General features: G+C 69.8%; 51 protein-coding genes, 1 tRNA gene and 3 pseudogenes. 28 read left to right on the top strand and 27 right to left on the bottom strand.

Going from position 1 to position 51,614, the window contains the following annotated elements; all coding sequences use genetic code 11:
- A partial coding sequence (locus tag KUTG_RS15895) for a nicotinamide mononucleotide transporter family protein (RefSeq protein WP_043729530.1) occupies positions 1–345 on the top strand: 345 nt, incomplete at its 5' end.
- Here KUTG_RS15895 and KUTG_RS15890 read toward each other — a convergent pair.
- Positions 307–1,179 (bottom strand): polysaccharide deacetylase family protein, encoded by an 873-nt coding sequence (locus KUTG_RS15890; protein WP_043717713.1) that lies wholly within the window; start codon positions 1,177–1,179, stop codon positions 307–309. The two genes, KUTG_RS15895 and KUTG_RS15890, sit on opposite strands and share 39 nt — an antisense overlap.
- A 104-nt stretch (positions 1,180–1,283) precedes the next feature.
- Between KUTG_RS15890 and KUTG_RS15885 the strand changes: the two genes are divergently transcribed.
- The 3 genes from KUTG_RS15885 to KUTG_RS15875 all read left to right on the top strand — a co-directional run bounded on the left by KUTG_RS15885 (position 1,284) and on the right by KUTG_RS15875 (position 5,075).
- The gene (locus tag KUTG_RS15885; protein WP_052394638.1) at positions 1,284–2,042 is read left to right on the top strand and encodes a thiopeptide-type bacteriocin biosynthesis protein; all 759 of its coding nucleotides are present in this window, start codon (positions 1,284–1,286) and stop codon (positions 2,040–2,042) included.
- Positions 2,039–4,174, top strand: coding sequence for a lantibiotic dehydratase (locus KUTG_RS15880; protein WP_052394636.1), 2,136 nt, complete (start codon positions 2,039–2,041; stop codon positions 4,172–4,174). Before KUTG_RS15885 ends, KUTG_RS15880 begins: the two co-directional genes overlap by 4 nt.
- Before the next feature lie 118 nt (positions 4,175–4,292).
- Positions 4,293–5,075: a lanthionine synthetase LanC family protein gene (locus KUTG_RS15875; protein ID WP_052394634.1), complete on the top strand. Its 783-nt coding sequence runs from the start codon at positions 4,293–4,295 to the stop codon at positions 5,073–5,075.
- 86 nt (positions 5,076–5,161) lie between these two features.
- Here the strand turns inward: KUTG_RS15875 and KUTG_RS15870 are convergent, their stop codons facing one another.
- The 3 genes from KUTG_RS15870 to aceE all read right to left on the bottom strand — a co-directional run bounded on the left by KUTG_RS15870 (position 5,162) and on the right by aceE (position 10,028).
- Positions 5,162–6,532 carry a DUF6297 family protein gene (locus KUTG_RS15870; RefSeq protein ID WP_043717712.1) on the bottom strand — a complete coding sequence of 457 codons (1,371 nt, stop codon included), beginning with the start codon at positions 6,530–6,532 and terminating at the stop codon, positions 5,162–5,164.
- Positions 6,529–7,140, bottom strand: coding sequence for an ABC transporter ATP-binding protein (locus KUTG_RS15865; RefSeq protein WP_043717709.1), 612 nt, complete (start codon positions 7,138–7,140; stop codon positions 6,529–6,531). The genes KUTG_RS15870 and KUTG_RS15865 overlap by 4 nt, the downstream gene beginning before the upstream one ends.
- A gap of 110 nt (positions 7,141–7,250) precedes the next feature.
- Positions 7,251–10,028 carry a pyruvate dehydrogenase (acetyl-transferring), homodimeric type gene (gene aceE / locus KUTG_RS15860; protein ID WP_043717706.1) on the bottom strand — a complete coding sequence of 926 codons (2,778 nt, stop codon included), beginning with the start codon at positions 10,026–10,028 and terminating at the stop codon, positions 7,251–7,253.
- 312 nt (positions 10,029–10,340) lie between these two features.
- Here aceE and KUTG_RS15855 point away from each other — a divergent pair, with 312 nt between their 5' ends.
- The 4 genes from KUTG_RS15855 to KUTG_RS15840 all read left to right on the top strand — a co-directional run bounded on the left by KUTG_RS15855 (position 10,341) and on the right by KUTG_RS15840 (position 12,691).
- Positions 10,341–10,772 (top strand): DUF3052 domain-containing protein, encoded by a 432-nt coding sequence (locus tag KUTG_RS15855; RefSeq protein WP_043729525.1) that lies wholly within the window; start codon positions 10,341–10,343, stop codon positions 10,770–10,772.
- 64 nt (positions 10,773–10,836) lie between these two features.
- Positions 10,837–11,295, top strand: a complete 459-nt coding sequence (locus KUTG_RS15850; protein WP_043717704.1) for a peroxiredoxin — start codon at positions 10,837–10,839, stop codon at positions 11,293–11,295.
- A gap of 46 nt (positions 11,296–11,341) precedes the next feature.
- Positions 11,342–11,413, top strand: a tRNA-Val gene (locus KUTG_RS15845).
- Between the two features lie 255 nt (positions 11,414–11,668).
- Positions 11,669–12,691 (top strand): ferritin-like domain-containing protein, encoded by a 1,023-nt coding sequence (locus tag KUTG_RS15840; protein WP_198047186.1) that lies wholly within the window; start codon positions 11,669–11,671, stop codon positions 12,689–12,691.
- Between the two features lie 48 nt (positions 12,692–12,739).
- Here KUTG_RS15840 and KUTG_RS53485 read toward each other — a convergent pair whose 3' ends face one another.
- From KUTG_RS53485 to KUTG_RS15800, 10 genes are all read right to left on the bottom strand, one after another.
- Positions 12,740–14,233: a PLL family lectin gene (locus tag KUTG_RS53485; protein WP_157494563.1), complete on the bottom strand. Its 1,494-nt coding sequence runs from the start codon at positions 14,231–14,233 to the stop codon at positions 12,740–12,742.
- Between the two features lie 28 nt (positions 14,234–14,261).
- Positions 14,262–15,056, bottom strand: a complete 795-nt coding sequence (locus tag KUTG_RS15825) for a hypothetical protein (RefSeq protein ID WP_052394628.1) — start codon at positions 15,054–15,056, stop codon at positions 14,262–14,264.
- On the bottom strand, positions 15,053–15,415 hold the full coding sequence (locus tag KUTG_RS53480; RefSeq protein WP_052394626.1) for a hypothetical protein: 363 nt from the start codon (positions 15,413–15,415) through the stop codon (positions 15,053–15,055). Before KUTG_RS53480 ends, KUTG_RS15825 begins: the two co-directional genes overlap by 4 nt.
- Positions 15,416–15,507: 92 nt before the next feature.
- Entirely contained in the window at positions 15,508–15,681 is a 174-nt protein-coding gene (locus KUTG_RS58480) for a hypothetical protein (RefSeq protein WP_157494562.1), read from the bottom strand.
- A 175-nt stretch (positions 15,682–15,856) separates the two neighbouring features.
- Entirely contained in the window at positions 15,857–17,056 is a 1,200-nt protein-coding gene (locus KUTG_RS15820; RefSeq protein WP_043717700.1) for a cytochrome P450 family protein, read from the bottom strand.
- 96 nt (positions 17,057–17,152) lie between these two features.
- The gene (locus KUTG_RS15815) at positions 17,153–17,812 is read right to left on the bottom strand and encodes a hypothetical protein (RefSeq protein WP_157494561.1); all 660 of its coding nucleotides are present in this window, start codon (positions 17,810–17,812) and stop codon (positions 17,153–17,155) included.
- Entirely contained in the window at positions 17,770–17,946 is a 177-nt protein-coding gene (locus tag KUTG_RS58475; RefSeq protein ID WP_157494560.1) for a hypothetical protein, read from the bottom strand. Before KUTG_RS58475 ends, KUTG_RS15815 begins: the two co-directional genes overlap by 43 nt.
- On the bottom strand, positions 17,943–18,347 hold the full coding sequence (locus KUTG_RS61295; protein WP_304413685.1) for an AfsR/SARP family transcriptional regulator: 405 nt from the start codon (positions 18,345–18,347) through the stop codon (positions 17,943–17,945). The genes KUTG_RS58475 and KUTG_RS61295 overlap by 4 nt, the downstream gene beginning before the upstream one ends.
- A 92-nt stretch (positions 18,348–18,439) precedes the next feature.
- The gene (locus tag KUTG_RS15805; protein WP_198047185.1) at positions 18,440–19,333 is read right to left on the bottom strand and encodes an SGNH/GDSL hydrolase family protein; all 894 of its coding nucleotides are present in this window, start codon (positions 19,331–19,333) and stop codon (positions 18,440–18,442) included.
- A 119-nt stretch (positions 19,334–19,452) separates the two neighbouring features.
- The gene (locus KUTG_RS15800; RefSeq protein WP_043717690.1) at positions 19,453–20,358 is read right to left on the bottom strand and encodes an LLM class flavin-dependent oxidoreductase; all 906 of its coding nucleotides are present in this window, start codon (positions 20,356–20,358) and stop codon (positions 19,453–19,455) included.
- Positions 20,359–20,834: 476 nt separating this feature from the next.
- Between KUTG_RS15800 and KUTG_RS15795 the strand changes: the two genes are divergently transcribed.
- Complete coding sequence (locus KUTG_RS15795; RefSeq protein WP_043717688.1) at positions 20,835–22,100, top strand: helix-turn-helix domain-containing protein; 1,266 nt, start codon at positions 20,835–20,837, stop codon at positions 22,098–22,100.
- Here KUTG_RS15795 and KUTG_RS15790 read toward each other — a convergent pair.
- On the bottom strand, positions 22,083–22,673 hold the full coding sequence (locus KUTG_RS15790; RefSeq protein ID WP_043717685.1) for a hypothetical protein: 591 nt from the start codon (positions 22,671–22,673) through the stop codon (positions 22,083–22,085). The genes KUTG_RS15795 and KUTG_RS15790 overlap by 18 nt on opposite strands.
- Positions 22,674–22,708: 35 nt before the next feature.
- A complete protein-coding gene (locus KUTG_RS15785; protein ID WP_043717682.1) occupies positions 22,709–23,638 on the bottom strand; it encodes a helix-turn-helix domain-containing protein in 930 nt (309 codons plus the stop codon).
- 70 nt (positions 23,639–23,708) lie between these two features.
- Here KUTG_RS15785 and KUTG_RS15780 point away from each other — a divergent pair, with 70 nt between their 5' ends.
- Together KUTG_RS15780 and KUTG_RS15775 are read left to right on the top strand one after the other, a co-directional pair.
- A complete protein-coding gene (locus KUTG_RS15780) occupies positions 23,709–24,383 on the top strand; it encodes a DJ-1/PfpI family protein (protein ID WP_043717680.1) in 675 nt (224 codons plus the stop codon).
- Positions 24,370–25,312 (top strand): annotated as a pseudogene (locus tag KUTG_RS15775) (pyridoxal-phosphate dependent enzyme). The gene KUTG_RS15780 and the pseudogene KUTG_RS15775 overlap by 14 nt, the downstream one beginning before the upstream one ends.
- A 4-nt stretch (positions 25,313–25,316) precedes the next feature.
- Here KUTG_RS15775 and KUTG_RS15770 read toward each other — a convergent pair.
- Positions 25,317–25,778, bottom strand: a complete 462-nt coding sequence (locus KUTG_RS15770) for a MarR family winged helix-turn-helix transcriptional regulator (RefSeq protein ID WP_043717678.1) — start codon at positions 25,776–25,778, stop codon at positions 25,317–25,319.
- A gap of 44 nt (positions 25,779–25,822) precedes the next feature.
- On the opposite strand from KUTG_RS15770, the gene KUTG_RS15765 reads away from it, so the two are divergent.
- On the top strand, positions 25,823–27,199 hold the full coding sequence (locus KUTG_RS15765) for an alpha/beta hydrolase (RefSeq protein WP_084579361.1): 1,377 nt from the start codon (positions 25,823–25,825) through the stop codon (positions 27,197–27,199).
- Here KUTG_RS15765 and KUTG_RS15760 read toward each other — a convergent pair.
- A complete protein-coding gene (locus KUTG_RS15760; protein WP_043717674.1) occupies positions 27,196–27,972 on the bottom strand; it encodes a hypothetical protein in 777 nt (258 codons plus the stop codon). The two genes, KUTG_RS15765 and KUTG_RS15760, sit on opposite strands and share 4 nt — an antisense overlap.
- A gap of 397 nt (positions 27,973–28,369) precedes the next feature.
- Here KUTG_RS15760 and KUTG_RS15755 point away from each other — a divergent pair, with 397 nt between their 5' ends.
- Positions 28,370–30,718, top strand: a complete 2,349-nt coding sequence (locus KUTG_RS15755) for a glycosyl hydrolase family 95 catalytic domain-containing protein (RefSeq protein WP_043717672.1) — start codon at positions 28,370–28,372, stop codon at positions 30,716–30,718.
- A gap of 121 nt (positions 30,719–30,839) precedes the next feature.
- On the opposite strand, the gene KUTG_RS15750 is transcribed toward KUTG_RS15755, so the two are convergent.
- Positions 30,840–31,526 carry an SDR family oxidoreductase gene (locus KUTG_RS15750; protein WP_232240813.1) on the bottom strand — a complete coding sequence of 229 codons (687 nt, stop codon included), beginning with the start codon at positions 31,524–31,526 and terminating at the stop codon, positions 30,840–30,842.
- A gap of 477 nt (positions 31,527–32,003) precedes the next feature.
- Here KUTG_RS15750 and KUTG_RS15745 point away from each other — a divergent pair, with 477 nt between their 5' ends.
- From KUTG_RS15745 to KUTG_RS15730, 5 genes and pseudogenes are all read left to right on the top strand, one after another.
- Positions 32,004–32,801 (top strand): LysR family transcriptional regulator, encoded by a 798-nt coding sequence (locus tag KUTG_RS15745; RefSeq protein WP_052394623.1) that lies wholly within the window; start codon positions 32,004–32,006, stop codon positions 32,799–32,801.
- 31 nt (positions 32,802–32,832) lie between these two features.
- Entirely contained in the window at positions 32,833–33,075 is a 243-nt protein-coding gene (locus KUTG_RS15740) for a hypothetical protein (RefSeq protein WP_043717667.1), read from the top strand.
- Between the two features lies 1 nt (position 33,076).
- Positions 33,077–33,259, top strand: a pseudogene (locus KUTG_RS66230) (Clp protease N-terminal domain-containing protein); the annotation flags it as partial.
- A 201-nt stretch (positions 33,260–33,460) separates the two neighbouring features.
- Positions 33,461–33,670: a Clp protease N-terminal domain-containing protein gene (locus tag KUTG_RS66225; protein WP_369794642.1), complete on the top strand. Its 210-nt coding sequence runs from the start codon at positions 33,461–33,463 to the stop codon at positions 33,668–33,670.
- 51 nt (positions 33,671–33,721) lie between these two features.
- Positions 33,722–34,432 carry a DsbA family protein gene (locus KUTG_RS15730; RefSeq protein ID WP_043717662.1) on the top strand — a complete coding sequence of 237 codons (711 nt, stop codon included), beginning with the start codon at positions 33,722–33,724 and terminating at the stop codon, positions 34,430–34,432.
- On the opposite strand, the gene KUTG_RS61290 is transcribed toward KUTG_RS15730, so the two are convergent.
- The 4 genes from KUTG_RS61290 to KUTG_RS15710 all read right to left on the bottom strand — a co-directional run bounded on the left by KUTG_RS61290 (position 34,429) and on the right by KUTG_RS15710 (position 38,314).
- A complete protein-coding gene (locus KUTG_RS61290; protein ID WP_043717659.1) occupies positions 34,429–34,851 on the bottom strand; it encodes a helix-turn-helix transcriptional regulator in 423 nt (140 codons plus the stop codon). The genes KUTG_RS15730 and KUTG_RS61290 overlap by 4 nt on opposite strands.
- Before the next feature lie 4 nt (positions 34,852–34,855).
- The gene (locus tag KUTG_RS15720; protein ID WP_043717657.1) at positions 34,856–35,944 is read right to left on the bottom strand and encodes an ATP-binding protein; all 1,089 of its coding nucleotides are present in this window, start codon (positions 35,942–35,944) and stop codon (positions 34,856–34,858) included.
- Positions 35,945–36,197: 253 nt separating this feature from the next.
- On the bottom strand, positions 36,198–38,027 hold the full coding sequence (locus tag KUTG_RS15715) for a glycoside hydrolase family 9 protein (RefSeq protein WP_043717654.1): 1,830 nt from the start codon (positions 38,025–38,027) through the stop codon (positions 36,198–36,200).
- 77 nt (positions 38,028–38,104) lie between these two features.
- The gene (locus KUTG_RS15710; RefSeq protein ID WP_043717651.1) at positions 38,105–38,314 is read right to left on the bottom strand and encodes a hypothetical protein; all 210 of its coding nucleotides are present in this window, start codon (positions 38,312–38,314) and stop codon (positions 38,105–38,107) included.
- Positions 38,315–38,521: 207 nt separating this feature from the next.
- Between KUTG_RS15710 and KUTG_RS15705 the strand changes: the two are divergent.
- The 4 genes and pseudogenes from KUTG_RS15705 to KUTG_RS56340 all read left to right on the top strand — a co-directional run bounded on the left by KUTG_RS15705 (position 38,522) and on the right by KUTG_RS56340 (position 40,987).
- Positions 38,522–39,220 (top strand): annotated as a pseudogene (locus tag KUTG_RS15705) (FAD:protein FMN transferase).
- Entirely contained in the window at positions 39,217–39,723 is a 507-nt protein-coding gene (locus KUTG_RS15700; protein WP_157494559.1) for a ferric reductase-like transmembrane domain-containing protein, read from the top strand. The pseudogene KUTG_RS15705 and the gene KUTG_RS15700 overlap by 4 nt, the downstream one beginning before the upstream one ends.
- Entirely contained in the window at positions 39,720–40,721 is a 1,002-nt protein-coding gene (locus KUTG_RS15695; RefSeq protein ID WP_052394618.1) for an NADH-ubiquinone oxidoreductase-F iron-sulfur binding region domain-containing protein, read from the top strand. The genes KUTG_RS15700 and KUTG_RS15695 overlap by 4 nt, the downstream gene beginning before the upstream one ends.
- Entirely contained in the window at positions 40,718–40,987 is a 270-nt protein-coding gene (locus KUTG_RS56340) for a ferredoxin (RefSeq protein WP_084579356.1), read from the top strand. Before KUTG_RS15695 ends, KUTG_RS56340 begins: the two co-directional genes overlap by 4 nt.
- Here the strand turns inward: KUTG_RS56340 and KUTG_RS15690 are convergent.
- Positions 40,911–42,203: a cytochrome P450 gene (locus KUTG_RS15690; protein ID WP_043729509.1), complete on the bottom strand. Its 1,293-nt coding sequence runs from the start codon at positions 42,201–42,203 to the stop codon at positions 40,911–40,913. The genes KUTG_RS56340 and KUTG_RS15690 overlap by 77 nt on opposite strands.
- A 346-nt stretch (positions 42,204–42,549) precedes the next feature.
- Between KUTG_RS15690 and KUTG_RS15685 the strand changes: the two genes are divergently transcribed.
- The 5 genes from KUTG_RS15685 (at position 42,550) to KUTG_RS15665 (ending at position 48,529) form a co-directional block, all read left to right on the top strand.
- Positions 42,550–42,948, top strand: a complete 399-nt coding sequence (locus KUTG_RS15685) for a hypothetical protein (protein ID WP_043717649.1) — start codon at positions 42,550–42,552, stop codon at positions 42,946–42,948.
- Positions 42,949–42,997: 49 nt separating this feature from the next.
- Positions 42,998–45,301 carry a penicillin acylase family protein gene (locus tag KUTG_RS15680; RefSeq protein ID WP_043717647.1) on the top strand — a complete coding sequence of 768 codons (2,304 nt, stop codon included), beginning with the start codon at positions 42,998–43,000 and terminating at the stop codon, positions 45,299–45,301.
- Between the two features lie 80 nt (positions 45,302–45,381).
- Entirely contained in the window at positions 45,382–46,191 is an 810-nt protein-coding gene (locus tag KUTG_RS15675; protein WP_157494558.1) for a M48 family metalloprotease, read from the top strand.
- 129 nt (positions 46,192–46,320) lie between these two features.
- Complete coding sequence (locus KUTG_RS15670) at positions 46,321–47,355, top strand: saccharopine dehydrogenase family protein (protein WP_043717643.1); 1,035 nt, start codon at positions 46,321–46,323, stop codon at positions 47,353–47,355.
- Positions 47,330–48,529, top strand: coding sequence for a serine hydrolase domain-containing protein (locus tag KUTG_RS15665; protein ID WP_198047184.1), 1,200 nt, complete (start codon positions 47,330–47,332; stop codon positions 48,527–48,529). Before KUTG_RS15670 ends, KUTG_RS15665 begins: the two co-directional genes overlap by 26 nt.
- Here KUTG_RS15665 and KUTG_RS15660 read toward each other — a convergent pair.
- From KUTG_RS15660 to KUTG_RS15650, 3 genes are all read right to left on the bottom strand, one after another.
- On the bottom strand, positions 48,493–49,347 hold the full coding sequence (locus tag KUTG_RS15660; protein ID WP_198047183.1) for a class I SAM-dependent methyltransferase: 855 nt from the start codon (positions 49,345–49,347) through the stop codon (positions 48,493–48,495). The genes KUTG_RS15665 and KUTG_RS15660 overlap by 37 nt on opposite strands.
- A 193-nt stretch (positions 49,348–49,540) precedes the next feature.
- Positions 49,541–50,548: a lipoyl synthase gene (gene lipA / locus KUTG_RS15655; protein ID WP_043717640.1), complete on the bottom strand. Its 1,008-nt coding sequence runs from the start codon at positions 50,546–50,548 to the stop codon at positions 49,541–49,543.
- A 36-nt stretch (positions 50,549–50,584) separates the two neighbouring features.
- Positions 50,585–51,025 (bottom strand): hypothetical protein, encoded by a 441-nt coding sequence (locus KUTG_RS15650; RefSeq protein ID WP_043717638.1) that lies wholly within the window; start codon positions 51,023–51,025, stop codon positions 50,585–50,587.
- Between the two features lie 89 nt (positions 51,026–51,114).
- On the opposite strand from KUTG_RS15650, the gene KUTG_RS15645 reads away from it, so the two are divergent.
- Positions 51,115–51,614, top strand: a 500-nt coding sequence (locus KUTG_RS15645; protein WP_084579354.1) for a TetR/AcrR family transcriptional regulator, incomplete at its 3' end; no start/stop codon positions are given.

The following is a 51,614-nucleotide window of genomic DNA, read 5'->3' as shown; positions in this document are numbered from 1 at the left end:
GGGGCGCTGGCCGCCGTCCTGGTCGTCGGCACGGTCGGCATGGCCCTGCTGCTGACCGCGACCGACGCGTCCTGGGCGCCGTGGCCGGACGCGGCGATCTTCATCGGCACGGCCGTGGCCTACGGCGCCCAGGGACTGCGCCTGGTCGAGTTCTGGCTGGTCTGGCTGCTGGTCGACGCCATCGGCGTGCCGCTGCAGATCGCGTCGGGCCTGTACTTCAGCGCCAGCGTCTACATCGTGTTCACGGCCCTGGTGATCAAGGGCTGGCGGGACTGGACCCGAAGCGCCAAGGCGGTCGCCCAGGCCTCACCCGCGCAGACACCAGTCGGCAACGTCGGCATGTGACGCAAACCACACGTTGTGCCCGGTGATGTACTCGACCAGCTGACGCAGCGCCACGAACCGCGACCGGTGCCCGATCACGTGCGGGTGCATGGTGAGCTGGAAGAGGCCCCCGTCGGCGTAGGCCGCGTCGAACTCGTCCCGCCAGACGGTCAGGATCTGGCGGGGCGGCACACTCGGCCGGGTCGGGTCGCGCGGGAAGAACGGGGCGTCGTCGCGGATCCACTCCACCGGGATCTCCACCAGCCCGGTCGGCTCGCCGTCGGCCATCACCTCGTACGGGTCGTCGTCGGCCATCAGCGACGAGTCGTAGCGCAGCCCCAGCTCCCTGATCACGGCCAGGGTGTCCGCGCTGAAGTCCCACGACGGCGTCCGCAGCCCGACCGGCCGCGTTCCGCTCAGCCGTTCGAGCGTGTCGGCGGCGCGGAACGCCAGGTCACGCTCGACGCCGGGCGGCAGCGCGGTGTTGCGCTCGTGGATCCAGCCGTGCAGCGCCACCTCGTGCCCGTTGTCCACGTACGCCCCGATGTCGGCCGGATGCAGCAGGGCGGACACCGCCGGCACGAAGAACGTGGCCGGAATTCCGTGTGCGGCCAGCAGTTCCAGGATCTTCGGCACGGCGACGCGGCTGCCGTACTCGCCCTGTGACAGCTGGCAGGGGCTGAATTCCCCGTCCCGCAGCGGAATCGTCTCGTGGTCGGAGTCGAAGGACAGCGCCACCGCCGCCTGCCGCCCGTCCGGCCAGTGGTCGGGACGCAGGCTGCGGCCCGCGCGCACCCGGCCGACCTGTTGCCGCCAGGCCGTTTCCGGCCATTCCCAGGGTTGTCCGGTCACCATGAGCGACAGGTTAGACCCGTTCACACCTTCGACTGACCACCTGTGGACAACTCGCGAAGTTCGCCTAACGTCGAGGAGGAACCCGGCCGGGCGGAGGTGAAACTGTGCTGTCACAGCAAGAAAGGCTCACCTTCCTGGCCGGCGGCCTGGCCGCGCTGCGCGACACGGCCGCGCCGACGTGGACGCAATGGGGCCTGAGCGGGCCGAAAACCGGTCTCTACGGCGAACTTCTGGTGGCAGTGCGAGAGATGCTCGCGGGCGACCGGATCACCGACTTCTTCTTCATGCACAAGCCGCCCGGCCTGCGGGTCCGGTTCGCCGCCGCGCCCGGCCGCGAGTCGTGGGTGCGGGCCGAGACGAACCGGCTGGCCCGGCGCTGGCGCGAGGACGGCCTGGTCGACGGGATCGTGCCCGGCGTGTACGAACCCGAGGCGGCCCTGTTCGGCGGATCGGCGTCGATGCACCACGTGCACCGCCTGTTCACGGTGGATTCCGTGGCCTGGCTGGATCATCACGCGCGACCGGTGCTGCCGGCGTGGCTGGTGTCCATGCGGCTGCTGCGATCCGTGTTCGGCGGGCTCGGCCTGTGCTGCCAGGCGTGGCCGCGCGTGCGGGACAACTGCGGCCGGCGGGTGCCGCTCAAGGACCGGTCGGTCGAGGTGGCCTGCGCGGAGCTGCGGGCCGTGTGGGAGACGACGCGAGCGCCGGTCGAGCCTGCGGCGCGGAGCTGGCGGGTGGCGCTGGAGCGGGTTGGCGTCGACGCCGCCGAGGTCGCGCCCTACTACGTGGTCTTTCACTGGAACCGGGCTCGGCTGAGCGCCGCGAGGCAGGCCCTGATCACCGAAGCGCTGGCGAGCACATGAGCGTGCTGCTGCGGGTGGCCGGGCTGCCGATGCGCCTGTGGACCGCCGCCGGCAACCCGGAACTGGTCGCCGACCTGCGAGAACTGCTGGCCGAGGAGGCGGAGTACGCCGCGTACGCCCGCTCGCTGGCCGACTGGCTCGGCACGGTGATCCCCGAGGCCGAGGAGCGGGCAGAGCTGCTGGCTCTGCGCCGGGCCCTGCACAACGGCCGTCCCGTGTCGACCGCGATGCCGGAGCTGTCCCGTGCGGTGGCCTGGTCCATGGCGCTCGAACTGCGGCGGGCGGCGGTGAACGAAGGCATCGACCGGGAGCGTGAGCGGCTACGAAGGCTGCCTTGGTCGCAGGTCGACGAGGCCGTGACGTGGGCCGTGCCGGACCTGGTCGGTGAGCTCTCGCGGCGGGTCGAGGCCGAGGAAAACTGGGGTGGCAAGCGTTTGCGGCAGCGGTCGGAGCACCTGCTGCGCATGATCGCCCGGGGCGCCGCCAAGCCGACCCCACGCGGCTACCTCGCCCACGTCGGTTCGGCCGAGGTGGCGGAGACGGCGGCGTGGCCGTCGGTCGGGGCGTGCTCGGCGCAGTGGGTGAGCAACATCAACGCCGACCGAAGACAGGCCGGCCTCGACGGCTCCACGATCACTCTGAACGGCCTGACCTGGGTCGACGGGGACCGCCTGCGCTGCTGGTCGGTGACCCGCGTGGTCGAGGTCCGGCGGACGCCGCTGCTGGACGCGATCCGCAACGTGCTGGCGGACGGCGTGCACGACCTCGACGAGCTGATCCGCCGCCTGGCCCCGGATGCCGGCGATGTGCTGCGGGGTTTCCTGAAGCACCTGGTCGATCTGGGTGTGCTCCAGCTGTCCCGGCCGCCGCGATCGAGCTGGACCGTTCCCCTCGACGGCTTCGTCGACGTCTACCGGTCCGTCGAAGGCCCCGTGCCGGTCGACTTCGTTGCTCGGGCCAGTTCCCTTGCCCTGCAGGCGTTGCGGCTCGTCGACGTGCTGCCGCGGCCGGCCGACCATCCGGTGCTGTCGTTGATCGGCTCCGCGCCAAGATCCCTCACCGATCTCGTGGCGGAGTTCATGGCCGGCGCGCCGACGGAGTCGTCCGAACGGCGAAGATCGCCGGACCTGCCCGAAGTCCTGACGCCGCACCTGCTCGACGAGATGGGCCTGCCGCCGGCCGAGCTGCCGGAGTGGCCGCTGGACTGCCTGGTCCGGCCGATGGCCCAGGGTGTCGAGCTGGCCGTGCTGGAGGCGATCGCCCCGGCCGGCGTGGTGGACGCCCGCTTCGCGTCCGCGCTGACGGAACTCGGCGGCGAGCCGCCACAGGTCCGTTCCTACCGGGAATTCCTGTCTCGCAAGGCATCGGGCGAGGGCGCCCAGCTCGTGGAGATCCTCGTGCCGCCGCTGGACGACCGTGCCGCCAATGCCGTGCGAAGACCCTCGTACTGTCCACTATGGACCGGTGACGCCGATCATTCGAGCTACTTGCCCGCAGCTGGCCGATATCTGCCGCTGGACCGGATCACCCTCCGTCGGGTCGACAACCGGATCGTCGCCGAGGATCCGTCCGGCGCGGTGTTGTGGCCCATGTATCACGCGACTCGTACGCCGATCGGGCCGTGGGGACTGGTCGTCGCCCTGCTCACCGCCGCCGCGCCGCGAGGCCCGTCGATCTCGTTCGGCAACCGCATGGCGGCCTTCCCGGAGCGGGATTTCCTGCCACGCATAGAGATCGCCGGCGGCCTTGTGCTCTCCGGCCGACATTGGCGAATTCCCACACCGCGGAACGTCCACGACCTGGCCGCGCTCGACCTGCCGCGCTTCGTGTTCGCACGGGCGGCCGGCCTCCGGCCGCGGCCGGTAGATCTGCACAGCCTGGCGGCACTGCGGGACCTTTCCCGGCTCTCGCCCGACGAGATCGTCGTCGAGGAGATGCTGCCCGGTCCGGACCACCTGCCGCTGCGGGACGACCGCGGCGAGCCCGTTGCGGGCCAGTTGCTGCTGAGGCTGCCGCACCGCCGAGCCACCACCGCCGTCGCGGTGGGGAATCAGGAAGGGGAAAGTGGATGGAATCCGTCTTGGCCGTCACCGAACTGGACCGCCTCATCGAGGAACTGGACACCCGGATGACCGATGTCGTCCCGGAGGGCCGCGCGCCGGACTCGGCGATCTGCTCGCTCGTCGGCTGCGACATGAGTCACTGGCACTGCTGAGTCGCGCCGCGGGCTCGCCGGACCTGGGTCCGTGCGTGCTCGCGACGCTGCTGGCCGGCTCGTCGGATCGCACGGTGCGGGCCGCCGTGCGATCCGCCGTGCCCGACTGGCTCGATGCCGCCGTGCGACCGATGCCTCGCGTCGGCCTGCACGGCGGCATGGCCGGCACCCTGTTCGGCCTGGAACTGCTCGCGGCGATGCATCCGCCCGTTTCCCGCCTGTCGCAACGGGTTTCCGGCTGGCTGTGGGAGCGGCGGTTCGAGGAGTTCGACCTGGTCTCCGGCGCGGTCGGCGCCTGCCTGGCCGGCTACCCGCAGCCGGTGTGGTTCGCGGGCGAGGACACCGGCCTTGCCCATGGGGCCGCCGGCGTGCTCCTCGTGTCGCCGCAGCCGGATCTCATCTCGCGGTTGCTGGAGCAGTCCTTTGTGGACCAACGCCGGCAGGGTTGGTGCTACGGCATTCCCGGCATCGCCTGGGCCCTGTGGACCGCCGGCGCCCGGGCCGATGCCGTGCGGCTGGTGCGGATCCTGTGCCAGACCTTCGATCCCGAGGTGAACCTCTACGGCCGCGACGCCGACCGCCTCGGCATCTGTCACGGCGCCGCCGGCGTCCTGCTCATCGCCGACGCCTTCGCCCGCTGTGGCGTCACCGGCGCCGCCGGCCTGCGGGACCTGATGCGGGCGTACCTGCTGGAACGCCTGGACCTGCTCCCGTCGCTGGACGAGACCCTGCTCACCGGCGCCAGCGGCGTCCTGGCCGCCCTCCTCACCGTCGACGGCGCCAACCCCCACTGGCTCCGCTCCCTAGGCCTCCACTGACCCCCGCGAGTCCCCGCCCACAGTCACACCGAATGTGTGAAACGGATTCGGCATTTCGGTGTGACGCTAAGCGGGACTCGCGGGGGTTACTGGGTGGCTATTAGTTGGAGGGCGGCTAGGCCGACGAGGATGGCGGGGCCGCGGACGAGCTGGCGGATGAGGTTGACCGGGACGACGCCGAAGCCGGTGTCGAAGATGGCGCCGCCGCCGTAGTCCATGGGCTTGCGGGTGGCCATGGCATAGACGACGACCACGGCCCCGGCGGCGGAGATGACGGTCGTCACCGATGGCGCGAGGGGCAGGGCGAAGGAGGTCAGCGCGCACCAGACCACGGCCCCGACGGCCGGCAGCGTCAGGTGGATGGCCTTCAACTCGCCGTCGGTGCCGCCGAGGGACCGACGCAGGGCGGGGGAGCCGCTGATGGTGCGCAGGCCGCCGGCGAAGCGGTCGGCGGCGGCGTAGGCGAAGAGCAGCTGCACCGGCCCGACGGCGATGGGCGGCAACGACACGGCGGCGAAGAACGGCACCGGCAGCAGGGCCACCCACACGGCGATGGTGGCGGGATACCGCCGCAGGCGGGCCACATCGGCGAGGACGAACGCGAAGGCCCGGCTGCCGCGCAGACGTACCGAACGAACCCGGCCGATGCGACGGGCCCGGCGCAGCATCAACGCCGACGACACCAGCGACAGGTCCAGCCACACCGAGGAAACGGCGGCGGCCTGCACGAGATCGGTGCCGGCGGACAGCGCGCCGCGGTGCAGCCGCCGCAACGCCACCCATCCGACCCGCACGGCCAACAACGCCGGCAGCGCCAGCACACGAGGCACGAGATCCATCGACACGGCCAGGCTCGGCACGTCCAGCTGCAACGCCACGACGCCGCCCATCACCACCGCGACACCCAGCAGCACCGCGAACGGCACCGCCCGAGCCCGGGTCTGAGCCTCGATGGTGACGGCGACCAGGATCACCGCCGCCAGGAACCCGCTGATGCCGTTCGACAGCAGGTTCACCAGCCACGGCGGGTAGATCGCCGTCAGCCCGCCGGCCAGCAGCGCCCCGCCGACCCCGGCGATGAGCAGCGTCCGCACGTACGTCGGCAGCAGCGCCGACCGCCGGTCGACGGGACTGGCCAGAATCCACGTCTGAGTGGCCGAACCCGCCCAGATCGGCCCCACTGCCAGCAGCGCCTGCCCGAACGCGGCCACGGCCGCCACAGCGATCGCCACGGCCATCCACGACACGGTCGCGGCGGTGTGCGGGGTGGGGGCCACCGACAGCGCGGGCGCCGACCGGGTTTTGATCACGGCCTCGGTCACCAGCCCGCCGGCCATGGCGAGGTACAGCGCGGTGTCGGAGAAGTCGTACAGCCGCCGGAAGATCGAGCGCGGGTTGCGGCGCCGCCGCATGTTCCGCAGCTCCGAACGCACGGCCCGAGCCGTGACCACAGTCACAGCCCGACCTCGATGTACACGTCGGCCACGGCCTCGATCAGCTCCGGGTCGTGCGAGGCCATCAGCACCGACACCCCGTTGGCCTTCTCGGCGTTCAGCCGCGACGCCAGCCAGGCCCGCCCCTCGACGTCCAGCCGCTGCTCGGGCTCGTCCAGCACCAGCAGCGACCGCGGCCGCACGAAACAGCTGGCCAGCGCCAACCGCCGCTTCTGACCGGACGACAGCGTCGCCGGCAGCTGGTCCCGCTGCTCGGTGATGCCCAGCTCAGCCAGCACCGGCTCGACGATCTCCACCGGCGCGCCGTGGGCCAGCGCGCACAGCGCCAGGTGCTCGCCCACCGACAGGTCCGGGAAGAAGTCCACGTCGTCCAGCACGCAGGCCATCGCCGCCCGCGTGTCCGGCGACGTCTCCAGCACCGGGAACCCGTTCATCGTGATCCGCCCGGCGTCCGGCAGATCGGTGCCGGCCACGCACCGCAGCAGCGTCGTCTTGCCGGAGCCGTTCGGCCCCACCACCGCCGCGCCCTCCCCGGGCGCCAGCTCGAAACTCAGCTCGTGCAGCACCAGCAGCCCGCTGAACCCTCTGCTCAGCCCTTCCACCCGCAACATCAGACCGTCCCCCCAAGATCAAGGGACCGATTCTGGCGTTCACCGTCAGGAAGGGCCCCTTACTCGCGTTGAACGAGAGTAAGGGGCCCTTCCTGACATCAGCAGGCGGGTCAGGCGGCGCCGGAGTCCGTGGTCGACGGGCCCGCGGCCTGCGGGTCGTCCAGCCGGTACCGGCGGGTCGCCTCGACCACCTTGTCGTGGTCGATCTCGCCGCGGCGGGACAGCGCGGTCAGCACGCCGACCACGATCGACTGCGCGTCCACCAGGAAGTGGCGCCGCGCCGCCGGCCTGGTGTCGGAGAAGCCGAAGCCGTCCGTGCCCAGCGACACCATGTCCGTCGGCACCCACGGGCGGATCAGGTCCGGCACCGCGCGCATGTAGTCCGACACCGCCACGACCGGGCCGGCCGCCTCGGACAGCACCTGCGTCACGTACGGCACCCGCGGCTCGGCCTCGGGGTGCAGCATGTTGTGCCGGTCCACCTCGACGGCGTCGCGGCGCAGCTCGGCCCACGAGGTGGCGGACCACACGTCGGCCTGCACGCCCCACTCCTCGGCCAGCAGCGCCTGCGCCTTCACCGCGTCCGGCATGGTGACGCCGGAGACCAGGATCTGCGCCCGCGGGCCGGTGGCGCCGGGGGCCGTCGCGTAGCGGTACAGACCGCGCAGCAGGCCCTCGACGTCCAGGTTCTCCGGCTCGGCCGGCTGCTGCACCGGCTCGTTGTAGATCGTCAGGTAGTAGAAGACGTTCTCCGCGTTGTCGCCGAACATGCGGCGGAGGCCGTCCTTGACGATGTGCGAGATCTCGAACGCCCACGCCGGGTCGTAGGCCACGACCGCCGGGTTGGTCGCCGCCAGCAGCAGCGAGTGCCCGTCGGCGTGCTGCAGGCCCTCGCCGGTCAGCGTGGTGCGGCCCGCGGTGGCGCCGAGCACGAAGCCGCGGGCCATCTGGTCGGCGGCCGCCCACAGGCCGTCACCGGTCCGCTGGAAGCCGAACATCGAGTAGAAGATGTAGATCGGGATCATCGGCTCGCCGTGGGTGGCATACGAGGTGCCCACCGCGGTGAACGACGCCGTGGAGCCGGCCTCGTTGATGCCCTCGTGCAGGATCTGGCCGTGCTCGCTCTCCTTGTACGCCAGCATCAGCTTGGCGTCCACGGAGGTGTAGAGCTGCCCGTGCGGGTTGTAGATCTTCTGCGACGGGAACATGGCGTCCATGCCGAAGGTCCGCGCCTCGTCCGGGATGATCGGCACGATCCGGCCGCCGATCTCCGGGTCCTTGATCAGGTCCTTGATCAGCCGGACGATGGCCATGGTGGTGGCCACCTCCTGCTTGCCCGAGCCCCGGCGGATCGTGTCGTAGACCTTGTCGCCCGGCAGCACCAGCGCCTTGGACTTGCCGCGCCGCTCCGGCACGAAGCCGCCCAGCTGGCGGCGCCGCTCCAGCACGTACTGGATCTCCGGCGAGTCCGGCCCCGGGTGGAAGTACGGCGGCAGGTACGGGTCGCGCTCGAGGTCGGCGTCGGTGATCGGGATGCGCAGCTCGTCCCGGAAGAGCTTGAGGTCCTCCAGGGTCATCTTCTTCATCTGGTGCGTGGCGTTGCGGCCGGCGAAGTGCGGGCCCAGGCCGTAGCCCTTGATGGTCTTGGCCAGGATGACCGTGGGCTGGCCGTTGTGCTCCTGCGCCGCCTTGTACGCCGCGAACACCTTGCGGTAGTCGTGGCCGCCGCGCTTGAGGTTCCAGATGTCCTGGTCGCTCATCGCCGCGACCATCTCCTTGGTCCGCGGGTCGCGGCCGAAGAAGTGCTCGCGGACGTACGCGCCGTCGTTGGCCTTGTACGTCTGGTAGTCGCCGTCCGGCGTGGTGTTCATCAGGTTGATCAGCGCGCCGTCGCGGTCGCTGTGCAGCAGGGAGTCCCACTCCCGGCCCCAGACCACCTTGATGACGTTCCAGCCCGCGCCGCGGAAGAACGACTCCAGCTCCTGGATGATCTTGCCGTTGCCGCGGACCGGGCCGTCCAGGCGCTGCAGGTTGCAGTTGATCACGAAGGTCAGGTTGTCCAGGCCCTCGTTGGCCGCCACGTGGATCAGGCCGCGCGACTCCGCCTCGTCCATCTCGCCGTCGCCCAGGAACGCCCACACGTGCTGGTCGGACGTGTCCTTGATGCCGCGGTCGCGCAGGTAGCGGTTGAACCGCGCCTGGTAGATCGCGTTCATCGGGCCCAGACCCATCGAGACCGTCGGGAACTCCCAGAAGTCCTGCATCAGCCGCGGGTGCGGGTACGACGGCAGGCCGCCGCCCGGCCCGGCGTGCGAGTACTCCTGGCGGAAGCCGTCCAGGTGCTCGGCCGACAGCCGGCCCTCCAGGAAGGCGCGGGCGTACATGCCGGGGGAGGCGTGGCCCTGGAAGTAGACCTGGTCACCGCCGCCCGGGTGGTCCTTGCCGCGGAAGAACCAGTTGAAGCCGACCTCGTACAGCGTCGCCGAGGACGCGTAGGTCGAGATGTGGCCGCCGACGCCGACGCCCGGCCGCTGCGCCCGGTGCACCGTCATGGCCGCGTTCCAGCGGATCCACGCCCGGTACCGGCGCTCGGTCTCCTCGTCGCCGGGGAACCACGGCTCCTGCTCGGTGGGGATGGTGTTCACATAGTCCGTGCTGGTCAGCGACGGCACGCCCACCCGGCTCTCCCGGGCTCGCTCCAGCAGTCGCAGCATCAGGTAGCGGGCACGCTGCTGCCCGCCGCCCTTCAGCACGCCGTCGAAGGACTCAAGCCACTCCGCGGTCTCATCGGGGTCGATGTCCGGGAGATGGGCGGCGAGGCCGTCGCGGATGACCCGGACCCGCTCCGGGGTGCTCGCGTTGCCAGCGCCGTTGCTCTGCGGGGCCAAGGGGTCTCCTCGCCTGGTGTGTCGACTCGTTCACGTCCATCCTCCCTCATTCGGCGCTGGCTGGTCGCCATCAGTCCGTGCTACCGATCGGTAGCCTGCTCGCGCGCGCGTATAGGAGGTAAGTAGAGCTTGCCTGATGCCCCGAACGGGTGGCAAAGCGGGGTCGGATCCCGGGGTCGTCTTCGGTGTGTCACGGTGTGGGTGGTTGCGCAGGTGGCCACCCTCAGTGTTCGCTAGCCGCGACCGGTGTTGAATACAGGTGCGGCGACTGCCCAGTCGCCGCTCTTGGCATAGCTTGGAGGAGTGGAAGCCGTGGTGGCCGCGGGAGACGCTGGCAAGGTCGGCGTCGCCGACAGGCTCGGGATCGAGCCGGACATGGTGGTCCAGGAGATCGGTTGGGACGAGGACGTCGACGACGACGTCCGCGCCGCGATCGAGGAGAGGATCGGCGGTGACCTGCTCGACGAGGAGTCGGACGATGTCGTCGACGTCGTGCTGCTGTGGTGGCGAGAAAGTGACGGCGACCTGGTCGACACGCTGATGGACGTGACCGGGCCGCTGGCCGAGGACGGCGTCATCTGGGTGCTCACCCCGAAGACGGGCCGTACCGGCTACGTGGAGCCCAGCGACATCGCCGAGGCGGTGCCCACCGCCGGACTGGCCCAGACGCTCAACGCGAGCGTCGGCGAGGACTGGGCGGGCATCAAGCTCGTGTCGCCGAAGTCGGCCAAGACCAAGCGCTGACCTCGCCGACCGGTGGCCTAGGCTTGGCGGGCAACTGCCGAGCCCACCGGGAGGAAACGCGAGCATGGCGCTGGAAGTCGGTACCCAGGCCCCTGACTTCACGCTCAGGGACGCCAACAGGGAGGAAGTCACCCTGTCGTCGTTCCGCGGCGCGAAGAACGTGCTGCTGGTGTTCTATCCGTTCGCCTTCAGCGGTGTCTGCACCGGAGAGCTGTGCCAGGTGCGCGACGACCTGGCCGAGTACCAGAACGACCAGGTGCAGGTCATCGGCGTGTCCGTGGACACCCCCTTCAGCCTGAAAGCCTGGGCCGAGAAGGAGGGCTACACCTTCCCGCTGCTGTCCGACTTCTGGCCGCACGGCGCCACCGCCCAGGCCTACGGCGTCTTCAACGACAAGGCCGGCATGGCCCTGCGCGGCACGTTCCTCATCGACACGCAAGGCGTCATCCGCTTCGCCGAGGCCAACCAGCCCGGCGAGCCCCGCGACCAGGACCAGTGGAAGCGCGCCTTGAAGGCACTGTGACGTGAGACCATGACCCCGGGCCGGCCGATGCCGGCCCGGGAGTCACGGGCGCATAGCTCAGTGGGAGAGCATCCGCCTTACAAGCGGAAGGTCGTAGGTTCGAAACCTACTGCGCCCACGCCCTCGGCCGACGTGTGTCCGCAGAAAGCGCGGACCGCGTCGGTCGTCGTCGTTTCTGGGGGGCGACCCCCAGACCCCCGATGTGGGGGCTCCGCCCCCACGCCCCCGGGCTCGGCTGCGCCTTCGGGTCGGTGGGGTGCCGTTTGGCGTCTTGCTGGCTGTTTGACCCCAAGTGATGTGTCACAGGTGGTGGGTGGGTGCTGTCTTAGCTGGGCGACGAGGGATGTCGGGACGGCGAGACTTGGGGTGGCTGATGGAGACGGTGGAGGAGCTGCGCAGGCATTTGCAGTGGGCGGTGGAATTGGAGCACTCGACGATCCCGCCGTATCTGTGCGCGCTGTACTCGGTGGACGAGGAGCGGAATCCCGAGGTGGCGCGGGTGGTGGGGAGCGTGTTCATCGAGGAGATGCTGCACCTGGCGCTGGCGGCGAACCTGCTGAACGCGGTGGGCGGGGAGCCGAGGCTGGACAGTGCGGAAATGCTGCCGAGGTATCCGCATCCGCTGCCGCACAGCGATGGGTCTGTGCTGGTGCACCTGAGGCCGTTCGGGGCGGAGGCGCTGGAGCTCTTTCTGGCGATCGAACGGCCGGCGTCGGCGGATGCGCCGGAGCAAGGGGACAGGTATCGGACGATCGGGCAGTTCTACGCGGCGATCGAGAGCGGGCTGCGGGAACTGTGCGAGAGGCTGGGGGAAGAGGCGGTCTTCACCGGGGATCCGGGCCGGCAGGTGGGGGAGATGCACTTCCGGGGAGGGGCGGGGCGGGTCTTCCCGGTGACGGACCTGAAGTCGGGGCTGGCGGCGCTGGCGGAGATCGTGGAACAAGGGGAAGGGGCGGCCCGGACGGAGGTGTGGGACGGGGATCGGGACGTCTTCCATCCGGATCGGGAAGAAGTGGCGCACTTCTACCGGTTCCAAGAGCTCAAGCACGGTCGGCGTTATCGGAGTGGGGACACGCCGCAGAGCGGGCCCACGGGCGAAGCGATCAGCGTCGACTACGACGGGGTGCAGCCCATGCGGCCCAACCCTCGTATTGCTGATTACCCCGTAGGCAGCCCGATTCGGCAGGCGCAGGAGGAGTTCAACAACGCCTACAGCCTGCTGCTGTACCTGCTGCACGAGACGTTCAACGGAGACCCGACGCAGATGGGTGCGGCGGTGCGCCACATGTACGTGATCAAGGCGCAGGCCACGGCGCTGATGAGGATGCCCACCGGGGACGGGAAAACCACTGCGGGGCCGTCGTTCGAGTACGTGCCGCCGGAGTCGCGTCGATAGCGGAGCGGCGGTCGGCGGGTGGTGCCCGCGACCGCCGCTCGGTGCCGGCTACGTGACGTCGATCAAGGCGCCGATCTGGAGGGTGCCGTTGTTGAGGCCGGCGGTGTAGGTGCCGAAGGCCTTCGGGTTGGTGTCGATGCGGGTGGCGTTGCTGAAGGTGCCGGCCGCGGAGCGGGTGCGGTCCCAGATTCCGTTGCCCGGGACCACTGTGGTGACGTGGAGGGTGCCGTCGGGGAGACCAGCGGCGGAGACGGAACTGACCGAGTCGTTGAGGTCGATGGGGTCGGCTGCTGCGGCCCAGGTCCCGCCGACGGTTCGGCTGCGGTACCAGACGCCGCTGCCCGACACGAGGTTGAACACGTGCAGGGTGCCGTTGGGCAGGCCGGTGGCGGCCACCGAGGTGATGTACGGGTTGGAGTCGATGTGGGTGGCCGAGGCAGCCCAGGTTCCGGTGGTGGCGCGGTCACGGACCCAGACCCCACTGCCGGGGACGGCCGTGAACAACGACAGTGTGCCGTTGGGGAGTGCTGCGGCGGCGATTGCCACGGTGTAAGGGTTTGTGTCGACCAGGGCGGCGTTGGACCAGGTGCCGTCGACGGCGCGGGTGCGGTGCCAGACGCCGGAGCCGGGGACGATGGCGAAGACGTGGAGGGTGCCGTCGTTGAGGCCGGTGGCGGCGACAGCGGTGATGTTGGGGTTGGTGTCGATCTGGGTCGCTGAGGCGGCCCAGACGCCGGCGGCGGTGCGGCCGCGGTACCAGATGCCGGAGCCTTTGACGACGTTGAAGGCGTACATGTTCCTGTTGGGCACGCTGGCCACTGCGGTGTCGGTGAGGCTCATGCTGCCGTCGACCTTGGTGGCGCTGGTGTCCCAAGTGCCCGCGGCCCACCGCGTTCGGTTCCACAGTGGACCACGGGCGGCCTCGTCGACGGGCTGGTCGTCCCACAGGCGGGCGACGATGCGTTGCGCGTCAGCCGCCTGCGGCGCGTACCGGTCGGGGTGGCCGGAGCGCTGGACTTCCTGGCAGACGTCGCCGATCGGCGCGGTCTGCCAGGAGCCGCCGGGGTAGGCGTGCTCCATCGCGTCGAGGAAGGCATTGGCCGCCCAGACGGGCTTGAGCCGGTTCTCCCGGCTGCCCCAACCGTTCTGCTGCTGGAAGAGGCCGATGCTGGTGGCGTCGCCGCCGTCGACGTTCTTCAGCGTCGACTCCACGATGGTGGTGGTGATCGCGATGACCGCCGCCCGTTCCGACAGTCCACGGTCATGGACGGCCTTCACGACCACGCGGGCGCAGGACGTCCGGTAGGCGGTCATGCTGTCGGCCAGCGTCCCGGTCAGCTCGCCGTTCAGGGTCGCCGCCAGCTGGCCGTCGCGGCTGTTGGCCCCCTGAGGATCACACGGCAGGGTCGGGAGGCCGGCCAAGGGCGCCGCGACGTCCGAAGGGCCGGAAGTTGTGGCCAGGGCCGGGACGGCTAGGACGCTGATCGTGATGACGGCTGCGGCGGCGGATCTGAGCAGCCGTCCGGTCATCTGTCTGTTCATGAGGGAATTCCTTTGCCGCGCAGGGAGGTCAGGCCGCATTGACGAGCCCGCCGACCTGGACGGTGCTGTTGTTCAAGCCGGTGGTGTAGGTGGCGAAGATGTCCTTGTTGGTGTCGATGCGCGTGGCGTTGGTGAAGGCGCCGGCCGCGGAGCGGGTGCGGTCCCAGATGCCGTTGCCCGGCACGACAGTGGTGACGTGGAGGGTGCCGTCGGGCAGGCTGCCGGCGGAGGCCGACAGGATGGCGCTGTTGGTGTCGATCAGGTCGGCGGCGGCGGCCCAGGTCCCGCCGGCGGTGCGGCTGCGGTACCAGACGCCGCTGTCCGGGACGACGGCGAAAAGGTGCACGGTGCCGTTCGGAAGGCTGGTGGCGGCGACCGAGGTGATGTACGGGTTGGAGTCGACGTGCGTGGCCGAGGCAGCCCAGGTTCCGTCGGTGGCCCGGGCCCGGGTCCAGATGCCGCTGCCGGGGATCGTGGTGAACAGCGAGATGGTGCCGTTGGGCAGCGCAGTGGCCGCAATCGCCACGCTGTAAGGGTTGCTGTCGACCAGCGAGGCGTTGGACCAGGTGCCGTCGACGGCGCGGTCGCGATGCCAGACGCCGCTGACCCGGCACGATGGCGAAGACGTGCAAAGGTGCCGTCGTTGAGGCCCGGTGGCGACGACAGCGGTGATGTTGGGGTTGGTGTCGATCTGGGTGGCCGAGCCGGCCCAGACGCCGGCGGCGGTCCGACCGCGGTACCAGATGCCGGAGCCCTTCACGACGTTGAACACGTACATGTTGCTGTTGGGCACACTCGCGGCGGCGGTGTCGATCAGGTTCACATTGCCGTCGACCTTGGTGGCGCTGCTCCCAGGTGCCAAAAGCCCAGCGCGTGCGGTTGTACAGCGGACCCCGCGGCTCCTGGCTCACCTCGGGCGCGGTCCACCAGGACGTCTGCTCCTTGGCACAAGGCCCAGCTCAGGCTGAAGTGGATGTGGTCGGTGTGCGGGTTGGGCCCCGCGTAGGGCCGCCACTGGTCGGGCGAGTCGTAGGCCCGCCACATCTGGCGGTTCCAGATCATGTACATGATCCCGAGGCGGCGGGCCATCGCGTTCTTGTTGCCGTACTTGTCGGTGGCCAGCAACCACCTGATGATGTCCTCGGCGTCGGCCTTGTCCGCCGGGTCGTCGACGCTGAGCATGTAGTCGAGGGCGCGGCCCTCCTTGTGCTCACTCGTGTCGCCTGAGTCGCACGCGCGGGCAATGGACGAGTCGTGCTTGCCGTACGCCCGGTTCAGCAGGTCCCCAGCCCGACCGTGCCCTTCTGGATGGGCAGACACTGGTCCTGGCCGTCATAGGTGGCGTAGTCGTCGATGGCCGCCGGAAAGTTCGGCGTCGGCGGCGACGCCATCGCCACCTGGGGCAGCGCCGTCACCACCAGACAGGCGGCCGCCAACCCGACCGCCAATCGAGTGCGCCACGAACCTCTCAGGAACGGTCGATCAGGTGACACAACCGGCATCACGAACCCCCATCTCGAAAGAAGCGTCACGGAGGGGGGGCCGTCGTCGATTCCCGAAGTCCCCGGTCAGACACTGGACCGGGGACCTTGCGGCTTTCTTGCGGAACTTCTGGACGAGCGCCTAGCCCAGCAGCGCCGGCAGCTCCCGGTGCCCGTTGGACAGGAACGAGCGCATCGGGAGCAGCTCGTCCCCTGGCACGGCCAGGTGCAGGCCCGGGTAGCGCGTGAACAACGCCTCCAGGGCGATGGTGGCCTCCATGCGGGCCAGCGGGGCGCCGAGGCAGTGGTGCACGCCGTGGCCGAAGGAGACGTGCTGCTTGATGTCACGGGCGAGGTCGAAATCGTCAGCGGTGGAGCCGAAAACGGCGGCATCGCGGCCGGCGGCGGCGTAGGCGGCGAGAATGGCCTCACCGCGGGGAATGACGACGTCGCCGAGGTCGATGTCCTCCACGGCGTAACGCAGCGGCAGATAGGGCACGGGAGCCTGCCAGCGCAGGGTTTCCTCGACGACATCGGCCCAGGACCGTTGCCCGCCAAGCACCAGCGCCAGCTGATCGGGATGGGTGAGCAGCGCGGTGACGGCCTGGTCGATGAGGTTGACGGTGGTCTCGTGGCCGGCGGTCAACAGCAGGATGAGGGTGTCCACGACCTCGGCGTCGGTCAGCGGCGCGTAGCGGTCGGACGAGGCCTGGATGATGGCGGTGGTGAGATCGTCGCCGGGGTGGGAACGCTTGTCGGCGGCCAACTCCGTGAAGATGCGGTACATGTCCTCGGCGCTGGCGGCGGCCTCGGCCGGGCTGCGGGTGGTGTCGAAGACGGAGTCGACCACAAGCCGCAGGTCGTCCCGCTTTTCCCTGGCCACGCCGAAAAGCTGGCAGATCACCTCGACCGGCAGGCGGTAGGCGTACAGGGCCCGGAGATCCACGGCCGGGCCGTGGGCGGCGAGCTCGTCCAGCAGGCCTTCGGTGACCCGCTCGATCCACGGCCGCAGCTCGGCGGTCCGCCGCGCCGTGAAGCCGGACGCGACAAGGGATCGGAACCGCTGATGGTCCTTGCCGTAGGCGGTGAACATGTTCCGCACCGACACCCAGATCCGCAGCGGCCAGTCGGCGGCGATCTCCCCGGCTCGCCACGCCGCCCAGTGCAGCTCGGGATCCTTGGAGACACGGGGATCCAGCAGCAACGCCTTCAACGTCTCCATGCGTGGCACGGCCCACGCCCGCACGCCGCCGGGTAGCCCCACCGGCACGGCGGAACCGGTGTCCCGCAGCCGGGCGCCCTCGCCCTGGATGTCTGTGCCGTCGACGTCGAGTACGTGCATACGGCCATGCTGCCCGGGTAAAGCGCCGCCGGCATCGGCCGTGCGATCACGAATTATCGGCCGAACGATCCAAGTTCACGCCGCACGCGGTCACTGTCACGCAACTGCGCCAACCGGTCCAGGACGTCGGCCTCGTCGTGGGTGTTGCCGAGATCCCTGTACAGGGCCAATGCCTGCTCGAAGTGCCGCACCGCGTCGCCGCCGACGCTGAGACGGCCGAGGCTGTCCAGGGTGGTTGAGCGCGGTCGCCTGCCACTCCGGCTCGTCCAGATCCCGGTACAGCTCAAGCGATCGGACGGCGTGCGCGAGCGCCGGCCGGTCGTCGTCGACCCGGTCGGCGGCGTCGAGCGCGAGCAGCCAACACTCCAGGTTCGTCGACAGATGTCCCTGCCGGCGGTGGAAAGTCGTCAACGCCCAGGCCAGCCGCCACACGTCCAGGTGCCAGCCGCGCCGGACGGCCAGCTGCTGCGCGGCGAGCAGACACGCGTGCTCGGCGGCGAACCATCCGAGCGCGGCGGCCTTGTACGGCAACGGATGCGGATCGACATCGATCGGCTGTCGGTGCGGGTCCAGGAGTTGATCGGCGCAGCAGGCCGAGCGCACGTAATAGGAGACCAACCGGCGGAGCGCCTCGTCGTCCGAGCCGGCCTGGTCGGCGGCGTACAGGCCGATCAGGCCGTGCAGCCGCCAGCGGTCGGGCACGTCCTGCTGGATCAGTGAAACCCGTTGCAGGGCGCCAACGGAAAACCGCCGCATCGGGCCAGCAGATCGGCCACCGCCTCGGATTCCGCCTCGGGTTCCGCCGAACCCGTGCGACCGGTCAGCAGCTCGCGGGACTCTTCCTCGGTGAGCACGTCCACGGCCAGCGCGCGGGCCCCATGCGCGGTCACCAGACCGGGCAGCCGATCCCGCCCGGACCGTGCAGCACGGTGACCGTGGTGGACAGCCGGTCCAGCGCGTTCTCGTCGGCGAGGTGCCGCCGCACCCGGTCGTACTCGCGCAGGGCACCGGCCTGGCGGCCACTTCGGTACAGGGCAAGGATGAGCAGCGCCGTCAGTTCGGCCAGCGGGTGTTCGCCAAGCAGCGCCGTCAGCTCGGCCAGGGTCCCGGCGGGCTCGCCGCCCCGCAACCGAACCTCCAGATGGTCCAGCCGGGCCGCCAACAGCTCCGCTTCCAGCTGTGTGCGCTGCCTGTCCAGCCACTCTCTGTCCGTGCCGGCGAACGGCCGGCCGTCCCACTCGGTCAGGGCCCTGCTCAACAGATCGGCCCGCTCGGCATCGAAGGAGGGAATGCCCGGGGACCGGTCGGGGAGGGTGCGGTCCCACCGCGACGGCTCGCCCTCGGTGACCTGTGAGGTCCCGAGGGCGAGCCGGCATGACTGACTCAGACCTGGGCCACGATCAGGTCGGCCAGCGCGGTCTGGCCGTCCTTGTTCAGGTGCAGCACGGCGTCCGGGCCTTCCTGGCCGGGCGCCAGCGCGTCGAAGCCGCGGTAGAACGGCGTGCCCGCCTGGCACAGCGAGTGCCCGGCGAAGGCGCTGTTGAGGTGCACGGAATCGGCGGCGTACTCGCTGACGAACGCCGTGTCGACGCCGTAGGCCCGGGCCCGGGAAACGGTGTCCCGCAACGTCTTGTCCAGCTGGCTGGCCACGGCGTTGCCCTCGGTCCGCTCCTGCGCGCTGAACACCGTGTCGTCGCAGATCGGGTCCAGCTTGCCGGCGGCGTTGGCGTCGGGGCTGAGCTGGCTGCCGTAGGCCGACAGCACGATCTTCGCGTGCGGGCTGCGGGCGTGGATGTCCTTGAACAGCCGGCTCACGTTGGTGGCCATGTCCGGCAGCTTCGCGGTGATGGCCTGGGTCGGCGCGCCCGAGCAGTCGCCCTGGATGCACAGCCCGCCGTACGCCGCGTAGCCGATGTCGTTGGTGCCGATGGTCAGCAGCACCACGTTGGTGTCGACCTGCAGCGCGTCCAGCTGCGGCCCCTGGCCGAGAAAGTCCTTGTACAGGTCGGAGGTGGCCGCGCCGCTGCACGTCACGTTGGTGAACTGCACGCTCTGGCCACGGGCCCGGACCCGGGCGACGATCTGCTCGGAGTAGGAGTTGTTGCTACGCCAGCAGTTGCCCTCGGTGCCGGCCTGGTAGTCGCCGGCGCCGGTGCCCGAGGCGTACGAGTCGCCCATGGCGACCACGTGCAGCGGGCCGATCTGTGCCGACGCCGCGGGGGCCATGGCGGTGATCGCCGCGAACGCGGCCAGGGCGGCGATGGGAAGTCGCTTCAACATTCGCTCCAGTGCTCGAAACGATGGACTGCCCGGCGACGCCGGCCCCATGCACGTCATCGCCAAACGATCTCCACCGTACCGGGCACATCCGGACCGCACCGGCGAAACGGCCGAACTCACCGCTCGCGGTCACGCACCCGCGGCAGGACCTCCTGCGCGAACAGCTCCATCCCGTCGCCGTGGCCGAGGATGTGCGTGACGCCGGCCCGCCGGTAGTCGAGGACCGCTCCGGCCAGCTCGTCGGGCGTGCCGACCAGCGCCAGGCCCAGCGGGCCGAGGAACGGCATGGCCCCGGTCCACAGGTAGGGCCGCGGCCAGTGATCGGCGTTCTCGGGCGGCGAGGCGCACCAGCCGCCGGTCAGCGCCACCGCCTCGGCGGTCAGCCGCCGGAAGCGTTCCCTGACCGCGTAGACGTTATCGCCGGCGATCTCGGTCAGCGCGTGGGCGGCGTCGACCGCCTCGGCCCGATTTCGCCGGCACACCACGGAGAACAGCAGCCCGACCTCGCGGCCGGCGGCGCGCACGCGGCTCCCGCGCCCGGCGACCACATCGGGCGCGGGGCCGAGGAGCAGCAGCACGTCGCCGTGCCGGACCGCGAGGTCGGACGCCGCGCCCGAACTACCGCTGAAATACAGTTCGGGCCGATCCCGTTTGACGGGAATTCGGCGATCCCGCCACAACGCGTCGCACACCGTCCAGAACTCGTCATGCGCACGGAAATCGTTGTCGTAAGGACAGGCCCCGAGCACGCTCACCCGATCGTCGGTCACCGACGAGAGCGTGTTCACCTGTCGCACGAGGTGCGTCGGCGACTGCATGTCGGTGCGTGGGCAGATCATGAATCCGATGTTCTTGACGGCGCCGGCCAGATGTGCGGCGAGTGCGATCGGATCCGGCCGATGGAATGCCGACGGCAGCAGCACCTGGTCCATGCCGCCGTCCTGCGCCGCATGGCAGAACTCCGCCGGATCGCCGTCGGCCGGCAGCGTCCAGTGGAAACGTGTCGATGCGAGCAGGCCCATCGCCACCCCCAGCAGGTTGGTGTCCGAATGTTAGGTCCGCAGTGGTCCGGCCCGGTATGGCGTGTTCTCCCTAGTACGCGGTTGACGCCGCGGAGCGCCGGCTGCACCGTTGGCAGGCGCGCCGTGCGCCGATCGAACCATCGCCGCCACGAATGCCGGCCGCCGCCGTGAACGAATACCTAGGTAATTGACGGGCCAATTGTTGCCGCCTGCACGTGCCGCTGCCATACTCGGCCGCCGTCTAGTGGGTTCTTGTTGACGCCGCCACCGTGCCACAGATGCAACCCCCTTTCTCGGAAATAGTGGAGGGCCACACGAAGAGGTACCCGTTGCAATCGATTTCATCCGATGACTGCGGGTTCTCGAGGTTGGTCTGTACGCCCGCCGGGATGGTGCTTTTGGTCGTATTGACCGGCACCGCTCCTGGGTGTTTTCTGCGGTTACCTCGTCGGGGGCGGCGGAGGGAGAAATCGGCAATGCTCGCACATCCCCAGGTGAACGTCGTCCTCCAGCATCAGAACCGGCTGGTCAGGGAACTGCTGGCGACCCACCTGACCCGCGAGCCGGGCATCGCCCTGGCCGGCACGGTGGCGTCGGCCCCCGAACTGGCGCAGCTGTGCCACCTGTGCCGGCCCGAGGTGGCCGTGTTCGAGGCCGACACGCCCCGGTGGAGCAACGAGCGGCTGGTGTCGCTGCTGCTGGAACCCGGGCGCCGGCTGCGCATGGTCGGCGTGCACGAGGTGCTGCCCGCGGCCTACGTGATCCGCGCCTACGAGTCCGGCATCAGCGCGCTGGTGTCCTACACCCGGGGCCTCGACGCGCTCGTCGCGGCGATCAAGGTGCCGTCGGCCGCGGTGGAGATAACGCGGCTGGACAAGGGAAGCCGGCAGGCCCTGACCACTCGCGAGCTGGAGGTGCTGTACTTGATCAGCGCCGGCTACGCGCCGCGCCAGGTGGCCTACGAGCTCGGCATCAGCCTGCACACCGTGGAGCACCACAAGCAGCGCATCTTCGCCAAGCTGGACGTGCACAACCAGGCCCACGCCGCCGCGAGCGCCACTCGGCTCGGGCTGATGGCCTCGGTGATCGAGCTGCCCCGGCAGAAGAGCGGCCAGCTGCGGGACCTGCTGCGGGTGTGCGTCACCGGGCGCACGGCCGGCTGCCTGATCGCCGACCGGGTGCGACGCATCCTCGGCGAGCACGACATTCCCGTGGTCGACGCGGACGAGCAGGGCGTGGCCACGGTGCTGATCGACCCGGAACCCGAGGACTGGCAGGCGGTCGTGGTCAGCCGCTCGGTGCCGGTGGTGGTCGCCAGCCGGCAACTTCCGTTGCAGCATGCCATGAAAGCGCTTGCCGAGGGCGTTGCGGTGCTGCCGGCCGCGCGGGTGGACGGCCTGATCGTGCCGGCCGTGCGGGCGGCCAGCCAGGGCTACCTGATGGTGGACGCGGCCCATTCCCGTTCGCTGCTGGGCAACACGCGTGGGGCGGACCGCACGTGGTGGCGCTGGCAGCTGTCGCTGACCCGGCGCGAGCAGGAGATCATCGCGTCCATCGGCCGCGGGCACTCGGCCAAGCAGACTGCCCGGCTGCTGGGGATCTCCGTTCGCACGGTGGAAAACCTCCAGAGCAGCCTGTTCCGCAAGCTCGGCGTGCACAGCAAGGCGGCGGCCCTGGCCGCGGCGCAGGATCTGGGGCTGCTGGAGGACGGCGTCGGCGAGAACCTAGCCCAGCTTGAATGAGGACAGCGAGCACTCGTGCTCGACCTTCGTCTGCTGGTCGGAGGTGAGCTTCTGCGTCACGCCGTCGTCGTAGGTCCAGCCGGAGCCGAGCGGGTCGGTGGCGTGCACCATGAGGCCGTGGCTGGTCAGGCAGGTCATGTACACGTGGTACTGATCGAGATAGTGAGGATTCCTCGACTGATCCAGCTCCGGCGGCTGCAGCGGCAGCTTGTTCTTGCACGCCTTGCGGGCGTTGACCGAGGCCGGGCTGTCGTCGTTCATGTCGGGGCTGTTGCCGTCGGTGCGGCCGTTGGCGTCGGCCGGCCCGGAGTGGGCGTCGCCCCGGCCGGTCAGCATGCGGTGCCCGTTGTCCTTGAGGCAGACGTTGTAGCCTCGCCAGGCCGCGTTGACGTCCTCGTCGGAGCTGTCCATGCGCAGCTGCGGTCGCTGCGAGTCGTCCGAAGTGGACGGTGCGCTGGTCCTGGGCGCGTCGGTCGTGGCCAGCGAGGCCACCTGGGGCGACTGAGGTTCCGAGCCGCAGGCGGCCAGCGTGATCGCGGCCAGGGCGGCTCCGGCGTAGAGCGCGAGCTTCATGTCCGCCACTGTCGCAGGCGATTGTGAGGAACCTGTCAGCGAATTGTGCTGCCACGGAAAGCGGTGCGGTACGCGGTCGGCGTGGTCGCGGCCTCGCGGGCCAGGTGCAGCCGCAGGTTGGCGGCGGTGCCGAGGCCGCAGCGGCGGGCGACCTCGTCGACGCTCATCCCGGTCGCCTCCAACAGCCGGCGGGCCTCCAGCAGGCGCTGCGCGGTGAGCCAGCGCAACGGCGTCATACTGGTCTCGGCGCGGAAGTGCCGCGCGAAAGTCCTTGGCGCATAACCGGCATGCCGGGCCATATCGTCCACAGTGGTCGGTTCGTGCAGGCGTTCGACGACCCACGCGCAGGTCTGGGCCAGACCCGTGCCCTCGGGAATCGGCCGGTCGACGAACTGGGCCTGGCCACCGGACCGGTGCGGGGCGACGACCATGCGGCGTGCGACCCGGGCGGCGTGGTCGGCGCCGTGATCGATGCGGTAGAGGTGCAGGCAGAGGTCGATCGCGGCCGCGACGCCGGCACTGGTCAGTACCTCGCCCTCGTCGACGTACAGCACGTCGGGCCGCACGTCGATCTCCGGGAACCGTTGGCTCAGCTCGTTGGCGTCGCGCCAGTGGGTGGTGGCCGTGCGGCCGTCGAGTAGGCCGGCCGCCGCCAGCGCGAACGCGCCCGTGCACACGGACACCATGCGGGCCCTGGTGCCGCGGAGGGCGTTGAGCACCGGCTCGGGTGGGGCGTCGAGGGGGAAGAAGCCCGGCACGATGACCGTGTCCGCGCTGGTCAGGGCCTCAAGGCCGGCCGTGGCCTCGATGCTGAAGCCGGTGGTCGTCGGCACCGGGCCGGGGTGTTCGGAGCAGACCGTGAAGTCGTAGCGGTCCCGCTCGTCGCGGTGCCCGAAGATCTGCGCCGGCACGGACAGGTCGAAGGCGACCACGTCCGGCAGGGCCAGGGCGACGATCCGGTGCATGGCAGAATCCTAGCGAAGTAGGGCAGTCCTGCCACTCGTTCTCGCCGTCCGACACGGTGAGGCTGGGGTCATGAACATCGGTTCGCTGGTTTTCGACGACATGGACCAGATCGACTTCACCGGTCCGTTCGAGGTGCTGTCCCGCCTGCCGGGCGGGCACCACCGCGTCTACGGCATCACCGGGCAGCCGGTGCGGGACGTTCGGGGCCTCACGATCGTGCCGGACGCGGCCATCGGCGACGCGCCGGCGCTGGATGTGCTGCACGTGCCCGGCGGGCGGGGCGTGGACGTGCTGATGGAGAACGAGGAAGTCCTTGCCTGGCTGCGAAAGCAGTCGGGCAACGTGGTGCTGTCCGTGTGCACGGGGGCGCTGCAGCTCGGGGCGGCCGGGCTGCTGGCCGGGCGGCGCGCGACCACGCACTGGGCCTCGCTGCACCTTCTCCCGGAGTTCGGGGCCGAGGCCGTCGACGAGCGGGTCGTCGTGGACGGCGACTGGATCTTCGCCGCCGGCGTGACCTCCGGGATCGACGGCGCGTTGACGCTGGCCGCCCGGCTGTGCGGAGACGAGGTGGCGCAAGGACTTCAGCTGTACATGCAGTACGCGCCCGAGCCGCCGTTCAATGCCGGGACTCCGGACACCGCGCCGCCGTCGGTGCTGGCCAAGGCCAGGGCCGATATGGCGGAGGTCACGGAGCGTCGGCTGCACACGATCCGGCGGATAGTGTCGGAGCATGCTCACCCTTGACGATGTCCAGGAAGCAGCCGCCCGTCTGAAGGGCGTCGCGCACCGCACGCCGGTGCTGCGCTCCCGCACTCTCGACGGGCGGGCCGGCGCCGAGATCTTCCTCAAGTGCGAGAACTTTCCAGCGCATCGGGGCGTTCAAGTTCCGCGGCGCCTACAACGCCGTGTCCCGGCTGTCGCCGGAGCAGCTGGCACGGGGCATCGCCGCTTATTCGTCCGGCAACCACGCCCAGGCCGTCGCGCTGGCCGCCCGGGAGTTCGGCAGCCGCGCGGTGATCGTGATGCCGGAGGACACCCCGCAGTCCAAAATGGACGCCACCGCCGGTTACGGCGCCGAGATCGTCACCTACGACCGGTACACCGGAAACCGTGTGGCCATAGGCATTGCGCTGGCCGAGGAGCGGGGCCTGGCGCTGATCCCGCCGTACGAGCACCCGCACGTGATGGCCGGGCAGGGCACCGCCGCGCTGGAGCTGATCGAGGAGTCCGGTTCCTTCGACACCATCGTGGTGCCGATCGGCGGGGGCGGGCTGCTGGCCGGCAGCGCCACCGCGGCCAAGGGACTGGACCGCCGGATTCGGGTGGTGGGCGTGGAACCCGAGCTCGGCAACGACACCCAGCTGTCGCTGGCCGCCGGGCACCGGGTGTCGATCCCGGTGCCCCGCACCATCGCCGACGGCCAGGCCGCCGAGACTCCCGGCGAGCTGACCTTCTCCGTGAACCAGAAGCTGGTCGACGACGTCGTGCTCGTCACCGAGGACGAGATCCGCGCCGCCATGCGCTTCGCCTTCGAGCGCTTGAAGATCGTGCTCGAACCCAGCGGCGCGACCTCGCTGGCCGCCGTGCTGCACGGCGGCTTTTCCGGGCGTGTGGGCGTGATCCTCTCCGGTGGCAACATCAGCCCGGAGCGGTTCGCCGAGTTGTTGGGGTAGTAGGTCAGCTCTGTCCGCGGAGCTGGGCGGCGGACCGTTCGTGCCGATCGGCCGCCGAGCGCAGGAACCGGACGATGGCGTCGAGTTCCGTGTCGCTGAAGTCCGCGACTTCGGCATGGGCCTCGGCCAGCCGCGCCCCGAGTAGCTCGGTCACGGTGCGGGCGGCCCGGTCGGTGGGCACGATCAGCACCCGCCGGCCGTGCGTCGGGTCGGGCATCCGGCGCACGTAGTCGGCCTTGACCAGCCGGTCGACCAGGGCGGTCACGGAGCCGGGGGTCAGCCCGAGCATGCGGGCCAGCCGGCCGGCGGGCAGCGGCCCGTGCCGGAACACCAGGTCCAGGCAGCGCAGGTCGGTGCGGTGCACGCCGAGGCGGTCGGCCAGCGCCTGGTGGTCGGCGTCGATGGCGGCCTGGAGGTCGGCCATGGCCGCGCCGAGTCCGGCGATGATGTCGTCCCGAGCGAGCATGCGTGCCAGTATAATGTTTGATCATCAAACATTATGGGGGTGTGATGCGAAGCGTGATAACTGCTGTCGCGGCTGCGTTGATGCTGGTCACGGCACCTGTGCCGGCGTCGGCAGCGCCGGAGATGGGCTGGTCGCCGTGCCCGCGGCCCCAGGCCGCGAAGTACCACGCGGAGTGCGCCAGCCTCGTCACCCGCGGCGTGACGCTCGCGCTGCTGCGGATTCCCGCCACGGAGGCCTCACAGGGGCCGGTGTTCGCCGACTCGCAGGAGACGGACGGCTACGGCGGCAGCCAGATCGACTTCTTCCTCCAGCACGGCGACCACTACCTGGCCCGGCTGCCGCAGACGCACCGCACCCACGACATCGTGCTGGTCGATCCGCGTGGCCTCGGCGCGAGCACGCCGGTGCGCTGCCCACTGTCCGCGCACGACCCGGCTGTGCCAGAGTTCCCCGCCACGCCAACGGATACCGAGCAGATCACGCGGCACGGGGCGTCGGTGTATCTGCGCTGCGCCGCCGCCACCGGTCCGCTGATCGCCCACAGCGGCCTCGCCGAGCAGGCCGACGACCTCGAAGCCGTGCGCATGGCGCTCGGTGCGCCGAGGCTGGACTTCCTGGGCCAGGCGACCGGTGCCGAACTGGGCGTCGTCTACGCTGCCCGCCACCCGGCCCACACCGGCCGGATGGCGCTGGACACCGCGGTCGACCCGTTCCTGCCGGCCGCGCAACGGGTGCTCGACACGGCCCGCGCCGAGGAGGCCGCATTCAACCGGTTCGCCGCCTGGTGCGACCAGACGCCCGAGCAGTGCCCGGTGGCCGGCCAGGACATGGGCGCCGTGCTCGATGAATTGGGGATACGGGGCGTGCCGGGCCTGACCGGCGACGAGGTGCGTATCGCCGTCGGTCAGTTCCTGCTCGGCTATCCGTTCGCATGGCCGGGCCTCGCGCAGGCACTTCACGACGGCAACGCCAGCGATTTCGCGCCCTACGTCGCCCTGACCTACACCGAACCCGACTACACGGCCAGTCGCGCCCAGACGTGCACGGACCACCCGAGCGATCCGGGGCGGCTCGCGGCCCTCGCCCGTCAGGTCCGCGCGGCGGCCCCGCACACCGGCGGCGTTTCCTTGCAGTGGGACGCCTTGCAGTCGTGCACCGGCTGGCCCTTCGGTCCGGCGCTGGCCGATCGGCTGCCGGGCCACGTCTTTCCGGCCTCGCCCGTGCTCGTCACGGCGACGGCCGACGATCCCATCAACCCGTCGGCCTGGGCCGCCGATCTCGGTGCCCGGATCGCCGGATCGCACGTGGTGATCGCGCCCGTGGACGGCCACGGCGCCCTGGACAACGCGCCGTGCGCCGCGGGCGCGATCGACACCTACCTGGCGGACGGCACGCTACCGTCCACTGAGGACTGTCACTAGCAGCCGACGCCGCCCGGCTGGATCCAGGCGAAGGCGGCGAAGCGCTGGCCCGGCACGTCCGACTCCGTGAAGTAGCCGCCGAACATCTTGGTGCTCTGCAGGCGGTTGGCGAAGTAGAGCGTGTAGGTCTGCGTGACGCCGCCGAAGCTGAGCGGCCGCACGAACGTCAGCGTGTGCGTGGCCGGATCCCAGGTGCGCTGGGCGATCGGCTCCGTGCGGCCGAGCTCGTCGTACCACAGGTTGATCTCCGGGACCCGGCACTGGGTGAACTGAACGCTCATCGTGCCGGTCCACCCGTTGCCGTTGAAGCCGTAGTAGCCCACCAGGTCGTCCGGCAGCGTGTCATTGGCCTTGAACGCCTGCAGCCGGGGCGTGCCCAGCGGCAGATAGTCCTTGGCGTACACGCCGTAGCGCTGACCGGGCACATCGGACTGCGTGAAGAACCCGCCGAACACCGGCGAGTTCGCCTTGTGGTCGCCCAGGTAGAGCGTGTACGTCTGGCGGTCGTTCCAGGCCAGCGGCCGCGTGATGGTCAGCGTGTGGGTGGACGTCGACCAGCTGCCGGACAGCCGCTCGTCGCGGCCTAACTCGTTGTAGTGCATGGTGATCGCCGGCGAGCCGGTGGCTGAGTTGCTCACCGTCAGCGTGCCGGCCCACCCGTTCCCGTTGAACGCGTAGCTGCCGTCGATTGTGGACACCGCCGCCGCGGCCGGCGCGGCCAGGGCCACCATGGCGACCGTCGCCGTGGCAACGGCCCAGGATTTCAGGGACATGCCGGGGATCCTGGCCGCCCGGGCCGTCGCCGGCAATGTCCCTAGGTGCAGACTTGGCTTGCCCCGCAACGGATTGTGTCGGCGACACCCGACCGAGCGCGGGGGTCGGGTGCCGCTCGTCCTCGACGCTACGCCGAACGGCGCAGAGTGCACCCGCCGCACGACCACCCGGTCCAACCGGACTGCCTGAACGGCCGCGATCCGCTGACGCAGGGAAGGACGCCTTACCCTCGTTCAACGCGGGTAAGGCGTCCTTCCCTGCATCCCCCGACCCCTGGCATCCCGGTTCGCCGGCAGAACACGTCAGCTACCGGTCAAATTTATTAGGATTTATTGACATTCATCGGATGTTTGAGCAGGCTACGGCCGACACCCGGTACGCATCAGGAGGTCGACGATGACCGAGTCAGCTGGCCACACCCGACGGGACGCGCTACGCCTCGGCGGCGTTTTGGGCGTAGCAGCTGCGATGACGGGACTGCGGCCGTTCACCGCGCAGGCCGACCCGGTCCGCCGACGGACGCCCGAGGTGGTGGCGGACAACGACGCCACGGCGCTGTGGTACCCCGCGCCGGCCGAAGAAGGTCGGATCATCGAGCAGGGCCTGCCCGTGGGCAATGGACGGCTCGGTGGCCTGGTCGGCGGGGATCCGGGCAGCGACTTCGTCTACCTCACCGACATCACGTTCTGGAACGGCGACGTGAACGACGTCGTCCAGGACGACGGGCAGCTCAACTACGACTCCACCCACTTCGGCAGCTACGGACAACTGGCCAGAGTCGGCGTCGACGTGCCGGCGCACGCGCTGTCGGCGGTGAAGGACTACCGGCGGCGGCTCGACCTCAGCAACGGCGTCGTGACGGCGACCTACACGTACAAGGGTGTGCACTACCGCCGCGAGGTGTACAGCAGCCACCCCGACGACGTGCTGGTGATCCGGCTGACCCAGTCCGGCGGCGGCAGCTACGCCGGCTCCGTCTCGCTGGCCGGAACCCATGGCGAGACCACGGCCGGCGCGAATGGGGCGATCTCCTTCGCCGGCACCCTGGACAACGGCCTCAAGTACGCGAGCGTGGTCACCGCCGCCGGCAAGGGCGGCAGCGTTTCCGTGCAGGGCAACAAGGTTGGCTTCACCGGCTGCGGGGAGGTGCTGATCATCGTGTGCGGCGGCACGAACTACGCCGCCACGGCCGCGACCGCCTTCAAGGACGCCGCCGTCGACCCGTTGGCCATCGCCCGGCAGAAGGCCGCGAAGGCCGTCGGCGTGGCTGGGACCGTGCTCCTGAACACGCATGTCGCGGACTACCAGGCGTTGTACAACCGGATGACCGTCGACTTGGGACGGTCGTCGTCGCAGCAGCGGTCCATGGACACCTGGGCCCGGCTGTGGCAGCGGGCCGCGCCGCACGCCGAGCCCGACCCGGAGCTGGAGGCCATGTACCTCCAGTTCGGGCGGTACCTGGTGATCTCCGGCTCGCGGGACAGCCTGCCGCTGAACCTCCAGGGCCTGTGGGTGTCCAACAACAATCCGGACTGGTACGCCGACTACCACACCGACATCAACGTCCAGATGAACTACTGGCTGCCCGACCGGGCCGGCCTGAGCCGCTGCTTCGACGCCTTCGCCGACTACTGCGTCTCGCAGCTGCCGTCGTGGACCGCCACCACCCAGAAGGCGTTCAACGACAACCGAAACCGTTTCCGCAACACCAGCGGCAAGATCGCCGGCTGGGCCGTCGCCTTCTCCACCAACCCCTACGGCGGCAGCGGCTGGTGGTGGCACCCCTCCGGCAACGCGTGGCTGTGCAACAACCTGTGGCAGCACTACGAGTTCACGCAGGACAAGGCGTACCTGGCGAAGATCTACCCGTTGCTCAAGGGGGCCGTGCAGTTCTGGGAGGCGCGGCTGGTCGAGAAGGACGGCAAGCTGTACGACGACCACGACTGGTCGCCGGAGCAGGGGCCGCAGGACGGCATCGGCAACACGTACTCGCAGGAGCTGGCGTGGGACCTGTTCACCCACTTCCAGACCGCCGCTGACGTTCTGGGGCAGGATCAGGACTACGCCAAGACCATCACCGCCGTGCGGGACAAGCTGTATCTGCCGGTCGTGAGCCCGAAGACGGGGTGGCTGGAGGAGTGGATGTCGCCCGACAACCTCGGCGACACCAAGCATCGGCACCTCTCGCCGCTGATCGGCTTCTTCCCCGGCGACCGGATTCGCGTCGACACCAGCCCCAAGGAGCTCGTCGACGGCGTGCGGAACCTGCTCATCGCCCGCGGCACGCAGAGCTTCGGCTGGGCCTGCGCGTGGCGGGCCGCGTGCTGGGCCCACCTGCGTGACGCCGAGAAGGCGTACCAGATGGTGCTCACGGTCATGACGCCGTCGGTCAACTTCGGCAACGGCAGCGCCGCCAACCTGTTCGACATGTACTCCTTCGGCGAGCGCACGACGTTCCAGATCGACGCCAACTTCGGCGCCCCCACCGCCATGCTGGAGATGCTGGTCCAGTCCCGCCCCGGGCAGATCGACCTGCTGCCCGCCCTGCCGGCCGGCTGGGCCCGGTCGGGCCGGGTCACCGGCGTCGGCGCCCGCGGCGGCTTCACACTCGACCTGGAGTGGCGCAACGGCAAGGTCACCGCCCTCACCCTGCACAGCGTCGGCGGTACGAAAACCGTCGTGAAGTCCGGCACCTGGCAGAAGTCCGTGACCATGCCGATGAACGGCGCCCAGAAGGTCCTCTAACCCCCGCGAGTCACGCTCTCAGGCAGTGCGAATGTCGGTTTTGGGCAGAACTGAGCCTCGGGTCTCGGTTCTGCCCGAAACCGTATTTCGGTGTGCCGGAGAGCGTGACTCGCCGGGGTTTTCAGACCAACCGGGCCCCGCCGTCCACGTGCAGGGTGGTGCCGTTGATGAACGGGTTGGCCAGGACCGTCAACACGGCGGCGGAGACGTCGGAGGAGTGGCCGATGCTTCGGCTGGGGTTGGCCGCGGCGACCTGGGCGAAGAACGACTCCTTGTCGGGGCCGTCCCAGGAGCCCGAGTCGATGATGCCGGGGGAGAGGGCGTTGACCCGGATCGGAGCCAGCTCGACGGCCAGGGCCTCGGCCAGCGCGGCGACGGCGACGTTGCCGGTGGCCATGACCACCAGGCCGGGGCTGGGCCGCCAGCCGGCGACGCCGGAGAACAGCAGGATGGAGCCGCCGGGGCGGATGCGCCCGGCGAAGTGCTTGGCCACCATTATCGGCCCGACCACCTTGACGTCCAGCGCAGTGTGCACGGCGTCCATGTCCAGCTCGGTGACGGGCCCGTTGGCGTGCGCGGCCGACACGGACACGATGTGGTCGACCTCGCCCAGTTCCTCGGCGAGGCGGCGGATCGAGTCCTCGTCGGTCAGGTCGACGGCGGGCGTGCTGTTCCTCCCGACCAGGACGACGTCGGCGCCGGCGGCGACCAGGTCGGACTTGAGCCGGGCGGCGATGCCGGAGGCGCCGCCGATGATCAGGACCTTCTTGTCGGTGAGGTTCACGTCTTGGGTAACGCCGCAGCTCACCGTAGGAATCCCGTCGCAATCTGAATGTTTTCGAGGGTATCCATAGAATCAACGAATGCCTACGCTTCGTGCCCTGGAACGTAAGTGCTCTGCCGTTATTAACCGACGGGACCACAACCATGTCCCTTTGGTCATACGCAAAAATTTTCGACACGGCAAAACTCGAGACAAAAAATGATTGGTCTCCCTGATTGGCGCACATTACAAGCATAGCAGGGATTGACTAACCACTCGTGGTGCGGTTGCCGGCGCGAACGATCGGTGAATAAACGTCCAGTTCGGAACAGCCACTGTGTTTTGATAGGCACAAACATGTGCTGCCAGTTTAGTCCAGCCATAGTATACATTTCCGCAGGATGATTTGCCACTTTGTGACACCATATGTGTAATAACCCTCCGATACCGGTTCAAAAAGTGATTCGGGTAAACCGCCGGGAGGATTCCGGTGGCCGGCCGGGCTTTTGCTATGGGGCTCACATGTCGCAGCCGGCGCTCTCGCACCAACTGGCCGCGCTGGAGAAGGAACTGGGAACCGCCGTCGTGGAGCGGCTGCCCCGAGGCGTCCGGGCCACCGCCGCCGGCCGCGCGATCGAGGCGGACGCCCGAACCGCCCTCGCCGCCGCGGATCGGGTCGTCACGACCGGCCGTGACGTCGCGAAAGGGTCCGCCGGGCAGCTGCGCATAGGCTGCGCCGAGAGCCTGACGGCCAGCCTCCTGGCCCCGGTGCTGCGGCAGTGGCGACGGCGTCATCCGGACGTGCGGATCGTTCTCACCGAGGCGACCAGCGCCGATGTCCTTGCGCAGCAACTGGATTCCGGTCAGACCGACATCGCCGTCGGTCCGACGCCCAGCCGCTGGACCGGCCACAGTGGACTGATCGGCCACGAGGACGTTGTCGTCGTGCTGCCGCAAGGACATCCGCTCGCCGACCAACCGGCGGTCACGTTCGAGCAGCTGCGGGACGAGCCCGTTGTGCACCTCAACGTGGACAACGGGTTCGCCGGCTGGCTGGATTCCGTTGCGGCGCAACACGGTGTGGTCCTCACGGTGGCGATGCGCACTCGGCAGGCCGTCACCGCCGCCGCGTTGGCCGCCGCCGGCGTGGGCATCGCGATCGTGCCCCGGTCGGCCATCGGCGCTCGCTTCGCCGGTGTGGTCGTGCCGATGGATCCGCCGCTCGGCCGTGACCTCGTCTGCCTGGTCGCCAATCCCGCCGACTCCCTGGCCCGCCGCTTCGAGTCGGCCGTGCTGAGCCGCAGTGTCAGGGTGTCTTGACAACGGCCCGTGTCAGGCTAACCTGACAACCATGACGGACGAGAGCACGCCGGCCGAACTGGCCGGCCAGATCACCAACAAGGACCCCGCCGTCGGGTTGCGGGCGGTCGTGGCGCTGCGGCGGCTGCTGGAGGAGCTCGAACGGCTGCACGTCGACAGCGCCCGCGAACAGGGCTGGTCGTGGCAGGACATCGCCACCGCGCTCGCGGTCAGCCGCCAGTCCGTGCACGAGAAGCACGCCAACCGCCGCAAGGCGCAGTACAAGGAGGCCTGACGTGTTCGAGAAGTTCACCGACCCGGCCAAACGGGTCCTCGTGCTGGCCCAGGACGAGGCCATCGAGCAGGGCCACGACCACATCGGGACCGAGCATGTGATCATCGGGCTGGCCGGAATGCCCGGCACTGTCGCCGGGGATGTGTTGCGCGACAACGGAGTCACCGTGCCATCGCTCCGTGAGGAGATCGCCAGGGTCTTCGTCGCCAGCGGCGCGCACCACGCCGGACCCCAGGCCGCCACCGAGGCCCTCGCCGCCATCGGCATCGACGTCGACGAGATCCGCCGCCGCGCCGATGAGACCTTCGGCCCCGGCAAGTTCCACTTCCCGCGCCCGCCGTTCACCCCGCGGGCCAAGCGGGCGTTGGAGCACACGCTCCGGCAGATGGTCGAGCTGGGCAGCGAGACCATCGGCCCCGAGCACCTTCTCCTGGGCATCCTCGCCGAAAGCGACAGAAAGGAGGAAGGGGAAAGTGTGGAGGCGGCCGACGGCGGAGATCGACAAGCGCCCGGCGTGGGCGTGAAAGTGCTGCGCAACCTGGGCGTCGACGTCGACGCGCTGCGGCCCGCGGTGCTGGCCCGGCTCGGTCGCTGAACCGTTCGCGCCTCCCGGCCGTCGTGGTGGGCGGACGGGAAGGAGTGTTCGGTGGGCGCGAATCGAACCAGGGGTGCAGTCGCGGCGGCGCGAGGGGCGGGCGACGGGCGGCGGAACCTGATCCTGGTGGTGGCCGTGGCAGTGATCGCGGCGGCGGTGATCGGGGGCGTGGTCGTCACGCACGCGAGGGCCGATGTGCCGCAGGCCGGCGGGACGTATGCGACCACGGTGCAGCAGGACGGCACGGTCGTGGCGGGCAGCGCCAACGCCAAGGCGACGCTGGACGTGTACGAGGACTTCCTGTGTCCGTACTGCAAACACAACCTCGAAGACCCCTACGGCAAGGACATGACCAAGGCCATCGCCGCCGGGTCGTTGCGGGTCGACTACCACGTGTTGGATCTGCTGGACAACGAGACGACGCCCGCCGGGTACTCGCTCCGTGCCGGCAATGCCGCGCTGGCCGCGGCCAAGGCCGGCCGGTTCGCCGAGTTCCACGCCGCGCTGTACGAGCAGCAGCCGACCGAAGGCCAGGCGGGCTACACCGATGACCAGCTGGTGGACATCGGCCGCAAAGCGGGCATCACGAGCCAGCAGTTCGCGGACGAGGTCAAGGCCGGCGCCTTCGACGCCGAGATCCGCGGCCAGACCGACAAGGCCCGCGACTCGGTGAACTTCAAGGGCACGCCCACGGTGCTGTCCGGCGACAACCAGGTCGACATCAGCAAGGCCGGCTGGCTCAGCCAGCTGACCAAGGCTTAGGGCGCGATCCGGGCCAGGTCCACGCGGGACTGGATGGCCAGCTTGCGGTAGATCTGCCGCAGGTGGAAGCCGACGGTGTGGGGCGAGACGAACAGCTCGGCGGCCACCTGCCGGTTGGTGAGGCCGTGGGCGACGAGGCGGGCGACCTTCTCCTCGGTGCCGGTGAGGCTGCCCCATCCGGTGGCCGGCCGGGGTACGTGGTGCCAGTGCCGGCGGCGGATGCCCAGCCGGCGCAGCCGGCTGCGGACGCGGGCGGAATCCCAAGCGGCGCCAAGGGAGTCGTAGACCTCCATGGCACGGTCCAAAGCGGATACTGCCTCGTCACGGTCGTAGTCGGCCAGCAGGCCGCCGAGGTCCTCGGTGGCGGAGGCGCGGGCCCATCGGTCGGAGTACCGCTCCGTGGCGGCGACCAGACCCATGACGTCACGGGAATGCAGGGCCCGGGCATGCCATCCGACGCCGAGGGCCTCGGCGGAGGCGACAAGAGTCTCGGCGAAGACCTCGTCGCCGGCGGCAAGGGCGGTGCGCACGCACCAGGCCGCGGCGGCGGGGTCCTCCAACAACAACTCGCGGCGACGGGAAGGATCGGTGCGAACCTCGGCCAACACAGCCAGGGCCGCCTCGGGACCGCTGCGCGCGGCGGCGACCTGGGCGGTGATCCACACCCGCATGGACGACCAGGGCAGCGACTCGAAGGACGCAGGACAGGAACCGTTGCGGCAGGCGGGAATCGTCCAGGGCGACGGACAGCGGGTTGAACGGCAGCGGCCCGTCGGCCAGCCGCGCGATGCCGGCCTCGATGCGGAGCGCCTCGTCCGCCTGGAGGCCGAGGACCAGGTCGACGACCGAGCGTGGGCTGCCGCCCATGCATTCGCACAGCGAGGCGACATCGGCGTCCGGGGTGGCGTCGAGCAGGTCGGTGACGACCTCGGTGACCACGTCGTCCGGCAGCGCGTCCAGGTCGGCCAGCCACTCGGTGCGGGCCGCGCCGGCCATGGCCCCGAGCAGCAAGCCGTTGGGGGAGTCCAACTCCTCCGACCGCATGGCGAAGATCCACACCACCGGCCGGTCGTCCAGCCGTGACATGAGGTCGCGCAGGGCGGTCACGGTCAGCGGGTCCGCCCAGTGCAGATCGTCCACGGTGACCAGCACGGGACCCCGCCGCAGCTGGGTCTCCACGTGCCGCTCGAACTGCGCCGTCAGCCAGCTCAGCCGGCCGGCGTCGGGGGCGACGGCATGCGGCTGGCGCACCACCGGCAGGCCCAGCACCGAGATCTCCGGCCGGTCCACGATGCCGTCCACCACGGAGAACCCGCGGCCCTCGGCCAGCGTCGCGGCCTCGATCAGCAGGCGTGTCTTGCCGGCGCCCACCGGGGCGGCCAGCAGCAGCGTCTGCCGGCCCTGGTCGACCGCGCGCATCGCGCCCACGATCTGGTCGAGCTGTCCGTCCCGGCCGCGCAGTGGCCGCCGGGCCCGTGCCGGCGCCCGCTGTTCGAGAACCTGCCGCTTCATGATCTCCCCCGGTTCGGATCGACGAAAGAGCCGGTGATCGAATGATTCGCGGGGCGAGAAAGGTCAATACCGGCGGAAAGGCAGTGGAATACGCATGGTTTCGGTCCCTTGCCGGGTGTTTCACGTCACCTTGGGCCCAGTCAAGCAACCGGCCATCACAGTGTCAACTCACTCTAGGAATTCCCCTGAAACAGGCCCGAACACGTACGTAGGGCCGGGCATCGCTGCCCGGCCCTACCCTTCGCCCTATTGCCTAACCGATCGAAGCGGCGTAAAGGAACCACGTCGAGTGCGGCAGCCACTGCTCCAGCCACCGCCAGTCGGTGTTGTGGCCGGTGAACGCCTCGCCCGGGTCCCAGGCCAGCCCGCGGCCGTCGTCGCCCTTGCCGGTGATGCCGTTGACGATGCCGCCGGCCGAGCGCAGCCAGCGCCAGGAGCCGGCCGTCTGCCCGTCCGCGTACTCCAGGTACAGCGGCTGGTCGCGGCCGGTGCCCTCCAGCATGCACACGTCGTACGGGTTGACGCCGACGATCCAGTTCAGCTGGTCCTGGGCGTAGGCCCGCAGGCTGGCCGCGAACGGTCCGGTGAAGAAGCCGGCGGCCAGGCGCGCGGCCGAGGCCATCGAGGCCAGGCGGGCGTTCTCCCCCTGCCACCAGGCGTCGTCCGTGCGCGGGGTGACGTTGTGCGGGAAGAAGTAGCCGGTGTACCGCGTGCCCTTGCCGTCCTGCACCAGCTGTCGCGCGTAGCCGAACGGGTTGGGCACCTCGCCGGTCACGTTCAGCTCGAACTGCAGCGACCGCCGCACCACGTCCAGCACCTTGGCCCTGGTCGTGGTGTCGGCGATGTCCAGGTAGGTCAGCAGGCTGACCACCGGCAGGCCGGCGTCGGAGGGGTGGAAGAACGGGCGGTCGGCGTCGTCGGCCCGCCAGTAGTCGTGATAGCCCTGCCACGACACCAGCCGCGAGCACAAACTGGCCGCACGCGCGTCCGCCGCCGCCCGATACGCGTCCTTCTTGGTCGCCTTGAACAACTCGGTGGCGGCCAGCAGCGCGTTGAAGTCGTCGAGGATGTTCTCCTTGCCGTCATTCAGCAGTGACACGTTGTTGACGAGGAGATAAGCGAAAGCGTCTTCGGCCGCGGCCAGATATTCGACAGACGTGTAGTCGCCGGACACCGGATAGGTGCTGGACCGGGCCAGCGCGGCGATGGCCAGGCCGCCGCCCTCGCGGAAGTCGACCTGCCGGGTGCTCAGGCTGCGCTGGGTCGGGTCGGCGCCGAGGTCGTCGGCCTCGGGCTGGCCGACCGAGCTGTAGAAGGAGCCGCCCTGGGTGTGCACGCGGGTCAGGTAGTCGGCGCCGAACAGCGCCTCGTCCAGCAGCCAGCCCTGCGCCGCCACCAGATCGGTGTTGTTGCGCTTGGCCACCTGGTCGTGCGAGGCGGCCAGCGCCCACGCGGTCAGGGGAACGGACAGCGTGTTGAAGTACGACAGGTTGGACAGCTGGGTGAAGTGCTTGCCCCAGTCGGCCGCCGCGTCGTACCAGCCGCCGCTGGCGTCGAAGGTGCCGCCGGACTTCAGCGGCAGCTTGCGGTCGGCCTTGTCGTACTGGCCGGAGCTGCGTGAGTCCTTGAAGTAGTGGATCAGGTGCGACATTGTGCGCCGCTCCAGCACGTTCGGCTCGATCCAGAACGGCTGCGAGCTGGCGCCGTCGACCGTGACGGTGTACTGGCCGGTGCGGTTGAACGCGGTGAGGTCGGCGACCCAGTAGTAGCTGGGCACGGCGGGCACCTGGTCGGCCAGCCAGTCCTTGACCGGGCCGACGTAGCGCGCCAGGCCGCGGGACACGGTCCTGCCGGTGGCGGTGTCGATCACCTGGTACGGCTTGGGCGCGGTGGACGCCCTCGACGCGGCGATCACCACGCGCTTGGAGGCGGTCGGCTCGTAGCCGACATTGTTGGCTAACACCAAGGGTTTCGGGCCGGCGTCGAAGCTCGGTGGTGGCAGTGCGGCCGAGCCGGCGACGGCGGCGGTGCCGAGGAGGAAGCGGCGGCGGGAAGGTGACTGCTCCGGTGCGGACTCAGACATTATTAGTAAACCTCCTTAACAATTTGTCACCCTAGGTGTCGGCTCGGTCACGGTCAAGGAGATGGCACAGCGAGGGCTCAGCTGGTCCACAGCTCCGCGGCGCACCGTGGACTCATGAACGCTCGGGAGCAGGGGATTCGCAGCGCCGCCGTGATCACCGCGGCGCTCGCGCTGGTCGGGGTCGGCGGCGCGGTGGCGGTGGCGGTGGCCGCCGGGGTCAGCCATTCCGACAGCGCGACCACCACGTCAACTTCGGACAGCCAGCTGTCCACGGGCACGGAGCCCATGGCCAGAACGGGGGGATCATGAACCCCCGGTGAACGCCGACGAGTGGCCGGTCTGGAGCACCACGGCCCGTGTTGTCGTCACGGAACCCGAAACCCTGGGGGCGGCGCGCGTGCTGATCGAGTCGATGCTGTCCGAGATCGACCTGGCGTGCAGCCGGTTCCGGCCGGATTCCGAGTTGATGTTTTGCCGGCCGCAGCAGCGGCCCGGTGCAGGTCAGCCCGCTGCTGGCGACGCTGGTCGAGGTGGCGTTGAAGGCCGCGGAGGACAGCGGCGGGGCCGTGGATCCGACCGTCGGCAGCGCGCTGTGCGCCCTCGGCTATGACCGCGATCTGTCCACAGTGGACGTCGATGGCGTGATCCTCGCGGTGACGGTTTCCGGTTGGCGCAGCGTCAAGTTGACCGGCAACACCCTGACCGTGCCGAAGGGCGTGATCCTGGACCTCGGTGCGACGGCCAAAGCCTTCGCCGCCGACTGCTGCGCACGGCTGGTCGCCGACGCCCTCGACACCGGCGTGCTGGTCAGCCTCGGCGGGGACATCGCGACCGCCGGCCCCGCGCCGGCCACCGGCTGACAGATCCTGGTGCAGGACCGCGCCGACGATCCGTCCTGCGTGATCACCATGCCGGCCGACAAGGCGATCGCCACCTCCAGCACGCGCAGCCGGCAGTGGCGACGCGGCGATCGCCTGCTGCACCACATCCTCGATCCCGGCACTGGCCAGCCCGCGCCGCGCATCTGGCGCTGCGTCACGGTTGTCGCCGACCACTGCGCCGACGCGAACACGCTGACCACCGCCGCGCTGGTCAAAGGCCACGACGCGTTGGCAATGCTGCGGGCCCACGACGTGCCGGCCCGGCTGGTCGCGGTGGACGGCTCGGTCCGAACCCTCGGCGGCTGGCCGTGATCTGGTACATCGCCCGTGGCGCCGGCGTGATGGCGCTGCTGATGCTCACGGTCTCGGTGACGCTGGGAATCGCCACCAGGCAAGGAAAAACCCTCGCCGGGCTGCCCCGGTTCGCTGTCGCCACCGTGCACCGCAACGCCAGCCTGATCGGGCTCGGCCTGGTTCTCACGCACGTGCTGACCCTGCTGTTCGACTCCTACGCCAACCTCAACCCGATCGACCTGCTGGTGCCGTTCGTCGGCTCCTACCGAACGTTCTGGCTCGGGCTCGGCACGCTGGCCTTCGACCTGCTGCTGATCGTGCTGATCACCAGCCTGAACCGGGCCCGCCTCGGGCTGCGCACCTGGCGGGCCGTGCACTGGACCGCCTACGCGATCTGGCCGATCGCCCTCGCCCACGGGCTCGGCACCGGCACCGACGCCACCCAGCTGTGGATGGGCGTGCTGGCCGTCGGCTGCGCCACCGCCGTTGCCACCGCCGCGACCTGGAGGTTCGTCACATGAGGCCGCTGCTCGACGCCGCCGCGCGGGACGAGGACGAGCACATTGCCCGCAACGGCCCGCTGCCCTGGCAGCACACGCCCGGGGCGCTCATCGCCGCCCTGGCCGAGGCCGGGCTGACCGGCCGTGGCGGAGCCAACTTCCCGACCTGGCGCAAGCTGGCCCGCACCTCGGTCGCCGACCGGCCGGTGGTGATCGCCAACGCCGCCGAGGGCGAACCGGCCAGCCGCAAGGACAAGGTGCTGCTCCAGCAGTGCCCTCACCTCGTGCTGGACGGCCTGCAACTCGCCGCCGAGGCCGTCGGCGCTCGTCGGGTCTACCTGTACGGAGCTGTTGTCCCGCAGAGAAAAACCGACCGGTATCCGATCACCTGTGTCGAAGCGCCCGACACGTTCACGGCGGGAGAGTCGTCGGCGGTGATGGCCGCCGTCAACGGCCGCAAACCGTTGCCCACCAATGACCGTCGCGACGACATGCTGGTGCAGAACGTGGAGACGCTGGCTCGCATAGCGCAGATCGCCCGCTACGGCCCCCGGTGGTTCCGCCGGCACGACACCTTCCTGGCCACTGTTTCCGGCGCTGTGCAACGGCCCGGTGTGTACGAGGTCGAGCGAGGTGTTGCCGTGCAACGGCTTCTGGACCTCGCTGGCGGCGTCGACACGAAGGCGGTACTGATCGGCGGCTATCACGGCACCTGGCTGAGGCCGCACGAGACGATCGCCGATCCGGGCGCAGGCGTGGCAATTGCCTTGCCGAACAACGAAAGCGGCCTGCGTAAGACCGCCGAGATCGTCGGCTACCTGGCGTCCCAGAGCACGAGGCAGTGCGGGCCCTGCCGCTTCGGCCTGCCGGCGCTGGCCGAGGCGTTGTCGGCCCGCCGCTGGGACCAGGTGCGGCAACTGGTCGGGCTGGTCGGCGGCCGGGGAGCCTGCCACCACCCCGACGGCACGGCCCGGCTCGTACGCAGCGCGCTGGCGGTTTTCGAGGAGGAGTCCCGATGAATGAACTGCACGTCGACTGGATCGCCTGCGACGGCCGGGGATTGTGCGCGGAACTGTTGCCGGAATTGGTTTCCGTCGATCCCTGGGGTTATCCGCTCATCGCCGACGCGGCGGTTCCAGCCCACCTCGAAGAACACGCGAGGCGGGCGGCACGACTGTGCCCCCGCCTCGCGATCAGCCTCAATGCGGTCAGTCCACCAGAACCGGCAGCTCGTCCACACCGTACACAATGGACACCTGCCGGTACGCCAGCTCGTCGGGGCTGACCGCCAGCCGCAGCTTCGGGAACCGCCGCACCAGCGCCGGATAGGCGATACGCAGCTCCATCTTGGCCAGCTCGGCCCCGATGCAGCGGTGGATGCCGTGCCCGAAGGCCAGGTGCGAGGACGCGGTCGGGCGGTCCGGGTCGAACGCCTCCATGTTCGGCCCCAGCGCCGCGTCCCGGTTGGCCCCGGACAGCGAGCAGATCACCACGTCGCCGGCCTTGATCTCCTGGCCGCCCAGCACCATGTCCTTGCGGGCGAAGCGCGGGAACGCCACCTGCACCACGGTCAGCAGCCGCAGCAGCTCCTCGATGAACGCGTTGATCGCGTCGTCGTCGGTGCGCAGCCGCTCGAACGCGACCGGATCCTGAAGCAGCACAATGGTTCCGAGCGCCAGCATCGAGGTGGTCGTCTCGAAGCCGCCGGTGAGCAGGCCGTCGGCGATGCTGGCCAGCTCCTCGTCGTCGATGGTGTCACCGTGCTCCTTGATGATCTGGCCCAGCAGGTCGTCGCCCGGGTTGCGGCGCTGCTTGGCCACCACGCCACGCAGGTACACCAGCGACTCGGAGATCGCGCCCAGCGAGGCGCTGGCCCCGCCGAACAGGTTGAACCGGGCCGCGCCCAGGCGCTGGAAGTCGTCGCGGTCCTCGTAGTCCACGCCGAGCAGCTCGCAGATGGTCAGGCACGGGATCGGCAGCGCGAAGGCCTGCATGAGGTCCACCGGGCCGTCCTTGGCCCCGGCCTCGATGGTGTCCAGCGTGTCGGCCACGATGCGCTCGATGCGCGGCGTGAGCCGGCTCAGCCGGCGGATGGTGAATTCCGGCGTCAACACCTTGCGCAGCTTCGTGTGCACCGGCGGGTCGGAGAAACCGAGGCCGCCCGGATTCTGCTCCGCGGTGATGCCGAAACTACCGGTGAGATTGGCGAAATCGTTGCTGAAGTTGTCGGTCGAGCCGAGTACGGCTCGGGACTCCTCGTACCCGGTGATCAGCCAGGCGCGGAACCCCAGCGGCAGCTTCAGGCGTGTGACCGGCTCGGACTCGCGCTGCACGCGCATGGCGTCGACCGGGTGCACCCCCTCGCGCTCCAGCGGCATGAGAGCGGAATCGGGAATGAAGGGGATACGCGACAGATCGAAACCGTCCTGCCCCGTCTTCGCCATCTGCCTGCGCACGATCCACGACGTAATGCGTGATGTAATGCGCGAGCCGAGCTTCATCATGAATTCAAGATACCCCATGGTCCCTGAGGGTCGTGCCAGCATTCGGCCAACCGACACGCCCTGGTCACCCGGTCGTTGCAGACGCCGTTGCCCGGCGGCGCACGCGTCCGCGTAGGCGTGCGCCTGCGTGACCCCGGGCTCCGGCCGCCCGACCGCTCGCTTGAAAAGCGGGTAGTCGCCGCGATGTGACGGCCGTTACCGGATCGCGTTCATTCCTCCGCCGATCGGAAATTGTCGAGCATGCCTCGGATCCACAGTGGATCTGCCGATCGGGGCAAGGGGCTTGAGCCGATCAAGGTTCCCAACTAGCCTCTGCCCACTCGATCGGTCAAGGGGGCCTCGGATGGGCGTGCAGGGACCGGGAAATCGGCCGCCTTGGTACGTGTTCGTGTTGGCGGTGCTGGGAGTCCTGCTCGTGCTGACCGCGGTGATCGGCTTCGGGCCGCGCTCTTCCGGCGGGCCGCTCCCCACTGCGGAACCGGTACCGCAGCCGTATCGGGGGACGGACACCCCCACTCCGACGTCGCTGCTGGGCGATCCGACCTCCGTGACGGTCGCCACCACGTCCTCGTCACGGGCCGTGGCCACCGTCACCACGGCGGCTCCCATCATCACGCCCACGACCACCGTGCCATCGACCACGACCCGTCGCACCACCACGATTGCCTTGACGGGCCCGGGAAATCCGCCCTACTGCTGCTGGTACGGCGGAGGTGACTGGGGCGGGCATCATCACCGTTGACACACGCACTGGTACTCTCGGTGACCGAGTGACGTCGAGAGGTTCCGCGATGCGAGTGCTCCGCCTGGTGCTCGCCGCAAGCCTCGTGCTCGGTCTCGCGGCGCCCGCCGCGGCCGTCGGCACGGGGCAAGCGGCGACGATCTACTCGGCCTCGGTGCGCCGCACCGAACACGGCATCCCCCACATCCTGGCCCGGGACATCGGTTCCGCCGGCTACGGCTACGGATATGCCTTCGCGCAGGACAATCTGTGCGCGCTGGAAGAGATCATGATGACGGCCAACGGGGACCGGTCCCGCTGGTTCGGCCCGAACGCCGACGCCGGTGATCTCAGTTACGGCCCGCTGACCAACCTGGCCAGCGACACGTTCGTCCGTTCCGTGCTGAACAACGGTTTCCTGCGCCGCGTCATGGACCAACCCGCCCCGTTGGGCCTGGACGCCCAGACCCGCCGGCTGATCGACGGCTACGTGGCCGGAGTCAATCGATACGTGGCCGAAGCCGCCGCGCCCTGTCATGGGGCGCGGTGGGTGCGGCCGGTCACGTCCGACGACATCACGCAGATGGGCTTTCTGTTCAGCCAGTTCGGCGGCCTGCACGAATTCCAGCGAGCCATCGCCGACGCCAAGCCGGCCGGGTCCACCGGGGCGGCAATTCCCCATCCGCGCTCCGGTGAGGAAGGCAGCAACGGGGGGGCCATCGGAGCCCACGGTGTTGTCGGCGGCGACGGCGCGGCCCTGCTGGCCAACCCGCACTTCCCTTGGCTGGGCGGGGATCGCATGTACCAGGTGCAGCTGACCGTGCCCGGCGTGATGGACGTCAGCGGCGCCAGCATCTACGGCACGCCGTTTGTCGTGATCGGACACACACAGCACCTGGCGTGGACGCACACCGTGTCCACCGCGCAGCGATTCACCCTGTACGAACTGCATCTCGTGCCCGGCGACCCGACCAGCTACCTGGTCGACGGCCGGCCGGAGCGGATGACCGAGACGGATATCACCGTGCCGACCGGGCCGGAATCCTCGGTCACCACAAAGGTTTACAGGTCGCGTTACGGGCCGGTCCTGGCCGACGGCTGGACCGCGACACACGCCGTCGCCGTGCGTGGGGCCAGCGCCGACAACGGGCGGGCCTTCAACGAGTGGGTGTCGCTGGACCAGGACGACAGTGTCGCCGAGCTGCGCGAGACGCAGAACCGGTATCAGGGCGTGCCTTTCGTGAACACGATCGCCGCCGACGCCACCGGTGTCGCCTACTTCGCCGACGCCTCGGCGGTTCCGCACGTCACCGACGAGCAGGCCGCCCGCTGCGTCGACACGCCCGAGGCGAAAGCGCTGTACCCCACCGAGATCGAGCTGGACGGGTCCACTTCGGACTGTGCATGGGGCAGCGATCCGGACGCCGTCGTGCCCGGCATCTTCGGCCCGAGCCGGTATCCCACGCTCAGCCGTGCCGACTTCGTCACCAACAGCAACGACAGTTCGTGGCTCACCAACCCGGCCGCGCCGATCACGTCCCTGCCGGCGATCTACGGACCGGTCGGGACCAAACGACTTCCGCGCACGCAGCTCGGACTGGAACAGATCCAGGATCGGATCGGGACCGGGTTCACACTGGCGAACATGGATGAGTTGCTGACGGCAGAACGGAATTGGAGCGCCGAGCGGGCCCGTGACGCCGCGGTGACGATGTGCCGGCACGATCCCTTGCTCATGTCGGGCGACGGCCGGGAGGTGGACGTGAGCGCGGGCTGCTCGGCGTTGGCCGCGTGGAGCGGCCGGAACTCGGTCGGCGACCGCGGAGCCGTGCTGTGGCGCGAGTTCTGGCTGCGTGCGGCCCGGGTGCCGGAGGTGTGGTCCGTTCCGTTCGACCCGAGCCGTCCCGTCTCGACGCCGAACACCCTCGACACGGACAGCCCCGGTGTGCGGCAAGCGCTTGCCGACGCGGTGCTTCGCTTGGCACAGTTGCATGTCCCGGTCGACGCGCCGCTCTCGGCGGCCCAGTACACCACGGTCGGCGGCGGCGAGCTGCCGGTGCCGGGGTGCGGAAACGTGGAGGGCTGTTATGACATCACCGCGGCCACCGACTCCGGGCTGCTGGGCAGCGACGGCCGATTCGGCGCTGTGACCATGGGTTCCAGCTTCGTGATGGCCGTGCGCCTGACGCGGGACGGGCCCAAGGCCCGTACCCTGCTCACCTATTCTGAGTCGTCCGACCCGTCCTCGCCGCACCACGGCGACCAGACGGTGTTGTACGGCCGGGGCGGGTGGGTGCCGGACCGCTTCGGCGAGGCGGAGATCACCGCCAGCCCGGAGCTGTCCGTGTCGGTTTTGTGTGGTCGTGGCGCATAGTTCACGCTCCGTCGCGAATCGACTTCATAACGTCTGTCGTCGGAGGTCCGCTGTGGACCGAACGGAAGTACGCTGCGCACGTGTCTTCGGTGGAGGGGCAGCCGGTTCCGGCTGACGAACAGGTGGTCGGCTCCGTGCTGCCCAGGGACCGAGACCTCGTCCGGTGGCTGGTCGCGGCCGGTGGCGGCTACCTGGCGGCCGCGCTGGTGCTGGTGCTGCTCGCGGGCGAGGACGCCTTGCGGGTGCTGGGATATGTCGTCGACGTCCCGATGGCCGTGCTTGCCGCCGCCGTCCTCGTTCGTGTCGCCCGGTTACGCCAGCTGCAACGCCGCACCCGGTTACGGCCGGCGCTGCTGGCGCCCCAGCTGGCCGCCGGGATAGCGCTTGCCGGGATCCCCGACGTCCGGGTCCGCGTCGGCTCGCGGGCCGTCGGCCGGTCCTATCGCGCCGGGCGGCACGGTGTCGTGCTGCTGAACGACTCGATGCTCGACCGCATCCCGCTGGCCACCACCTTTGTCGTCGCCCACGAGCTGGCGCACCTGGCCCGGCACGACACCCTGCGGCAGACCGTCGTCGCCGTGTACCTGCTCACTCTGTCGGCCTTGTCACTGTGGGTCCTGCCCTGGCCGGTCGCCGCCGTCGTCGCGTGCATCGCCCTCACGCTGGCCGTGACGTACACGTGGACGCGTGAGCTGGAGTGCGACCGGATCGCCTCCCGCTGCGCCGGGCAGCGCTCCGGTGTCGCCGCCATGGACGCCTTCACCAAGTGGCGCTCGCGCAACCCGCTGGTGCGGGTGTGGGGCGCGCTGAGTCACCCACCGTTGTCCTTGCGCCGCAACGCCGTGCTCGATCCCGAGCGGATGACCGGGTGGTTCGGCCCCAAGGACTGACCGATCTCCTCTCCGCCCTGCCCCATCGCGCCTGGTGAGCGCGCGCCCGCGTGAGCAGAATCGAGACGCGGGCCGCCGTTGTTGAGGTGGGAGCAGCAACGGCGGCTCCGGCTCGGCATACTCAGGGCCATGTTGATGGTCTACGGCGCCAACGGCTACACCGGCCGGCTCATCGCCCAGCTCGCGGGGCAGCGCGGCGAACGCCCCGTGCTGGCCGGGCGCTCGGCCGAGAAGCTGGAACCCCTCGCCCGTGAGTTCGGGCTGGAACACCGGGTCGTCCCCCTCGACGACCAGGACCGGCTGTGTGAGGCCCTCGGCGACATCGACGCCGTCGTGCACTGCGCCGGGCCGTTCTCCGTGACGTCCGAGCCCATGGTCGACGCCTGCCTGGCCACCGGCACCCACTACGTCGACATCACCGGCGAGATCGACGTTTTCGAGCGCATCTTCACCCGTGACGGCGAGGCCAAGCGCGCCGGCGTGGTGCTGCTGCCCGGCGCCGGCTTCGACGTCGTGCCCACCGACGGCGTCGCCGCCATCCTGGCCCGGGAGCTGCCCGACGCCGTCGAGCTGGAGCTCGCCTTCCTGGCCGGCGGCGGCATGAGCCCCGGCACCATGAAGACCACCGTCGAGGGCATCACCACCGGCGGCCGCGCCCGCGTCGACGGCGCCCTCGTCACAGTCCCAGTCGGCCACCGCTCCCGGGTCGCCGAGTTCGCCTCACGTCCCCGCCGTGTGGGTTCCGTCCCGTGGGGCGATCTCAGCACCGCCTTCCGGTCCACCGGCATTCCCACCATCACCACCTACACCGTGGTCCCCGAGTTCGCCGGCAAGGCCCAGACCCTGCTCGCCCCCATGTTCCGCTCCACCGCCACCAGGGAGTTCGCCAAGCGCCTGGCCGGCTTCATCCCCGGTCCCTCCGAGCGCACCCGCGCCGGCAGCCGCTGCGAGGTGTGGGGCCAGGTCCGCAACGCCGCCGGCCGTCAGCTGTCCATGACCCTCACCGGCCCCAACCCCTACCTGCTCACCGCCGACTCCGCGCTGCGCGCCGGGTTGAAGCTGATCGCCGGCGACGCCCAGCCCGGCTCCCACACCCCGTCCTCCGCCTTCGGCCCCGACTTCGTGGCAGAGTTGGACGGTGTCACCCTCAGCCCCGTCGGCTAGCCCCGGAACCGCCGTCGCCGTCATCCGTGCCGGGGAGATGATCCACCAGGAGTGCACGGGCTTCGCCGACCTGGAATGGCGCCAACCCGTCGCCCCCGACACCGTGTTCGCGCTGGCTTCCGTGACCAAGCCGTTCACCGCGCTGACCGTGCGGGGCTTGATCGATCTCGACACGACCATCGGCGCGTACCTCCCGAACTACCCGGCCGCGGGCCGGGACGTCACGGTCCGGCAGCTGCTGACTCACACCTCGGGCATCCCGGAGTTCCTTGAGGTGCCCGGCTTTCACGCCCGGAGCTATCTCCCGCAGACGCCCGGGGAGATCCTCGCCGCCTTCGCCGATCTGCCCCTGGACTTCGCCCCCGGATCCCGGTTCTCCTACAGCAACACCGGCTACTGGCTGTTGGGGCAGATCGTCGAGGCGGTCACGGGCGGTTCGTTCGCCGAGGCCGTCGCCGAGCAGGTGCTGCGGCCCGCCGGGATGATCGACACCCGCGTGCTCGCCGACGACGCCGTCATCCCGCGCCGGGCCCGTGGCTACTCCGAGTCCGGCGGCGCCACTCGCATGCCGAGCGTCACCGTCGCCGGAGCCGCGGGTGGCATGGTCAGCACCCTTGAGGACCTGATCCGCTTCGACCGATTCCTGCTGCGCGAGGACGACCGTGCCGCATGGATGCCGGTCACGCTGTCTTCGGGCCGGACCGAGGGCTACGGTCTCGGCTGGTCCGTCGGCGCCTATCGGGGTGTCGAGTTCGCCGGCCACACCGGCTCCATCGACGGCTTTGTCAGCCACTACCTCAGGTTTCCCGGCGAGCAACTGGGCTTCATCGTGCTCGGCAACCGCGAGGGCCTCGATGTCCACGCCCTCACCCGCCGCCTCGTCGAGACCCATCTTTCCCGGCCCGAACCCGTCGTGCCGGTTCCCGGCCCCGTGCCGGCCGAGCTCGTGGGCACGTATCGCGACCAGGACAGCGCCGTCACCATCTCGGCCGACGGCACGGCGACCTTCGGGCGCAAGCCCCATCACCTCCGGCCGCTGGATGAAGCCACCTACGTCTCGGCCGACGACCCCGACATCAGGCTTCGCGCCCACGGCAACGCCGTCACCGTGGAGTTCCCCTTCGGCTCGTTCACCGGCTACCGCGGGTTACGCAGTTTCACGACGAATGAATAGTCGGTGTTGCCAACGCCGACGTGGTCGAGCAGCTCGACGGCGAAACCTGCGCTTTTGGCTCGGGTGGTGAGCTCGGCGACGGAGAAGGTCCTGATCTTCAGGGCGTAAACTGTCTTGTCGACCGGCACCTCATAGAGTGGATTCTCGACGCCGTGATGGGCGGCGTCGGAGACGATGACCACGCCGTCAGGTCTGAGCAGTCGTCGCAACTTGACGAAGTCGGGCCATTCGGTCATGGAGGAAAGCGTGAAGGAAAGGATGATCACGTCGAACGCGGCGGCGGAAAGGCGATCGCAGGCGGTGGCGACGCTCCACAGGCGGACCTCGGCGGTGCCCTCAAGACGACTGCCCTCCAGGTTATCCTGGAACAACGCGGCCATGCTCGGGCAATTGTCGACGTAGGTCCACCTGATGTCCTCCTCGTCGAAGAACGGGATGGCCACGAGCTTGCCTGTTCCGCCGCCGAGGTCGAGCACGTGCAGCTGTCGACCCCGGGTCCACTGGCTCCGGATGAGGGCGACCACCTTGAGCTGGGTGCGCAGGAACCCGCCGGAATTGCGCTGGTCGTAGTTCGGGGCGATCTTCGCATAGAAGTCGCGGGCGTCGGCCACGGTGAACTCATGATAGCCGGCCCGCTTCCCGTCGTCCTTCTTGCCCGACCCCGATTTTGCCTTCTGTGCCGGCCGGCCGCCGAATTTCGGGGGCCAGAGCTGAACCTCTCGACCCTGGACGAACGCCAGTGCGGTCGCGGTCGCGGCCAGCAGCACCAGCAGAACGAGAAGGAGGACGACGACCCAGTTGTGCAGCAGTTCCTGCATCGTGGTCGAGTCCATCCGCTGCCCTCCGCTGTTCAATTCGGATAAGCGTCCGCACCGCGAACGGCAATTAACCCCATTTGTGTGGTGTTCTGTCAAGTGATGTGACGCGATCGAAACGCATTGCTCCGATCGGGCGAAGGCACAACAAAAACGGGCCCCCTCCGCGTGTGGAGGGGGCCGTTCGGGACGTCTGTCAGCGGGGTGCCAGCAGGGAGCTGGCTTCCTGGGCGGCGGTGCCGGCCTTGAGCAGGTGTTCGAGGTTGGCGGGCAGTTGCTCGCCACGCTTGTGCACGGCCTGGGCGTAGAGGCGGCCGGCCCGGTACGAGGAGCGGACCAACGGCCCGGCCATCACGCCGGAGAAGCCCATCTTCTCGGCGTCGGCGGAGTGGGCGACGAACTCCTCGGGCTTGACCCAGCGCTCGATGGGGTGGTGCCGGACGCTGGGGCGCAGGTACTGGGTGATGGTGATGATCTCGCAGCCGGCCTCGTGCAGGTCGTGCAGCGCCTCGGTGACCTCCTCGGGGGTCTCGCCCATGCCGAGGATGAGGTTGGACTTGGTCACCAGGCCGGCCTCACGGGCCATGGTGATGACCTCCAGCGACCGCTCGTAGCGGAAGGCCGGGCGGATGCGCTTGAAGATGCGCGGCACGGTCTCGAGGTTGTGGGCCAGCACCTCCGGCCGGGAGGAGAAGACCTCGGCCAGCTGGTCCGGCTCGGCGTTGAAGTCGGGGATCAGCAGCTCGACGCCGGTGCCGGGGTTCATGGCGTGGATCTGGCGCACGGTCTCGGCGTACAGCCAGGCCCCGCCGTCGGGCAGGTCGTCGCGGGCGACGCCGGTGACGGTGGAGTAGCGCAGGCCCATGGCCTGCACGGACTCCGCCACGCGGCGCGGCTCCTCGCGGTCGAACTCGGCGGGCTTGCCGGTGTCGATCTGGCAGAAGTCGCAGCGCCGGGTGCACTGGTCGCCGCCGATGAGGAACGTGGCCTCACGGTCTTCCCAGCACTCGTAGATGTTGGGACAGCCGGCTTCCTCGCACACGGTGTGCAGGCCCTCGCGGCGGACCAGCCCCTTGAGCTCCTGGTACTCGGGGCCCATGCGGGCCTTCGTCTTGATCCAGGACGGCTTCTTCTCGATGGGGGTCTGGCTGTTGCGCACTTCCAGTCGCAGCAGCTTGCGGCCCTCGGGGACGACCTCTGTCACACGCTCACCTTACGCTTCGCCCCAGCGTGTCCGGGGTCACGCGGCGGCGGGCACCCGGCCGCGCAGCAACGCGGCGAAGGCGCCGCCGACACGCTCGAGAACCTCGTTGGGCTCGGTGAACTCGGCCAGGCCGGCGGCCAGGGCGAGCATCCGGTGCTCGCGGGCGGTGGCATCGGCCAGCACGCCGGTGGCGTTGTCATCGAGCAAACGCCTAAGAGTGGGGTTCTCGGCGACGGCGCGGCGCCACGCGGCGGACACGGCGTCCACCCGGTCGCCCTCGGCGTCCGACAGGGCCAGCCCGATCCGAGCGGTCAGCGCGCGGGTCCACTTGTGGTCCAGCGCCAGCAGCAGCTCGTCGGTGTCGGCGAACACGGCGGCAGCGTCGGGGACCTGGGTGAAGGCCTCCTCGATCGTGCCGGGGTTGGCCAGTACGGCGTCGATGACGTCCCGGCGACGGTAGTAGTCGTTCCAGCTCATCGTCGTACCTCCGGTCTTCGGCATACTCGCGGTATGTCCGACACGAGGACCATACCACGGGTACGTACCGGCGGTATGTGGATACAGTTGTGAGCGTGGCGACAGCGCGGTCGAGACGGCTCGAGTACTCGGAATCCACCAGGGACGCCCTGGTGGACAGCGCCGTGGAGCTGTTCACCAAACGGGGCTACGCCGGCACCTCGCTGGACGAGGTGGCCAAGCGCGCCCGCGTCACCAAGGGCGCGCTCTACCACCACTTCAGCGGCAAGCAGGCGCTGTTCGAGGCGGCCTTCGACATCGTGGAGACGAAGGCGATGCGCCGCCTCGGCGAGATCGTCAGCGGTCCCGGCCACCCGTGGGAGACGGCCATGGCCGGCCTGCGGGCCTACGTGCGGGTCTGCCTCGACCCCGCCTTCCAGCGCATCGTGGTGCACGAGGGCCCGGTGGTGATGGGCTGGGCCCGCTGGCGCGAGGCCGAGGAGCACTACAGCTTCGGGGTGATCCGCGCCTCGGTGTCGGCGCTGGTCGAGTCGGGCGAGATCGAGGAGATGCCGGTCGAGGTCATGTCCCGCCTGCTCTACGGGCGCTG

This window comes from Kutzneria sp. 744, from assembly GCF_000568255.1.
GTDB lineage: Bacteria > Actinomycetota > Actinomycetes > Mycobacteriales > Pseudonocardiaceae > Kutzneria.
This window is presented reverse-complemented; position numbering and strand designations above follow the sequence as displayed.

Excerpts from the sequence above, each read along its gene's own strand:
- KUTG_RS15890 (WP_043717713.1), bottom strand. The coding sequence starts at position 1,179 with ATGGTGACCGGACAACCCTGGGAATGGCCGGAAACGGCCTGGCGGCAA.
- KUTG_RS15880 (WP_052394636.1), top strand. The coding sequence starts at position 2,039 with ATGAGCGTGCTGCTGCGGGTGGCCGGGCTGCCGATGCGCCTGTGGACC.
- KUTG_RS15865 (WP_043717709.1), bottom strand. The coding sequence starts at position 7,140 with ATGTTGCGGGTGGAAGGGCTGAGCAGAGGGTTCAGCGGGCTGCTGGTG.
- KUTG_RS15850 (WP_043717704.1), top strand. The coding sequence starts at position 10,837 with ATGGCGCTGGAAGTCGGTACCCAGGCCCCTGACTTCACGCTCAGGGAC.
- KUTG_RS15840 (WP_198047186.1), top strand. The coding sequence starts at position 11,669 with ATGGAGACGGTGGAGGAGCTGCGCAGGCATTTGCAGTGGGCGGTGGAA.
- KUTG_RS53485 (WP_157494563.1), bottom strand. The coding sequence starts at position 14,233 with ATGAACAGACAGATGACCGGACGGCTGCTCAGATCCGCCGCCGCAGCC.
- KUTG_RS53480 (WP_052394626.1), bottom strand. The coding sequence starts at position 15,415 with ATGCTCAGCGTCGACGACCCGGCGGACAAGGCCGACGCCGAGGACATC.
- KUTG_RS15820 (WP_043717700.1), bottom strand. The coding sequence starts at position 17,056 with ATGCACGTACTCGACGTCGACGGCACAGACATCCAGGGCGAGGGCGCC.
- KUTG_RS15815 (WP_157494561.1), bottom strand. The coding sequence starts at position 17,812 with ATGCGGCGGTTTTCCGTTGGCGCCCTGCAACGGGTTTCACTGATCCAG.
- KUTG_RS15800 (WP_043717690.1), bottom strand. The coding sequence starts at position 20,358 with ATGGGCCTGCTCGCATCGACACGTTTCCACTGGACGCTGCCGGCCGAC.
- KUTG_RS15795 (WP_043717688.1), top strand. The coding sequence starts at position 20,835 with ATGCTCGCACATCCCCAGGTGAACGTCGTCCTCCAGCATCAGAACCGG.
- KUTG_RS15790 (WP_043717685.1), bottom strand. The coding sequence starts at position 22,673 with ATGAAGCTCGCGCTCTACGCCGGAGCCGCCCTGGCCGCGATCACGCTG.
- KUTG_RS15785 (WP_043717682.1), bottom strand. The coding sequence starts at position 23,638 with ATGCACCGGATCGTCGCCCTGGCCCTGCCGGACGTGGTCGCCTTCGAC.
- KUTG_RS15780 (WP_043717680.1), top strand. The coding sequence starts at position 23,709 with ATGAACATCGGTTCGCTGGTTTTCGACGACATGGACCAGATCGACTTC.
- KUTG_RS15770 (WP_043717678.1), bottom strand. The coding sequence starts at position 25,778 with ATGCTCGCTCGGGACGACATCATCGCCGGACTCGGCGCGGCCATGGCC.
- KUTG_RS15765 (WP_084579361.1), top strand. The coding sequence starts at position 25,823 with ATGCGAAGCGTGATAACTGCTGTCGCGGCTGCGTTGATGCTGGTCACG.
- KUTG_RS15760 (WP_043717674.1), bottom strand. The coding sequence starts at position 27,972 with ATGTCCCTGAAATCCTGGGCCGTTGCCACGGCGACGGTCGCCATGGTG.
- KUTG_RS15755 (WP_043717672.1), top strand. The coding sequence starts at position 28,370 with ATGACCGAGTCAGCTGGCCACACCCGACGGGACGCGCTACGCCTCGGC.
- KUTG_RS15745 (WP_052394623.1), top strand. The coding sequence starts at position 32,004 with ATGTCGCAGCCGGCGCTCTCGCACCAACTGGCCGCGCTGGAGAAGGAA.
- KUTG_RS15740 (WP_043717667.1), top strand. The coding sequence starts at position 32,833 with ATGACGGACGAGAGCACGCCGGCCGAACTGGCCGGCCAGATCACCAAC.
- KUTG_RS66225 (WP_369794642.1), top strand. The coding sequence starts at position 33,461 with ATGGTCGAGCTGGGCAGCGAGACCATCGGCCCCGAGCACCTTCTCCTG.
- KUTG_RS61290 (WP_043717659.1), bottom strand. The coding sequence starts at position 34,851 with ATGGGTCTGGTCGCCGCCACGGAGCGGTACTCCGACCGATGGGCCCGC.
- KUTG_RS15720 (WP_043717657.1), bottom strand. The coding sequence starts at position 35,944 with ATGAAGCGGCAGGTTCTCGAACAGCGGGCGCCGGCACGGGCCCGGCGG.
- KUTG_RS15715 (WP_043717654.1), bottom strand. The coding sequence starts at position 38,027 with ATGTCTGAGTCCGCACCGGAGCAGTCACCTTCCCGCCGCCGCTTCCTC.
- KUTG_RS15710 (WP_043717651.1), bottom strand. The coding sequence starts at position 38,314 with ATGGGCTCCGTGCCCGTGGACAGCTGGCTGTCCGAAGTTGACGTGGTG.
- KUTG_RS15695 (WP_052394618.1), top strand. The coding sequence starts at position 39,720 with ATGAGGCCGCTGCTCGACGCCGCCGCGCGGGACGAGGACGAGCACATT.
- KUTG_RS56340 (WP_084579356.1), top strand. The coding sequence starts at position 40,718 with ATGAATGAACTGCACGTCGACTGGATCGCCTGCGACGGCCGGGGATTG.
- KUTG_RS15690 (WP_043729509.1), bottom strand. The coding sequence starts at position 42,203 with ATGAAGCTCGGCTCGCGCATTACATCACGCATTACGTCGTGGATCGTG.
- KUTG_RS15685 (WP_043717649.1), top strand. The coding sequence starts at position 42,550 with ATGGGCGTGCAGGGACCGGGAAATCGGCCGCCTTGGTACGTGTTCGTG.
- KUTG_RS15680 (WP_043717647.1), top strand. The coding sequence starts at position 42,998 with ATGCGAGTGCTCCGCCTGGTGCTCGCCGCAAGCCTCGTGCTCGGTCTC.
- KUTG_RS15670 (WP_043717643.1), top strand. The coding sequence starts at position 46,321 with ATGTTGATGGTCTACGGCGCCAACGGCTACACCGGCCGGCTCATCGCC.
- KUTG_RS15660 (WP_198047183.1), bottom strand. The coding sequence starts at position 49,347 with ATGCAGGAACTGCTGCACAACTGGGTCGTCGTCCTCCTTCTCGTTCTG.
- KUTG_RS15650 (WP_043717638.1), bottom strand. The coding sequence starts at position 51,025 with ATGAGCTGGAACGACTACTACCGTCGCCGGGACGTCATCGACGCCGTA.